This window comes from Halomonas sp. S3-1-1, assembly GCF_023757625.1.
Taxonomy (GTDB): Bacteria; Pseudomonadota; Gammaproteobacteria; order Pseudomonadales; family Halomonadaceae; genus Vreelandella.
The window spans coordinates 57438-114938 of sequence record NZ_JALGBZ010000002.1 but is presented as its reverse complement, the minus strand read 5'-3'; the positions used below and the strand labels follow the sequence as shown (position 1 = coordinate 114938).

General features: G+C 60.8%; 51 protein-coding genes (1 of these 51 cut by a window edge). 14 read left to right on the top strand and 37 right to left on the bottom strand.

The genetic code is table 11. The annotated features are described in order from the left end of the window. Together mutS and fdxA are read left to right on the top strand one after the other, a co-directional pair. Positions 1-1931, top strand: partial view of a DNA mismatch repair protein MutS gene (mutS, locus tag MQW23_RS05600; RefSeq protein WP_252106852.1) — the 3' portion only. 634 nt of this gene lie to the left of the window's left edge; 1931 of the gene's 2565 nt are visible here — the last part of the coding sequence; its start codon lies off the left edge, out of view; it ends in the stop codon at positions 1929-1931. Between the two features lie 154 nt (positions 1932-2085). Next, positions 2086-2409: a ferredoxin FdxA gene (fdxA, locus tag MQW23_RS05595; protein WP_252106851.1), complete on the top strand. Its 324-nt coding sequence runs from the start codon at positions 2086-2088 to the stop codon at positions 2407-2409. 68 nt (positions 2410-2477) lie between these two features. On the opposite strand, the gene MQW23_RS05590 is transcribed toward fdxA, so the two are convergent. From MQW23_RS05590 to pilM, 13 genes are all read right to left on the bottom strand, one after another. Further along, a complete protein-coding gene (locus MQW23_RS05590) occupies positions 2478-3869 on the bottom strand; it encodes an L-cystine transporter (protein WP_252106850.1) in 1392 nt (463 codons plus the stop codon). 620 nt (positions 3870-4489) lie between these two features. Then, positions 4490-5779, bottom strand: coding sequence for a phosphopyruvate hydratase (eno, locus tag MQW23_RS05585; protein WP_252106849.1), 1290 nt, complete (start codon positions 5777-5779; stop codon positions 4490-4492). Between the two features lie 84 nt (positions 5780-5863). Next, positions 5864-6715, bottom strand: a complete 852-nt coding sequence (kdsA, locus tag MQW23_RS05580) for a 3-deoxy-8-phosphooctulonate synthase (RefSeq protein ID WP_252106848.1) — start codon at positions 6713-6715, stop codon at positions 5864-5866. A 9-nt stretch (positions 6716-6724) separates the two neighbouring features. Then, positions 6725-8380, bottom strand: a complete 1656-nt coding sequence (pyrG, locus tag MQW23_RS05575) for a CTP synthase (RefSeq protein ID WP_252106847.1) — start codon at positions 8378-8380, stop codon at positions 6725-6727. A 268-nt stretch (positions 8381-8648) separates the two neighbouring features. After that, on the bottom strand, positions 8649-10067 hold the full coding sequence (locus MQW23_RS05570; RefSeq protein ID WP_252106846.1) for a glutamate synthase small subunit GltD family protein: 1419 nt from the start codon (positions 10065-10067) through the stop codon (positions 8649-8651). 34 nt (positions 10068-10101) lie between these two features. Further along, positions 10102-14544 (bottom strand): glutamate synthase large subunit, encoded by a 4443-nt coding sequence (gene gltB / locus MQW23_RS05565; RefSeq protein WP_252106845.1) that lies wholly within the window; start codon positions 14542-14544, stop codon positions 10102-10104. 475 nt (positions 14545-15019) lie between these two features. Next, the gene (aroB, locus tag MQW23_RS05560) at positions 15020-16123 is read right to left on the bottom strand and encodes a 3-dehydroquinate synthase (RefSeq protein WP_286086872.1); all 1104 of its coding nucleotides are present in this window, start codon (positions 16121-16123) and stop codon (positions 15020-15022) included. Then, positions 16120-16686 carry a shikimate kinase AroK gene (gene aroK, locus MQW23_RS05555; RefSeq protein ID WP_252106844.1) on the bottom strand — a complete coding sequence of 189 codons (567 nt, stop codon included), beginning with the start codon at positions 16684-16686 and terminating at the stop codon, positions 16120-16122. The genes aroB and aroK overlap by 4 nt, the downstream gene beginning before the upstream one ends. Beyond that, positions 16686-18785, bottom strand: a complete 2100-nt coding sequence (locus MQW23_RS05550; RefSeq protein ID WP_252106843.1) for a type IV pilus secretin PilQ — start codon at positions 18783-18785, stop codon at positions 16686-16688. The genes aroK and MQW23_RS05550 overlap by 1 nt, the downstream gene beginning before the upstream one ends. 63 nt (positions 18786-18848) lie before the next feature. After that, on the bottom strand, positions 18849-19373 hold the full coding sequence (locus tag MQW23_RS05545; RefSeq protein WP_252106842.1) for a pilus assembly protein PilP: 525 nt from the start codon (positions 19371-19373) through the stop codon (positions 18849-18851). Further along, on the bottom strand, positions 19370-20011 hold the full coding sequence (locus MQW23_RS05540; protein WP_252106841.1) for a type IV pilus inner membrane component PilO: 642 nt from the start codon (positions 20009-20011) through the stop codon (positions 19370-19372). Before MQW23_RS05540 ends, MQW23_RS05545 begins: the two co-directional genes overlap by 4 nt. Next, on the bottom strand, positions 20011-20589 hold the full coding sequence (locus MQW23_RS05535) for a PilN domain-containing protein (RefSeq protein WP_252106840.1): 579 nt from the start codon (positions 20587-20589) through the stop codon (positions 20011-20013). Before MQW23_RS05535 ends, MQW23_RS05540 begins: the two co-directional genes overlap by 1 nt. After that, a complete protein-coding gene (pilM, locus tag MQW23_RS05530) occupies positions 20586-21647 on the bottom strand; it encodes a type IV pilus assembly protein PilM (protein ID WP_252106839.1) in 1062 nt (353 codons plus the stop codon). Before pilM ends, MQW23_RS05535 begins: the two co-directional genes overlap by 4 nt. A gap of 195 nt (positions 21648-21842) precedes the next feature. Between pilM and MQW23_RS05525 the strand changes: the two genes are divergently transcribed. Next, positions 21843-24371 carry a penicillin-binding protein 1A gene (locus MQW23_RS05525; protein WP_252106838.1) on the top strand — a complete coding sequence of 843 codons (2529 nt, stop codon included), beginning with the start codon at positions 21843-21845 and terminating at the stop codon, positions 24369-24371. A gap of 106 nt (positions 24372-24477) precedes the next feature. On the opposite strand, the gene MQW23_RS05520 is transcribed toward MQW23_RS05525, so the two are convergent. The 3 genes from MQW23_RS05520 to MQW23_RS05510 form a co-directional block, all read right to left on the bottom strand. Beyond that, complete coding sequence (locus tag MQW23_RS05520; RefSeq protein ID WP_252106837.1) at positions 24478-26490, bottom strand: TRAP transporter permease; 2013 nt, start codon at positions 26488-26490, stop codon at positions 24478-24480. Between the two features lie 104 nt (positions 26491-26594). Continuing rightward, complete coding sequence (locus MQW23_RS05515; RefSeq protein ID WP_252106836.1) at positions 26595-27095, bottom strand: DUF1850 domain-containing protein; 501 nt, start codon at positions 27093-27095, stop codon at positions 26595-26597. Between the two features lie 49 nt (positions 27096-27144). Beyond that, complete coding sequence (locus tag MQW23_RS05510; protein WP_252106835.1) at positions 27145-28104, bottom strand: TAXI family TRAP transporter solute-binding subunit; 960 nt, start codon at positions 28102-28104, stop codon at positions 27145-27147. Positions 28105-28413: 309 nt separating this feature from the next. Here MQW23_RS05510 and csiR point away from each other — a divergent pair, with 309 nt between their 5' ends. The 6 genes from csiR to gabT all read left to right on the top strand — a co-directional run bounded on the left by csiR (position 28414) and on the right by gabT (position 34953). Continuing rightward, positions 28414-29103, top strand: a complete 690-nt coding sequence (csiR, locus tag MQW23_RS05505) for a DNA-binding transcriptional regulator CsiR (RefSeq protein WP_252106834.1) — start codon at positions 28414-28416, stop codon at positions 29101-29103. 93 nt (positions 29104-29196) lie between these two features. Further along, positions 29197-30375: an acyl-CoA dehydrogenase gene (locus tag MQW23_RS05500; RefSeq protein ID WP_252106833.1), complete on the top strand. Its 1179-nt coding sequence runs from the start codon at positions 29197-29199 to the stop codon at positions 30373-30375. A gap of 23 nt (positions 30376-30398) precedes the next feature. Then, complete coding sequence (locus MQW23_RS05495) at positions 30399-31613, top strand: CaiB/BaiF CoA transferase family protein (protein WP_252106832.1); 1215 nt, start codon at positions 30399-30401, stop codon at positions 31611-31613. Positions 31614-31868: 255 nt separating this feature from the next. Further along, a complete protein-coding gene (locus tag MQW23_RS05490; RefSeq protein WP_252106831.1) occupies positions 31869-32678 on the top strand; it encodes an EAL domain-containing protein in 810 nt (269 codons plus the stop codon). Continuing rightward, positions 32671-33597 carry a sensor domain-containing diguanylate cyclase gene (locus MQW23_RS05485; RefSeq protein WP_252106830.1) on the top strand — a complete coding sequence of 309 codons (927 nt, stop codon included), beginning with the start codon at positions 32671-32673 and terminating at the stop codon, positions 33595-33597. The genes MQW23_RS05490 and MQW23_RS05485 overlap by 8 nt, the downstream gene beginning before the upstream one ends. A gap of 78 nt (positions 33598-33675) precedes the next feature. Beyond that, the gene (gabT, locus tag MQW23_RS05480) at positions 33676-34953 is read left to right on the top strand and encodes a 4-aminobutyrate--2-oxoglutarate transaminase (RefSeq protein ID WP_252106829.1); all 1278 of its coding nucleotides are present in this window, start codon (positions 33676-33678) and stop codon (positions 34951-34953) included. 64 nt (positions 34954-35017) lie between these two features. Here gabT and MQW23_RS05475 read toward each other — a convergent pair whose 3' ends face one another. The 7 genes from MQW23_RS05475 to MQW23_RS05445 form a co-directional block, all read right to left on the bottom strand. After that, the gene (locus tag MQW23_RS05475) at positions 35018-36322 is read right to left on the bottom strand and encodes a TRAP transporter large permease (protein ID WP_252106828.1); all 1305 of its coding nucleotides are present in this window, start codon (positions 36320-36322) and stop codon (positions 35018-35020) included. 22 nt (positions 36323-36344) lie between these two features. Further along, on the bottom strand, positions 36345-36857 hold the full coding sequence (locus MQW23_RS05470; RefSeq protein WP_252106827.1) for a TRAP transporter small permease: 513 nt from the start codon (positions 36855-36857) through the stop codon (positions 36345-36347). Further along, positions 36854-37870, bottom strand: a complete 1017-nt coding sequence (locus MQW23_RS05465; protein WP_252106826.1) for a TRAP transporter substrate-binding protein — start codon at positions 37868-37870, stop codon at positions 36854-36856. The genes MQW23_RS05470 and MQW23_RS05465 overlap by 4 nt, the downstream gene beginning before the upstream one ends. A 274-nt stretch (positions 37871-38144) precedes the next feature. Further along, positions 38145-38396: a YkoF family thiamine/hydroxymethylpyrimidine-binding protein gene (locus tag MQW23_RS05460; RefSeq protein ID WP_252106825.1), complete on the bottom strand. Its 252-nt coding sequence runs from the start codon at positions 38394-38396 to the stop codon at positions 38145-38147. Between the two features lie 35 nt (positions 38397-38431). Further along, on the bottom strand, positions 38432-39223 hold the full coding sequence (locus MQW23_RS05455; RefSeq protein WP_252106824.1) for an alpha/beta fold hydrolase: 792 nt from the start codon (positions 39221-39223) through the stop codon (positions 38432-38434). Between the two features lie 115 nt (positions 39224-39338). Further along, positions 39339-40385 carry a DNA polymerase IV gene (gene dinB, locus MQW23_RS05450; protein ID WP_252106823.1) on the bottom strand — a complete coding sequence of 349 codons (1047 nt, stop codon included), beginning with the start codon at positions 40383-40385 and terminating at the stop codon, positions 39339-39341. A 95-nt stretch (positions 40386-40480) separates the two neighbouring features. Then, positions 40481-41941: a protein adenylyltransferase SelO gene (locus tag MQW23_RS05445; RefSeq protein WP_252106822.1), complete on the bottom strand. Its 1461-nt coding sequence runs from the start codon at positions 41939-41941 to the stop codon at positions 40481-40483. Positions 41942-42011: 70 nt separating this feature from the next. Between MQW23_RS05445 and MQW23_RS05440 the strand changes: the two genes are divergently transcribed. After that, on the top strand, positions 42012-42635 hold the full coding sequence (locus MQW23_RS05440) for a DNA-3-methyladenine glycosylase (RefSeq protein ID WP_252106821.1): 624 nt from the start codon (positions 42012-42014) through the stop codon (positions 42633-42635). On the opposite strand, the gene MQW23_RS05435 is transcribed toward MQW23_RS05440, so the two are convergent. Then, positions 42632-43489, bottom strand: coding sequence for an NAD-dependent protein deacetylase (locus MQW23_RS05435; protein ID WP_252106820.1), 858 nt, complete (start codon positions 43487-43489; stop codon positions 42632-42634). The two genes, MQW23_RS05440 and MQW23_RS05435, sit on opposite strands and share 4 nt — an antisense overlap. Before the next feature lie 97 nt (positions 43490-43586). On the opposite strand from MQW23_RS05435, the gene MQW23_RS05430 reads away from it, so the two are divergent. Continuing rightward, entirely contained in the window at positions 43587-44759 is a 1173-nt protein-coding gene (locus tag MQW23_RS05430) for a UbiH/UbiF/VisC/COQ6 family ubiquinone biosynthesis hydroxylase (RefSeq protein ID WP_252106819.1), read from the top strand. On the opposite strand, the gene MQW23_RS05425 is transcribed toward MQW23_RS05430, so the two are convergent. Beyond that, on the bottom strand, positions 44746-45723 hold the full coding sequence (locus MQW23_RS05425) for a ribonuclease Z (protein WP_252106818.1): 978 nt from the start codon (positions 45721-45723) through the stop codon (positions 44746-44748). The two genes, MQW23_RS05430 and MQW23_RS05425, sit on opposite strands and share 14 nt — an antisense overlap. Positions 45724-45933: 210 nt before the next feature. Between MQW23_RS05425 and MQW23_RS05420 the strand changes: the two genes are divergently transcribed. Continuing rightward, positions 45934-47067, top strand: coding sequence for an E22 family MetX-like putative esterase (locus tag MQW23_RS05420; protein ID WP_252106817.1), 1134 nt, complete (start codon positions 45934-45936; stop codon positions 47065-47067). A 168-nt stretch (positions 47068-47235) separates the two neighbouring features. Then, positions 47236-48363: a glycerol dehydrogenase gene (locus MQW23_RS05415; RefSeq protein WP_252106816.1), complete on the top strand. Its 1128-nt coding sequence runs from the start codon at positions 47236-47238 to the stop codon at positions 48361-48363. Positions 48364-48442: 79 nt separating this feature from the next. On the opposite strand, the gene MQW23_RS05410 is transcribed toward MQW23_RS05415, so the two are convergent. The 10 genes from MQW23_RS05410 to MQW23_RS05365 form a co-directional block, all read right to left on the bottom strand. Further along, the gene (locus tag MQW23_RS05410) at positions 48443-49096 is read right to left on the bottom strand and encodes a DsbA family oxidoreductase (protein WP_252106815.1); all 654 of its coding nucleotides are present in this window, start codon (positions 49094-49096) and stop codon (positions 48443-48445) included. A gap of 90 nt (positions 49097-49186) precedes the next feature. Continuing rightward, the gene (locus tag MQW23_RS05405; RefSeq protein WP_252106814.1) at positions 49187-49603 is read right to left on the bottom strand and encodes a lysozyme inhibitor LprI family protein; all 417 of its coding nucleotides are present in this window, start codon (positions 49601-49603) and stop codon (positions 49187-49189) included. Positions 49604-49710: 107 nt separating this feature from the next. After that, complete coding sequence (locus tag MQW23_RS05400; RefSeq protein ID WP_252106813.1) at positions 49711-50556, bottom strand: EamA family transporter; 846 nt, start codon at positions 50554-50556, stop codon at positions 49711-49713. A 66-nt stretch (positions 50557-50622) separates the two neighbouring features. Further along, the gene (locus MQW23_RS05395) at positions 50623-51258 is read right to left on the bottom strand and encodes a LysE family translocator (RefSeq protein ID WP_252106812.1); all 636 of its coding nucleotides are present in this window, start codon (positions 51256-51258) and stop codon (positions 50623-50625) included. Between the two features lie 178 nt (positions 51259-51436). Further along, on the bottom strand, positions 51437-51868 hold the full coding sequence (locus tag MQW23_RS05390; protein ID WP_252106811.1) for a hypothetical protein: 432 nt from the start codon (positions 51866-51868) through the stop codon (positions 51437-51439). Positions 51869-51932: 64 nt separating this feature from the next. After that, positions 51933-52568, bottom strand: coding sequence for a LysE family translocator (locus MQW23_RS05385; protein ID WP_252106810.1), 636 nt, complete (start codon positions 52566-52568; stop codon positions 51933-51935). Positions 52569-52680: 112 nt separating this feature from the next. After that, positions 52681-53532, bottom strand: coding sequence for an HNH endonuclease (locus MQW23_RS05380; protein ID WP_252106809.1), 852 nt, complete (start codon positions 53530-53532; stop codon positions 52681-52683). Between the two features lie 158 nt (positions 53533-53690). Next, complete coding sequence (locus MQW23_RS05375) at positions 53691-53990, bottom strand: hypothetical protein (RefSeq protein WP_252106808.1); 300 nt, start codon at positions 53988-53990, stop codon at positions 53691-53693. Positions 53991-54110: 120 nt separating this feature from the next. Beyond that, a complete protein-coding gene (locus tag MQW23_RS05370; protein WP_252106807.1) occupies positions 54111-54398 on the bottom strand; it encodes a hypothetical protein in 288 nt (95 codons plus the stop codon). Between the two features lie 624 nt (positions 54399-55022). Then, positions 55023-55388 carry a winged helix-turn-helix transcriptional regulator gene (locus MQW23_RS05365; protein WP_252106806.1) on the bottom strand — a complete coding sequence of 122 codons (366 nt, stop codon included), beginning with the start codon at positions 55386-55388 and terminating at the stop codon, positions 55023-55025. A gap of 93 nt (positions 55389-55481) precedes the next feature. On the opposite strand from MQW23_RS05365, the gene MQW23_RS05360 reads away from it, so the two are divergent. Continuing rightward, entirely contained in the window at positions 55482-56216 is a 735-nt protein-coding gene (locus MQW23_RS05360) for an SDR family NAD(P)-dependent oxidoreductase (RefSeq protein ID WP_252106805.1), read from the top strand. Between the two features lie 218 nt (positions 56217-56434). Here MQW23_RS05360 and MQW23_RS05355 read toward each other — a convergent pair whose 3' ends face one another. Both MQW23_RS05355 and MQW23_RS05350 read right to left on the bottom strand, forming a co-directional pair. After that, positions 56435-56815: a hypothetical protein gene (locus MQW23_RS05355; protein ID WP_252106804.1), complete on the bottom strand. Its 381-nt coding sequence runs from the start codon at positions 56813-56815 to the stop codon at positions 56435-56437. Between the two features lie 19 nt (positions 56816-56834). Then, positions 56835-57263, bottom strand: coding sequence for a VOC family protein (locus MQW23_RS05350; RefSeq protein WP_252106803.1), 429 nt, complete (start codon positions 57261-57263; stop codon positions 56835-56837). Positions 57264-57501 lie beyond the last annotated feature (238 nt).

Here is a 57501-nt window from a genome sequence, read left to right as displayed (position 1 = left end):
ATCAGTTCCAGGTGCAGGATCTGCGCGGTTTTGGCTGCGCGCACCTCTCTACTGCGCTGGTCGCTGCCGGCGTGCTGATCGACTACGCCCGCGACACCCAGCGCTCGCGCCTGCCCCACGTCACCGCCATCACCGTCGAGAACCGCGACGACGCGGTCGTCATCGACGCCGCCAGCCGGCGCAACCTGGAAATCGACACCAACCTCGGCGGCAGCACCGACAACACGCTGGCGAGCGTGCTCGATACCTGCGCCACGCCCATGGGCTCGCGGCTATTGAAGCGCTGGCTAAACCGCCCGCTGCGCCAAACCGAGCTGGTGAAAGGCCGCCAGGCCGGCGTCGCGCTTTTGAGTCTGGACGCCGCCTACATGGGGCTTCGCGAGGCGCTTGGCGAGCTTGGCGACATCGAGCGCATACTGGCGCGCGTGGCGCTCTACAGCGCCCGCCCGCGGGATTTGGCCCGGCTTCGCGATGCGCTCAACGCACTCCCCGAACTGCAGCGCCTGCTGGAGGCGGTGGAAAGCGGCAGCGCCATCGACACGCTCAAGCCTCACGTTCGCCCCTATCCCGAGATGGCGGACACCCTGACCCGGGCGATCATCACCAACCCGCCGGTGGTGATTCGCGACGGCGGCGTGATCGCACAAGGCTTCGATAGTGAGCTCGACGAGCACCGCGGACTTGCGGAAAACGCCGGCGAGTATCTGGTCGAGCTCGAGCGGCGCGAGCGCGAGCGCACCGGGCTTTCGAACCTGAAGGTGGGCTACAACCGGGTGCACGGCTACTTCATCGAGCTGCCCCGCGCCCAGGCGCAGCAGGCGCCGGCGGAGTACATTCGCCGCCAGACGCTGAAAAACGCCGAACGCTTCATCATCCCCGAGCTCAAGGAGTTCGAGGACAAGGCGCTGTCGGCAAAGTCCCGTGCGCTGTCGCGGGAAAAATGGCTTTATGAGCGCCTTCTTGGCGAGCTCAACGCCCATCTTCACGCGCTGCAGGCCACCTCTCAGGCGCTTTCCGAGCTCGACGTGCTGTGCGCCTTCGCCGAGCGCGCCGAGGCGCTTGGCTGGGTGCGCCCGACGCTCAGCCAGGAAACCGGCATTCACGTCACCGCCGGGCGCCACCCGGTGGTCGAGCACGTCAGCCAAACGCCTTTCGTGCCCAACGATATCGCGCTCTCCCCCACGCGGCACATGCTGGTCATCACCGGCCCCAACATGGGCGGTAAATCGACCTACATGCGCCAGACCGCGCTGATCGCGCTGCTCGCCCACTGCGGAAGCTTCGTGCCCGCCGCGCAGGCCGAGATCGGCCCGCTCGATCGCATCTTTACCCGCATCGGCTCCTCCGACGACCTCGCCGGCGGGCGCTCCACCTTCATGGTGGAGATGACCGAAACCGCCAACATCCTGCACAACGCCACCGACCAGAGCCTGGTACTGATGGACGAGATCGGCCGCGGCACGAGCACCTTCGACGGCCTGTCACTTGCCTGGGCGAGCGCCGAACAGCTGGCGAACACCAAAGCGCTGACGCTCTTCGCAACGCACTACTTCGAGATGACCGCCCTGCCGGAACAGGCCGAAGGCGTGGCGAACATTCACCTGACCGCCACCGAGCACGGCGACACCATCGTGTTCATGCACCGCATCGAAGCGGGGCCGGCAAGCCAAAGCTACGGCCTGCAGGTCGCTCAACTGGCCGGCGTGCCCGGGGGCGTGATCCATCGCGCTCGCGAAAAGCTTGCAACGCTCGAGCAGCGCGACGTCGACGAGCAGCAGCGCACGGCGCCCGCGGCAAGCGCGCCGCTTCAAAGCGATCTGTTCGCCAGCGCCCCGCATCCGGTGGTAGAAGCACTTACCAACGTCGACGTGGACGATCTATCGCCGCGAGAGGCGCTGGCGCTGATTTATCAGTGGCGCGAGCTTCTATGACGGGCCAGTTCGCGCTTGCCGCAGCCCGGCACCGCCTCTAGAATACTCGGCATACGTTTTAGCTTATAAAAAGCGGTTAGCTTATAACCATTCACGATTAACAATCATTTACGATTACCGTGGCCGCCGGCGGCCTGGCAAGAGGAACCAACCGATGACGTTTGTCGTTACCGAAAACTGCATCCAGTGCAAATATACCGACTGCGTAGAAGTCTGCCCGGTCGACTGTTTTTATGAAGGCCCGAACTTTCTGGTGATCCACCCCGACGAGTGCATCGACTGCGCGCTGTGCGAGCCGGAGTGCCCCGCCGAGGCGATCTTCTCCGAAGACGAGCTGCCGGATGGTCAGGAGCCCTTCATCGAGATCAACGCAGAGCTCGCCGACGTGTGGCCGAACATCAGCGAGAAGAAAGACCCGCTGCCGGACGCCGAAGAGTGGGACGGCAAGAGCGGCAAAATGGACAAGCTCGAGCGCTGAGTCCTGCCCTGCCCCTGCACACGAAAAAGCCACCCGAAGGTGGCTTTTTTTGGGCCTGAAAACGCGTGCTAGGCGGCTTTCGGCGTCCCCAGCTCGTCGGACTCGGCGGCGAAGATCGCCCCGTCGTGCTGGCCCAGTAGCCGGCTGGTCACCGTGCCTGCGGTCATGGAGCCGTTGACGTTGATCGCTGTACGTCCCATGTCGATCAGCGGCTCGATCGAGATCAAAAGCCCGGCCAGCGCGATCGGAAGATCCAGCGTCGAGAGCACGATGATCGCGGCAAACGTCGCCCCGCCGCCAACACCGGCGATGCCGAAGGAGGCCAGCGTCACCACCAGCACCAGGGTCGCCAGAAACTCGAGCGAGAGCGGATCAATCCCCACCGTCGGCGCGATCATCATCGCGAGCATGGCAGGATAAAGCCCCGCGCAGCCGTTCTGGCCGATGGTGGCACCGAAGGAGGCGGCGAAGTTGGCGATCGCCGGCGGCACGCCGATACGGTCCACCTGGGCTTCGATGTTGAGCGGAATAGTCGCCGCGCTCGAACGCGAAGTGAACGCGAACGTCAGCACCGGCCACACCTTCTGGAAGTAGCGCAGCGGATTGACACCGGCGCCGGACAGAAACAGCGCGTGCATCACCAGAATCAGGCCAAGGCCGATATAGGAGGCCACCACGAACCCTAACAGGCCGAGAATATCGCCGATGTCGGACGTGGCGACCACCTTGGTCATCAACGCCATGACGCCATAGGGTGTGAGACGAATCACCATGCGCACCAGGCGCATGATCCACTTCTGCACAACGTCGATGCCGTCGATCAGCCTGTCGCCGAGTGCGGCGTTCTCGCGCTTGATGCCGAGTGCCGCCATGCCCAGAAAAGTCGCGAAGATCACCACGCTGATGATCGAGGTCGGGCGCGCGCCGGCCAAATCCTGGAAAGGATTGCTGGGAATGAAGGACAGCAGCAGCTGCGGCACGGTCAGATCCGCGACCTGGGCGCTGCGCTCGATGATGTCCTGGCCGCGCTCGAGCTCACGCGCGCCCTGAACGAGCCCTTCGGCGGAAAGCCCGAACAGCTGGGTCATGCCGATACCGATGATCGCGGAGATTGCCGTCGTGATCATTAGCATTGCCAGTACGCCAACGCTGATCTTGCCCAGCGAACTGGCGTCGTGAAGCCTTGTGACCGCCGAGAGGATCGTCACCAGCACTAAGGGCATGATGATCATCTTGAGAAGCTGCACGTAGCCGCCGCCGACCAGGTTGACCCAGTCAATGGTGCCGGTGAGCGTGTCGGTGCCGGCGTAAAGCCCCTGAAGCGCGGCGCCAAGCAGTACGCCAACGATCAGACCCACCAATACCACACGCGAAAGGCTCGCGCCGCGGCGCTGCCAGCGCGCCAGCAGCGCGATCGCCAGCGCAAAAATCAGTACGTTTATCGCTACCCACCAGGGCATGGTCGTCGCCTCCATAAAACCAGGCCGGTGCGGAATGCACCGGACAACGAGCAGACCAAACGATAGCCTGCTAACTCGGACGCGACATGGTAATTAATCGTAGAAAGGAATAACAATGCATTTTTCTTATAACTATCGATAGGTAACCATCGATAGGATTCGCGCTAACGCCAGGAAGCCCTTGCCCTTCGTGAGTACGTTGGTGTCGATGCCCATCACCGGCGCATAAAAAAGGCGACCCGTAGGCCGCCCGCTCCAAGCACTTCCTTTTACCACATCCTGTGTCAACACTCCTCGGTGTCCTCCTTGCCGGCGCCTCGTTCACTGTGGCTCCGGCGCACCGCTTCTTTCGCTCTCTATCCTGCCTAAAGCATCCTTGCCTCCCCTTGTCCTGACGCCAGTGTGGCAGAGATGTGCCGCGACGCAAAAAGCGCTCGTCATTAAAAAAGGCGAGCCCGGAGGCTCGCCTTGAAATTAAAGTTACTTATAAATCAAGCACTTAAAAACAACGTTATAAAGAAAGCTATTTATTTATAGTGCTTTAATACTATTTTCTTGGGATTAAGTAAGCGATCTCTTACATTTGATTAAGCAATCGCTTACAAGCGAAGCGCCTGTGCTCACTGACCCTTGATCGCTTTTAGCCCGGGGTAGTCGACGTTTCCAAGCTCCGCCTCGATCATCAGCAGGCGGTTGTACTTGGCGACCCGGTCGGAGCGGCACAGCGAGCCGGTCTTGATCTGGCCCGCGGCGGTGCCCACCGCTAGATCGGCGATGGTGGTGTCCTCGGTTTCACCGGAGCGGTGTGAAATCACCGCGGTGAAGCCGGCGTCCTGGGCCATCTGGATCGCATCCAGCGTCTCGGAAAGCGAGCCGATCTGGTTGAACTTGATCAGAATGGAGTTGCCGATCTTCTCGTCGATGCCGCGCTTGAGAATTCTGGTGTTGGTCACGAACAGGTCGTCGCCAACGAGCTGCACCTTATCGCCAAGCTTGTCGGTAAGCGCTTTCCAGCCGTCCCAGTCGGACTCGTCCATGCCGTCCTCGATCGAGACGATCGGATAGTCGTCGCAGAGCCCGGCGAGATAATCGGTGAAGCCCTGTGCATCAAAGCTTTTGCCTTCGCCGGCCAGATTGTACTGGCCATCCTTGTAAAACTCGGAGGAAGCGCAGTCGAGCGCCAGCGTCACGTCAGTGCCTAGCGTGTAGCCGGCATCGCTCACCGCCTGCTTGATCACCGCGAGCGCCTCAGCGTTGGAAGAAAGATTCGGCGCGAAGCCGCCTTCGTCGCCCACGGAGGTGGAGAGCCCTTTGGCGGAGAGCACTTTCTTCAGCGCGTGGAAGATCTCGGCGCCCACTTGTAGCGCTTCGCGGAAGCTGGCCGCACCCACGGGCTGAACCATGAACTCCTGAATATCGACGTTGTTATCCGCGTGCTCGCCGCCGTTCAGGATATTCATCATCGGTACCGGCATGCTGTAGTGACCCGGCTTGCCGTAGAGCTCGGCGATGTGAGCGTAGAGCGCCACGCCCTTGGCATTGGCCGCTGCCTTCGCCGCGGCAAGCGACACCGCGAGAATGGCGTTGGCGCCCAGATTCGCCTTGTTGTCGGTGCCGTCGAGTTTCAGCATGGCGTCGTCCAGGCCGCGTTGATCGCGCGCATCCATGCCGACCAGCGCCTCGCGGATGCTGCCATTGACCGCCTCGACCGCTTTCAAGACACCTTTACCGAGATAGCGCGCCTTGTCGCCGTCGCGAAGCTCCAGCGCCTCGCGCGAGCCGGTGGAAGCGCCGCTCGGCGCGCACGCCTGGCCTACCGCGCCGCTTTCCAGGCGCACCGTGGCGCTTACGGTGGGGTTGCCGCGGGAGTCGAGCACTTCCAGCGCGGTGATATCCACAATTTTGGTCATGACAGCGTCCTTTTTGATTATCAGTCTACTAAATAGCGATGTTTCCCGTGAGCGCCGGCCATGGCGTTGGCACCCATCGCGCGCCTAGCGAATCACGAGCGGCTCGAAACCTTTTACTAGCGCGTCGAGCTGTGAAAGCTGGGTCAAAAACGGTTTGAGCTGATCCAGCGGCAGCGCACACGGCCCGTCGCACTTGGCGTTATCCGGGTCCGGGTGCGCTTCCAAAAAGAGCCCGGCCAAGCCGACGGCCACCCCGGCGCGGGCGAGCTCCGCCACCTGTGCCCGGCGCCCGTCGGCGCTATCCGCGCGCCCGCCGGGGCGCTGGAGCGCATGGGTGACATCGAAAAAGAGCGGGTAGCCGGTCTCTTTCATGTCGCCAAAGCCGAGCATGTCCACCACCAGGTTGTTGTAGCCAAAGCTCGACCCGCGCTCGCAGAGCATCAGGCGGTCGTTGCCGGCCTCATTGAACTTGGTGATGATGTGGCGCATCTCGTGCGGGGCCAGAAACTGCGGCTTCTTGATGTTGATCGCTGCCCCGGTTTTGGCCATCGCGACCACCAGATCGGTCTGGCGAGCCAGAAACGCGGGTAGCTGGATGATATCCGCCACTTCCGCCGCCGCCGCCGCCTGGTGCGGCTCGTGCACGTCGGTGATGATCGGCACGCGGTAGCGCGCCTTGATATCGGCGAGTATCTGCAGCCCTTTCTCGAGGCCCGGCCCACGATACGAGTGGACCGAGCTGCGGTTGGCCTTGTCGAAACTCGCCTTGAACACGTAGGGCATGGCGAGTGCTGTGGTCGCCTCGACGTAGGCGGCGGCCACCTCATCGGCAAGTTCGGCGGACTCCAGCACGTTCATGCCGCCGAGCAGCATTAGCGGCAGGGAGTTGCCGGCACTCAGGCCGGCAATGTCGATATGGCGCTCCTGGGAAGCCATCGTCGCTCCTTACTCGTGGGGCGCGGCGTGAGCGCGGGTGCGTTGCGCCTTGTGCTCGACCGCGGCGTTAACGAAGCCCGAAAACAGCGGGTGGCCGTCGCGCGGCGTGGAGGTGAACTCCGGGTGGAACTGACACGCCACGTACCAGGGGTGACCGGCAAGCTCGACCATCTCGACCAGCGACTGATCCACGCTCTTGCCGGAGATCACCAGCCCCGCTTTTTCGAGTTCGTCGATGAACTGGTTGTTCACCTCGAAGCGGTGGCGATGGCGCTCGACGATCTCGTCACTGCCGTAGGCCTCGCGAGCGCGGCTGCCCGCCTTCAGGTGGCACACCTGGCCGCCCAAGCGCATGGTGCCGCCCAGGTCAGAGGCCGCGTCGCGAAGCTCGATCTTGCCTTCACTATTGAGCCACTCGGTAATCAAGCCGACCACCGGGTGCTGGGTGTCATGGGTGAACTCGGTGGAGTTGGCGTCCGCCCAGCCGGCCACATTACGGGCGTACTCAATCACCGCAACCTGCATACCCAGGCAGATGCCTAAGTACGGCACGTTGTTCTCGCGCGCGAACTGAGCGGTCTTGATCTTGCCTTCCACGCCGCGCTCGCCAAAGCCGCCGGGCACGAGAATCGCGTCCTTGCCGGCCAGGCGCTCGGTGCCGTGGCGCTCGATGTCTTCGGAGTCGATGTAGTCGACGTTGACCTTGATACGCCCCTGAATACCGGCGTGAATCAGCGCTTCGTTGAGCGACTTGTAGGCGTCCAACAGCTCCATGTACTTGCCGACCATGGCGATGCTCACCGACTTCAGCGGGTTGAGCTTGGCATCGAGTACCTTCACCCACTCGGAGAGATCTGCAGGCTCGGCTTCCAGGCGCAGCTTGTCGCAGACGATGTCATCGAGGCCGTGCTCGTGAAGCATCAGCGGAATGCGGTAGATGGTATCGGCATCCTGAAGCGGGACCACCGCGCGCTCTTCGACGTTAGTGAACAGCGCGATCTTGCGCCGCTCGCTCTCTTCGAGCTCGACTTCGCTGCGGCAAATCAGGATATCCGGCTGGATACCGATGGAGCGAAGCTCCTTGACGCTGTGCTGGGTCGGTTTGGTCTTGGTCTCGCCGGCGGTCTTGATGTAGGGCACCAGCGTCAGGTGCATGAAGATCGCCCGGCTCGCGCCCTGCTCGCTTCGAATCTGACGAATGGACTCCAAAAACGGCAGCGATTCGATATCGCCGACGGTGCCACCGATCTCGACCAGCGCCACGTCGAAGCCTTCACCGCCGTCGTAGACGCGCTGCTTGATCTCGTCGGTGATGTGCGGGATGACCTGCACCGTACCGCCCAGGTAGTCGCCGCGGCGCTCCTTGCGCAGCACGTGCTCATAGACCCGGCCGGTGGTGAAGTTGTTGCCCTGGGTCATCCTGGTACGAATGAAGCGCTCGTAGTGGCCCAGGTCCAGGTCGGTTTCGGCGCCATCCTCGGTGACGAACACCTCGCCGTGCTGGAACGGGCTCATGGTGCCCGGATCCACGTTGATGTACGGGTCGAGCTTGAGCATGGTGACCTTAAGGCCGCGGGCCTCTAGAATCGCCGCCAGCGAGGCCGACGCGATGCCCTTGCCAAGAGAGGACACAACGCCGCCGGTCACGAAGATATATCGTGTCATGGAAAACCTGTAAGAACGTGATCAGAAGGCACGGCAGAAAGCCACACCAGGATGGGATGACAGAATACCAGAGCTCGCCCAAAGGCTCAATTTGAACCGTTGGGTTAGCACGTCGGGTACCCCTATCGACAGGTCGCTGGCTAAAGCCTGCTCCTACAGCGGTGTTGCCACCATCACCTTCCGGGACTCCCCGAGCCACGCCATAAAAAACGGGCCGTGTTGCCACGGCCCGCATTGGTTATTCCAAACGTTACATTAAACGCAGCACTTACACGCCCAGGTAATCCAGCATCCCCTCGGCGGCCTGGCGGCCTTCGTAGATGGCGGTGACCACCAGATCCGAGCCGCGGACCATGTCGCCGCCGGCGAAGATCTTCTCGTTGGTGGTCTGGAAGGCGTACTGGCCGTGCTCCGGGGCCTTGACCAGGTTGCGCTCGCAAACGTCGATGCTCGAGCCTTCGAACCAGGGAATCGAGCTTGCCTGGAAGCCGAAGGCGACCACGACGGCATCCGCCGGGATCACTTCTTCTGAGCCGGGCACGATTTCCGGGCGGCGGCGGCCGTTTTCGTCGGCGTCACCCAAGCGGGTACGTACGACCTTCACGCCTTCCACCTTGCCTTCACCGACCACGGCGATGGGCTGGCGGTTGAAGAGAAACTCCACTCCCTCTTCGCGGGCGTTGGCCACCTCGCGGCGCGAGCCTGGCATGTTCTCTTCGTCGCGCCGGTAGGCGCAGGTCACGCTCGCCGCGCGCTGACGGATCGAGCTGCGGTTACAGTCCATCGCCGTATCGCCGCCGCCGAGCACCACCACGCGTTTGCCTTCCATCGAGATGTAGTCTGCCGGGTCCTTCTCGAAGCCCAGGCGCCGGTTGACGTTGGCGATCAGGAAGTCGAGCGCCTTGTAGACGCCGGGCAGATCTTCGCCGGGGAAGCCGCCTTCCATGTACTGGTAGGTGCCCATGCCGAGGAACACCGCGTCATACTCCTGCACCAGGGTATCGAACTCGATGTCCACGCCGATCTCGACGTTCAAGCGAAACTCGATGCCCATCTCCTCGAACACCGCGCGGCGGCGCTCCATGACGTTCTTTTCGAGCTTGAACTCGGGGATACCGAAGGTCAAAAGCCCGCCGATCTCCGGGTGGCGGTCGAACACCACGGGCTTGACGCCGTTGCGCGCGAGAATGTCCGCCGCGCCCAGGCCCGCGGGACCTGCGCCGATGATCGCGACCTTCTTGTCGGTCCAAACCACCTTCGACATGTCCGGGCGCCAGCCCATGGCAAAGGCGGTGTCGGTGATGTACTTCTCGATCGAGCCGATGGTGACCGCGCCGAAGCCATCGTTGAGCGTGCAGTCGCCTTCACAGAGGCGATCCTGGGGGCAGACGCGCCCGCACACTTCCGGCAGCGAGTTGGTCTTGTGCGAAAGCTCCGCGGCTTCGATGATGTTGCCTTCCACTACCAGCTGCAGCCAGTTGGGAATGTAGTTGTGTACCGGGCACTTCCACTCGCAGTACGGGTTGCCGCAGTGCAGGCAGCGGTGCGCCTGACTCGCCGCGTCCGTCGGCTTGAACGGTTCGTAGATTTCGGCGAACTCTTTCGCGCGCGTATGCGCCTCTTTTTTCTGCGGGTCCTTACGACCCACGTCGATAAACTGGAAATCGTTGTTCAAACGGTTGGCCATGATCTCTCTCCTCTCGGCGATGGACACATTCGGATTACTGCGGCTGACGCCGAGATTGATCCAGCAGACTTCCCAGACTCGCCGCCTTCGGCTTCACCAGCCAGAAGTGGCGCGCGTAGTCGCTGAAGTCTTCCAAAATGGCTGCCCCGCGCTTGGAGCCGGTCTCGGCCACGTAGGCTTCGATCATCTCGCGCAGGTGGCGACGGTACGCCTCCATCGCCTCGGTGTTGACCCGGTGAATCTCCACCAGCTCATGGTTGTACTTGTCCACGAAGCTGCGCTCTTCGTCGAGCACGTAGGCAAAGCCGCCGGTCATGCCCGCGCCGAAGTTGACGCCGGTTTCGCCGAGCACACAGACGATGCCGCCGGTCATGTATTCGCAGCAGTGGTCCCCCGCGCCTTCGATCACTGCCATGGCGCCGGAGTTACGCACGCCGAAGCGCTCGCCGGCCACACCTGCGGCGTAAAGCGTGCCGCCGGTGGCGCCGTATAGGCAGGTGTTGCCGACGATCGAGGTCTTGTGGCTTTCAAACTCACTGACCTTCGGCGGCACGATGACGATGCGCCCGCCGTTCATGCCCTTGCCGACGTAGTCGTTGGCGTCGCCTTCGAGATACAGATTAAGGCCCCGCGCGTTCCAGACGCCGAAGCTCTGGCCGGCCACACCGGTGAAGTGGGCGTTGATAGGCGCCTCTTCCAACCCCTCTTCGCCATAGCGCTTGGCGATGGCGCCGGACGAGAGCGCGCCGACGCTGCGATCGCAGTTGGTGATATCGAAGCTGAAGTCGCCGCCGGAGCGGTTCTCGATGGCGCTCTTGAGCGCTTCGAGCACTTCCTGGTTTTTCGCGCCCGGGTCGTGAGGCACGTTGCGGCTGACGGTACAGAACTGCGGCGCGTCCGCCGGCACGAAGTCGTTTTTCAACAGCGGCGTCAGGTCGAGCCCGCGCTGCGAGGCGGTGCGCCCTTCCACCACTTCGAGCAGATCGGTGCGGCCGATCAGGTCGGTGAGCTTACGCACGCCCATCATCGCCATCAGCTCGCGCACTTCTTCGGCAATGAAGCGGAAGTAGTTCTTGACCATGTCGACGGTACCGCGGAAGTGCTCGCCGCGCAGGTAGTCGTCCTGGGTGGCGACACCAGTGGCGCAGTTGTTCAGGTGACAAATCCGCAGGTACTTACAGCCCAGCGCGACCATGGGTGCGGTACCAAAGCCGAAGCTCTCGGCGCCGAGAATCGCCGCCTTGATGACGTCGAGCCCGGTTTTCAGGCCGCCGTCGGTCTGCAGGCGAATCTTGTCGCGCAGGCCGTTGATGCGAAGCGCCTGATGCACTTCGGGCAGGCCCAGCTCCCAGGGGGAGCCGGCGTGCTTGATCGAGGTCAGCGGGCTCGCCGCGGTGCCGCCGTCGTAGCCAGAGACGGTAATCAGATCCGCATAGGCCTTGGCAACGCCGGTCGCGATCGTACCGATGCCGGGCTCGGAGACCAGCTTGACCGAGACCTGGGCTTCGGGGTTGACCTGTTTTAGGTCGAAAATCAGCTGCGCAAGATCCTCGATCGAGTAAATATCGTGGTGCGGCGGCGGTGAAATCAGCGTCACACCGGGGACGGCGTAGCGCAGCTTGGCGATGATGTCGTTGACCTTGCCGCCGGGCAGTTGGCCGCCTTCGCCGGGCTTGGCGCCCTGGGCGACCTTGATCTGCAGCACTTCGGCGTTGACCAGGTACGACGGCGTCACACCGAATCGGCCCGAGGCGATCTGCTTGATCTTGGAGCTTCTGATGGTGCCGTAGCGGGCGTGGTCTTCGCCGCCTTCACCGGAGTTGGAGCGCCCCCCGGCTTCGTTCATCGCCTGGGCGAGCGCCTCATGGGCCTCGGGCGAGAGCGCGCCGAGCGACATGCCGGCGCTGTCAAAGCGCGGCAGCAGCTCATCGACAGACTCCACCTCATCGAGCGCGATGGAATCGCCGGACTGCTTGAGTTTGAGCATGTCACGAATGGTCGCCACCGGGCGCTCGTTCACCTGTTGGGCGAACTTCTTCCACTTGGCGTAGCTGCCTTCCTGCACGGCGGCCTGCAGCGTCATGACCACGTCAGGATTGTAGGCGTGATACTCGTAGCCGTGAACGTACTTGAGCTGGCCGCCCTGGGAGATACCCTTGCGCGGCGTCCAGGCGTCTTTCGCAATCAGCGTTTGCTGCATCTGCAGCTCGCTGAAGCCGGCGCCCTGGATGCGCGAGGCCATGCCCACGAAACAGGTGTCCATGATCTCGTCGTTGAGGCCGACCGCTTCGAACAGCATCGAGCCGCGGTAGGAGGCGAGCGTCGAGATCCCCATCTTGGAGAGAATCTTGAACAGCCCCTTCTGCAGGCCCTTACGGTAGTTCTCGCGGGCGTCCGCCGGGTTGCCGGTCAGCTCGCCGACGCGGTGCATGTCCGCCATGACCTGATAGGCAAGCCACGGGTAGACCGCCGTGGCGCCCACACCGAAAAGCACCGCCATCTGGTGGGCGTCACGGGCGTAGCCGGTTTCGACGATGATGTTCGCCATCGGGCGCATGGCAAGACGGCCCAGGTGGCTGTGCACGGCGCCGACGGCGAGCGCGGACTGAATCGGCACTTCACCCTTGGGCAGCTCGGCATCGCTGAGCACCAGCAGCACGCAGCCCTCTTTCACCTGACGCTCGGCCTTTTGGCACAGCGCGTCGACGGCCTGCTTGAGGCTGGTCTCGTCCGGATTGTAGCCAAGGCTCAGCTGGCAGCTGGCAAACGCCGGATCATCCTGGCTAACCAGCGCGGTGAACTTGCGCGGCGACAGGATCGGCGTGGTCAGAATCAGGCGGTGGGCGTGCTCCGGGGTCGCCTTGAAGACGTTGAGCTCGGCGCCGCAGCAGGTTTCCAGCGACATCACGATCGCTTCGCGCAGCGGGTCGATCGGCGGATTGGTCACCTGGGCGAATTTCTGGCGGAAGAAATCGGTCAGAAGACGCGGGCGGCTCGACAGCACCGCCATCGGCGTATCGTCGCCCATGGAGCCAACCGCCTCCTGGCCGCTTTCCGCCAGCGGGCGCAGCAGTTGGTCGCGCTCTTCGAACGTCACCTGGAACATCTTCTGCTGCACGTTGAGCGCATCAGTGTCCATGCTCTGAAAGCGCGCAAGCTCGGTCAGCGCCGACTCTAGATAGCTCGCCTGCTCTTTCAGCCAGCGCTTGTAGGGGTAGGCGGACTTCAGACGGTTGTCGATGTCGTCGGTATGCAGCACTTCGCCGGTCTGGGTATCGACGGCGAGCATCTGCCCCGGGCCGACGCGGCCCTTGGCCACCACGTCTTCTGGCCTGTAGCCGTAGGTGCCGGTTTCGGAGGCGAGCGTGATGTAGCCGTTTTTGGTCATCACCCAGCGCGCCGGGCGCAGACCGTTACGGTCGAGCATGCACACCGCTTGGCGGCCGTCGGTCATGACCACGCCGGCCGGGCCATCCCAGGGCTCCATGTGCATGGAGTTGTACTCATAAAACGCGCGCAGCTCGGCGTCCATGGTCTCGACGTTTTGCCAGGCCGGCGGCACCATCATACGCACGGCGCGGTGAAGCTCCATGCCACCGGTAAGCAGCACTTCGAGCATGTTGTCCATGCTCGAAGAGTCGGAACCGGTGGTGTTGACCACCTCGTCGAGCTTGACGATGTCCGGCAGTTGCTCGCTTGCGAAGTTGGCCTTGCGCGAGTTCGCCCAGCCGCGGTTGGCCTCGATGGTATTGATCTCGCCGTTGTGGGCGAGTAGACGGAACGGCTGGGCCAGCGGCCAGCGCGGTGCGGTGTTGGTCGAAAAACGCTGGTGGAAAACGCAGATCGCGGTTTCCAGGCGCGAATCGTTCAGGTCCTTGTAGAACGCCGGCAGATCTTCCGGCATTACCAGGCCCTTGTAGGAGACGACCTCGGAAGAAAGCGAGGCGACGTAGAAGTCCTCCTCCTTCTTCAGAGCCTGCTCGGCGTAGCGCCGCGCCATGAACAGATCGACGGTGAAGTTGGCGCTGTCGCCGGGCTCGACGAAAATCTGTTCGATACGCGGCAGGCAGTCGAGCGCCATCGGGCCGCACACGCTCGAGTCGGTGGGCACTTCGCGCCAGCCCAGGCGCTTCAAGCCTCGGCTATCGAGCTCGCGCTCCAGCGTCTCGCGGGCGGTTTGGGCGCGCGCGTCGTCATTGGGTAGAAAGATGACGCCCACGGCGAAGTGCTCGCCGGGCTCGATATCCAGCGCTTCTTTTGCGACATCGCGCATGAACCGGGTCGGCATTTTCAGCAGCAGCCCGCAGCCGTCGCCGGTTTTGCCGTCGGCGGCGATACCGCCCCGGTGGGTCATGCAGGTCAGCGACTCGATGGCGGTTTTAAGGAGATCGTGACTGGCTTCTCCTTGCATGTGCGCGATAAGCCCAAAACCGCAGTTATCGCGAAACTCGCCAGGCTGATGAAGACCTTTGTTCATGGGCGTGCCTCTAGTCAAGGTGTTTTACTGGCAGCGAACTTGTGCTTTAATGACGGGTTTTCTTTTTATTCTGACTTGCCTTTCCCGCCCGAGCCCCCTGCTCTTTGGCGTTCGCTGCCGCAGGAAAATGGCCGCTCAGCATAGCCACTTGCCCCTACCTGGCGCAATCGCCCGACCGCACCAAAATTCTCAAAACTCTCGCCAAATCCTGTATTTGCAGTACCAGTCAACCAAAAAACATAGCCCCGTCAACCACTTAAGCCGGCACCTCGCGTAGCCTGCGTGAGCCCGAACGCCACATAGACTTTAGTCTTACAATTCGGCATTTCTCCATGCCGATAACGCATACGGCATACCGATTGGCGCAACTGTTGGCTTTACGCATGACCCAAACGCAGAAAACCCGCCACGGTGGCGGGTTTTTGAGAGCGCCGGGCGGCGCCTTTTATCGAGACGAATAAAGCAAAGCAGTGCGCTATTCGCTTCGCGGGTAGCGCCGCAGCAGCTCTTCCAGCGTATCCGGCGGCGTCTCATCGCTGATCACCGCCTCGCCCAGGGCATTTAGCAGTATCAGGCGAAGCCGGGCCTCGACGTTCTTCTTGTCCAGGCGCATGCGGCTGAGAAAGTCCTCGACATCCATGTTCGCCGGTGCAGCCAACGGCAGCCCGGCGCGCTCGATCGCCGCCCTGGCGCGGGTGAGTGCCGGCTCGTCGATCATGCCAAGCTCGAAAGAGAGTGTGGCCGCCATCGCCATGCCGGCGCCGACCGCCTCGCCGTGTAGCCAGTTACCGTAGCCCTGGTGCGCCTCGATGGCATGGCCGAAGGTGTGGCCCAGGTTCAACAGCGCGCGCACGCCCTGCTCGGTTTCGTCCTCGGCGACGATATCGGCCTTGATTTGACAGCTCACCGCGATCGCCTCGCTGACGGCCTCGGCATCCGTGCGGCGAAGCGCGTCCATGTTCTGCTCAAGCCAGCCAAGAAACGCCACGTTGCGAATCAGGCCGTACTTGATCACTTCGGCAAGCCCAGCGGAGAGCTCGCGCGGGGGCAGTGTGGCCAGCGTGTCGGTATCGATCAGCACCGCGCGGGGCTGGTGGAAGGCGCCGATCATGTTCTTGCCCAGCGGATGGTTGACGCCGGTTTTGCCGCCTACCGAAGAGTCCACCTGGGAGAGCAGCGTGGTAGGCACTTGAATGAACGCCACCCCGCGCTGGTAGGCGGCGGCGGCGAAGCCGACCATGTCACCGATCACCCCGCCTCCAAGCGCCACCAGCGTGCAGCGGCGGTTGAAACCGGCCCCTAGCAGCGCATCCCAGATACGCTCGACCTGTTCGAGGTTCTTGTAGCGCTCGCCGTCGGGTAGCGACAACGTGCGTACGTCGCACTCGTCGGGCAGCGCGTCGATCAGCGCCTGCAAGTAGAGCGGCGCAATCGTGTCGTTGGTTATCACCATCACCTGACGCCCCGCCAAATAAGGCGCCAGCAGGCCGGGCTCACTCAACAGAGCGCGGCCGATATGAATGGGGTAGCTGCGCTCGCCGAGCGCCACGTTGAGGGTGCGCCGGGCGCTTGCGGTCATGAGGATACCCCGGAGTCGGTGAGCTGGCGGCTTTCCAGCAGGTCGTTCAAGCGCCGCGCGCGACGCAAAATGTCGTTGACCACCGCGCGCGGGCTTCGCCGGTCGGTGCGTACGGTAATGTCCGATGTCGCGCGGTAAAGCGGGTCACGCAGTAAAAACATGTCCTTGAGCACCTGTTCGCGGTCGACGCGCTGCAATAGCGGGCGGTTCTTGTCGCGGGCGGTGCGCTTGAGCTGCTGCTCGACGGTGGTGAGCAGGTACACCACGGTGCCGCGCTCGCGCAGCGCTCGGCGGTTCTCTTCGCGCAGCACCGCGCCGCCTCCGGTGGCCAGCACTACCCCAGAAAGCCTGGTGAGCTCGTCGATCATCTGCACTTCGCGCAGGCGAAAACCGGGCTCGCCTTCGACGTCGAAAATCCAAGGGATATCCGCACCGCAGCGGTCCTGAATTACGTGGTCACTGTCATGAAACGTGCGCGAAAGCTCCGCGGCCAGTAAACGGCCGATGGTACTTTTGCCGGCTCCCATCGGGCCGACCAGAAAAAGATTGGGTAAATCCTGCATCAGCGAACCGCCAAACCATCATCGAGTAGTCGTGGAGTAATAAACACTAACAGCTCTACCTTCTCATTGCTCTCCTGGTTGTAGCGAAACAGCCGACCCAAAAGCGGCAGATCGCCCAGAAGCGGCGTTTTAGAGATTTGGCTGAGCTGTTCGGTAGTCAAGATACCGCCCAGCACCACGGTTTGGCCATTGTCCACGAGTACCTGGGTCTCGATCTGATTGGTATCGATGGGCGGCTCGCCGCCGAATTCGCTTTCGCGGAAGCTGTCGTTCTTGATCACCAGATCCATGATGATGCGGTTGTCCGGGGTGATCTGCGGGGTCACCTCGAGCGAGAGCTCGGCCTCCTTGAACTGAGTGTCCGGATTACCCTGCACGTCCACGCTCTGAAAGGCGCGCTCCTCGCCCTGGCGAATGGTCGCGGTGCGCTGGTTGGCGGTGATGATGCGCGGCTGGGAGATCGTCTGGCTCTTGCCCTCGCTCTCCAACGCTCGAAGTTCGAGATCCAGCAGCACGTCGCCGGAGAGATAGCCGAAGCTGAACCCGGTGCCACCGATCGCCCCGGGCCCAAGATCCACGGCGAGCCCGCCCTGAGCGCGACTGATGCCATTGGGATTGATATCGCGACGAGCGTATTGTCCAGTATCTTCGTTGAGCTGGAAACCGCGAGTGCTCGACGCTCCCCAGTTGATGCCAAGCTCACGCGAAGCGGTGTCGCGCGCGATGACGATACGCGCCTCGATCTGTACCTGGCGTACGGCGACGTCGAGCCGGTCCAGGGTGGCCACGATTTCGCGAAGCTGGTCGGCTGTATCCTGTACCAGCAATGTATTGGTGCGCTGGTCCACGCTGACCCGGCCGCGGTCGGTCAACAGGCCAAAGCCTTCGGCGCCGCGCAAAAGCTGGGCGAAATCCTCGGCGCGGGCGTAGCGCACCTCGATGAATTCGGTCACCAGCGGCGCCAGCGTTTGGCGCTGGTTGCGCGACTCGATCTCCTGACGCTCGACCTCGGCAAGCTCTCCGGCCGGGGCGATCACGATCACGTTACCCTGCTCGCGGCTCGACAGCCCCTGGCTTTGCAGAATCAGCGCCAGCGCCTGATCCCAGGGTACGTCGTTCAGGTTCAGTGTGACTCGACCTGTGACGCTGTCGCTGGCGACCAGGTTGAGCCCGGTAAACTCGGCAAGCGTGGCCAGCACCGAGCGCACCTCGATGTCCTGAAAGTTGAGGCTCAGCCGGTCTCCGGTAAAGCGCTCTTCCGCCCCTTGGGAAAGCGAATCCGCGGGCGTGGCCACAGGCTCGACGTCAACGGTCAGCACCCGTCCGCTTTGCGAGGAGAGCAGCGCATACGGCCCCTGAGTTTGTAGCTCGAGCTGGGTACCCGTAGCGGTGGTGCGCGGCGTGATGCGATTGATCGGCGTGGCGAAGTCGGTGACATCGAGAATCTGGTCGAGCGACGCGGGCAGCGTGACGCCCGGCAAGGAGGCGTTCACTACGCCAAGCCCCGCCTCCTCGACGCGGGCGTTTACTCCGCTCTGACTGAACGTCACCAGAAGCCGCCCGGCGCCATTGGTGCCGCGGCGAAAATCGATGTCCTCGATTTGCGGCCCGCTGGCGGCGGCAGGTGCCGGACGCGGTGTCGGTGTGGCGGCGGGAACGCTGGCGGCGCTTACCGTCGACGCTGGCGCGACCGGCGGCTGGGAGCCAATGGCGGTGGGGGTAAGAAATACGCTGAGCCGGCTCGGTGAGGCCGCCGAGCGAAACGTGTGCGCCCCGCTTAAATCGACGATCAGGCGCGTGCGCCCGCCGCCTTCGATGGTGGTAATGCGCTCTACACCGCCTTGCCCCACTGCCTGGCTTCGCTCGGCGAGCCCATTTTGTGTATTGGCCAGATCCAGCGCCAGCCGCGGCGGCGCTTCCAGCGCGTAGCCGGTCAGCTCGCCCGGCGCGCCGTCAAACGAAAGCAGCAGCTCGACCTCGCCCTGAGGCGCGTCACGCACCTCCAGATCGGTCAACAGCGCCGCCGAGGCAAGCGCCGGGCAAGCAAGCAGCGACAGGGCGAGCAGACAAAACGCGGTACGGCGGGCAATGGTGATCATAAACAGGGATGTCCAAATAAACGTCCAACGAAAATGGTTGTTCAACCGCAGTGCTTGAGCGCCTCAAGGCTGCAGCGACAGGGCGGCCGGGCTCGTTTGCCACCCTTGCTGCTCGTCAAGGATGCGCTCGATCAGCGTGACCTCGTCCAGCGTAATGTGGGTAATTTCCCCGTAGTTGGTACCCAGGTGGTTGCCTTCGCGCACGGTGACGACGCTGCCGTCCGGCGTTGCGATCAGGGCGACGCGCTGACCGCCCATTTGAAGCGTGCCCACCAGGCGTAGCGACGGGAGTGCAAAGGCCTCCAGCGGCTCTAACGGGCGCTGAGTATCCGGCGCCAGAGCGCTGTTGCGAGTAGCGATTGTCTCACTGCGCGTGAGCCGTTCAGGCGCCAAAAACGGGCTACGCGACTCGCTATATCGATAGTTTAATAATGCAGGCTCGGGAAACGGTTGGGCATCGATGGCCACCGGCACGTTCGGCGCGCGCCGAATCTCGGCAAGCGTGACGTCGAGCTGGTCGAGCATGGCGTCGTTGCAACCACATAGCAAAACGGCCAGCAATAGCGGTAACAGCGCGCGCTGGATCATGGCGCCACCTCTTCGGTTCGAGCCTCGTCGATAAAGGTATAGGTGCGCGCATCCAGCGTTAGCCGCAGCGACTCTCCCGGCGGCTCGATGGCGGTAAGGGTCAAATCGTGCTGGGTCACGATCCGCGCCAACTGGCTTATATCGGCAACGAAGCGGCCCAACTGGTGGTAGCCGCCGCGCACCTGGATATCCAGCGGATGCTCGATGTAGTGCTCGTTGGCCACCGGCGCGCCGAGGCGAATCACCTCGATGGTAAGACGATTATCCACCGCCGCATCGCTGATGCTGTCCAGCAGCGACGGAATCTCGACATTGGTCGGCAGCATCGCGCGCATGCGCTCCATATGACCGCCAAGGGTTGCCAACTGGCTTTGAACGTTGGGCAAGAGTGCCACTTCCGAGGCCTTGACGCGGTAGTCGCTAAACAGCCGCGCTTCCTCGCGTTTGGCTTCGGCAAGGCCGGCGCGTTTTTCGCTCACCTGCCAAGTCATTAAGGCCCCAAAGGCGACGGCAAACACTAGCACCACGCACAGCGCCTTCAAAAAAATCGGCCAACCGCCCGCCTCTTTTAGATCGAGACTTTGCATCTCGACTTCCTTGAGGCGCTGCCACTCTTGGCGCGCCCGAGCTTTGCTCATCACTGGGCGGTCTCCTCGGTCGTCGCACTGGCCTCAACGGTATGTAGCGTTTGCATCATATCGAAGCGAAAACGCCGCCCCTGCTCGTCCGGCGCGCTGGTGACTTCCGACAGCACCGGTACCGCGAAGCCCGGCACGCGGGCCAAGCGGCGAAGCTGCTCGGACACCTGGCGCTCGTCGTTGGCCGTTGCCGTCAGGCTCACCCGCGGGCCTTCGCGGCTGAGCTCTTCGTAGACCACGCCGTCGGTCAAACTGGCCGCCAGCGCATTGAAGAGCTCGACGGTATCGATGCGCTCATTTTGCAGCGTATTGAACAGCGCGAGCTGCTGGTTGAGCTGAGCGACATCCTCCTGGTAGCGCTTGACGTCTTCGATCTGCTGATCGAGCTGCTCGATGTGGCGGACGATATAGTCATTTCGTATCGCCTGTTCATCGAGCTCCTGCTGATAGATCAGCGAAACGCCAAGGGCTACCAGAATGCCCATCGCGAGCGACAGCGCCAGCACGCCGTAGAACTGTTTGGTGCGCCTCTCCCGGCGCGCTTCGCGCCAGGCCAGCAGATTGATATTGATGTTCACTGGCTCACCTTCATGGCAAGCCCACAGGCGGTGAGCATCGCCGGCGCGTCGCTGGTAAGCCCTTTGACATTGATTCGTGGGCGCAGCTTCATGCGCTGGAACGGATTGGCCTGAGTCACCGTGAGGTCGTTCTCCTGGGCGATGCGCTCGGCAAGGCCCGGAATCACGCTCGACCCGCCAGCCAGTACCAGGTGCTCCACGCGCCGCTTACGCCCAGCGGTGTAGTAAAGCTGCAGCGAGCGGCCTACCTGCTGCACGACGGTGTCGATGAAGGGATTGAGCACGCTATCCTCGTAGTCGTCCGGCAGCCCGCCACGTTTTTTGGCGAGCCCCGCTTCTTCGTTGGTCAACTCGTAGCGCTCGCGAATGGTATCGGTAAGCTGGCGCCCCCCATAAACGGTGTCGCGACTGTAAATGATGCGCCCATTGTCGAGTACATGAAAAGCGTTCATGTTCGCGCCCAGGTCCACCAGCGCCATGTTTGCCTTCGCTTCCTCGGCCACGTTGAGTTGACGCCGTAGCTCGCTGAATACGCGCTCCACGGCGAAGGTTTCGACATCAACCGCCGCGGGCTCGAGCCCTGCCTGCATTAAGGTGTCGGTAAGCTGGCTGACGTCACTCTGACGACACGCCACTAAAATCACCTGCTGCTGATTTTCGTCACCGGGGACCGGTCCTAGACACTGAAAATCGAAGGCCACCTCATTGAACGGAAACGGAACGTGGCGGTCGTACTCATCTATGATTCGAGCCTCTATTTCGTCTTCGCCAAGAGAGGCAGGGTACGTAATGAGACGGGTGATCGCCGCACTCGCCGGTATTGCCACGGCGGCCTTGCGAGTTGAAGGCTTGGCGTGTTCGACGGCGGCTCGAAGTACCCGAGCTACATCGTTGATATCGCGGATACGCCGCTCCACCACTGCGCCTTCCTTAAGCGGGCGAACGGCGTAGCTTTGTACCTGGTAGTTGGTATCCAGCTGTTTAAGCTCTAAAAGCTTAACGGTGGCCGAGGTAATATCGACCCCGATCAATCCCTTTCCAGACGTTGATAGGCGCATGGGATCCCGTTTGGTTTTATCGTTTTACCGAGCGTGTAGCGAGGTTACCTTATTTTTAACAGCGCGACACGTTAAGACCAACAAGGCATATCAACACTGGTGGCCGATGGATAGGCTTCTTATAATGGTGCCCAATTGCGCAATACGGCGAGTTGGACGCCGTACCTCTTTTATCTCCACGGGTGCCCTCTGTTCATGACGTTTTTACGAACCCTTCTCGTGTCACTGTTCTCCGCGGTGGTTGCCCTCGTGGGCGCCACGGCGCTGGCCGTGATCGCCGCTGCTATCTACTTTTCGCCCGGGCTTCCCGATGTCCGCCAACTGCAGAATTTCGAGCTCCACACCCCGCTTCGCATCTTCACCAACGATGGCAAGCTGATTGGCGAGTTCGGTGAAGAGCGACGTATGGTGGTGGATTACGACGAAATCCCTCAGAACATGATCAATGCATTGATCGCCGCCGAGGACTCGAGCTTCTTCGAGCACGCAGGCGTCGACCCGCGAGGCCTGGCTCGCGCCGCGGTGGAGCTTGCCAGTAGCGGCGGTGCAATCCAGTCCGGCGGCTCGACCATCACCATGCAGGTCGCGCGTAACTACATGCTGACGCTGGATCAGACCTTCACGCGCAAGATTCGCGAGATCCTGCTCGCGCTGCAGATGGAGCAGGTGCTCTCCAAGCAGCAGATCTTCGAGCTCTACGTGAACAAGATCTTTCTGGGCAACCGCGCCTACGGCATCGCTACCGCCGCGGAAACCTACTACGACCGCCCGCTCTCCGAGCTAACGCTTGCCGAAACCGCGATGATCGCCGGTCTGCCCAAGGCGCCGTCGGCGTTCAACCCGCTGGCCAACTCCGAGCGCTCTTTGATCCGCCGCAACTGGATCCTGTTTCGCATGCGCGAGCTGGGCTATATCGATAACGACACCTACCAGGCCTCGGTGCAGGAGCCCGTTACCGCGCGTCGTCACTATACGCAAACCGAAGTGGACGCCTCCTACGTTTCGGAAATGGCGCGCCAGTTCGCCGTCGAGCGCTTCGGCGACACCGCCTACACCGGCGGCTACCGCATCTATACCACCATCGATAGCGAGCTCCAGCCCGCCGCACGTCAGGCGCTGGCCGATGGTCTGATCGAGTACGACCGCCGTCACGGCTGGCGCGGACCGGAGCAGAGCGACATCGCCGCGAGTCTGGTCGAAGCCCAAGAGCAGACCACGACCCAAGGGCTCGAGGAAGAGCTTTCCGAGTCGCCGGAAATTCGCCAGACCGCGCGCCAGGCCGCTGAGCGCAGCCAGACTGAGATCGAAGGCATCGACGGCGACGTCTCCAACTGGCTTCAGGTGCTCGAGCGCACGCCCAATTACGGGCTATTGCAGCCGGCCATCGTGGTCGAAAGCAGCGGCCGCGAAATGCAGGTGCTGACCCGCGACCGGGAGCTTAGAACCATCGGCTGGGACGGCCTGAACTGGGCCCGCCAGTACCTGAGCCCGCGAAGCCGCGGCGGCGAGCCCGGAAGCGCAGATCAAATCGCCGTGCGCGGCGACCTGATTCGCGTAGTGGAAAGCGACGACGGCTCAGTGCGTCTTTCCCAGCGCCCGGACGTCGAGGGATCGCTGGTAGTGCAGGACCCGCGCACCGGCGCCATTCTCGCGCTGCAGGGCGGCTTCGATTTCAACGCCAGCAAGTTCAACCGTGCCATTCAGGCTCAGCGCCAGTCCGGCTCGATCTTCAAGCCGTTCATCTATCTCGCCGCGCTCGACGACGGCGGCATGACCGCGGCCAGCGTGGTCAACGACTCGCCCCTGGTGGTAGATGACGGCAGCGACTCGCTGTGGCGGCCGATGAACTCGAGCCGCGACTTCCAGGGCCCGATGCGCTTGCGCCCGGCGCTGGCCCGCTCGCGCAACCTGGTCACCATCCGGGTGCTGCAGTCGATGGGCATCACCCCGACCATCAACTATCTGGAAGGCTTCGGCTTCTCGGTGGACCGCCTGCCGCGCGGGCTGTCGCTGGCACTCGGCAGCGCAAGCCTTACGCCGATGGAGATGACCAACGCCTACGCGGTCATCGCCAACGGTGGCTTCCAGGTCTCGCCCTGGTTCATCGAGCGCGTCACGCGTAACGACGACCGCGACATTATCGACGAGGCCACGCCCAGCATCGCCTGCGCTAGCTGCGCCGAGGGCCAGCAAAGCGTCGAGATCGAAGGCAAGAGCTACCCCATCGCCAAACGCGTGGCCGACCCGGCGGCGGTGTACATCCTGCGCGACATGCTGCGCGACGTCATCACCTCGGGCACCGGGCGCGCCGCGCTCAGCCTCGATCGCGACGATATAGTTGGCAAGACCGGCACCACCAACAACCAGCGCGACGCTTGGTTCGCCGGCTTCAACAGCAATTTGGTGACCACGGTGTGGGTGGGCAAGGACAGCAACGAAACCACCGCCGAGTACGGCGCCAGCGCCGCCCTGCCGATCTGGATCGACTTCATGGGTCAGGCCCTGGCGGGTACGCCGTCGGCGCTGCCGGAGCGTCCGAGCAACGTGGTGACCGCGCGGGTCGATCCGGACAACGGCCGCCGGCTCTACGACAATCAGTCCGGCGGCATTTCAGAGCTGTTCCGCGAAGGTAACCTGCCCTCCTACCAGGCGCGCACGGTAAGCCGCGAGTTCGAGGAAGCGACCGGCTCCCAGGGCTCCGGCGCGGCTGAATCGATCTTCTAACGCTCGCTTGTCTTGCAAGAAGACGCTCTGAACGAAACGCCCTAAACGAAAAAGCCCGGAACGCCATGGCGTTCCGGGCTTTTTTATGGCGCTAACCTGGGGGCGATCACGATGTGACCGGGTGCCCCTCGCGGCGGCTCGCCAAATAGTTGGCGCCGATCACCGCCGCCATCACCACCACCCCGGTAAGCTCGGTCCAAAAACTTGGATAGAACACGCCAAAGATCGCTGCGCCGATGGCGATGCGCGCCAGCCAGTTCATCCGCGTGAACAGGTATCCTTCGAGCGAAGCAGCGAAGGCGCACAGCGCGAAGATCGCGATGATCGCGTTCCAGATCACCACCGGTACCGGACCGCCAATAATGATCTCCGGGTTGAAGACCATGAACAGCGGAATCAGGTAGAGGCCCTTGGCGAACTTCCAGGCCTGAAAGCCGGTTTCCATCGGTTTGCTGCCGGCGATCGCCGCCCCGGCGAAGCCCGCCAGCGCAATCGGCGGGGTCACGTTGGAGTCCTGGGAGTACCAGAACACCACCAGGTGCGCGATCAGAAGCGGCACGCCGAACTCATTGGTCAAGGCAGGCCCCACCAGCACGATCAGTACGATATAGCTTGCGGTCACGGGAAGGCCCATGCCGAGTACCAAGCTCGCCAGCAGCACCATGACCAGTGCCAGCACCAGGTTACCGCCGGAGAACGCGAGCATCATCGACGAGAACTTGAGCCCGAGCCCGGTCAGCCCCACCACGCCCACGATGATCCCTGCCACGGCGCAGGCCATCGACACCGCCACGGCGTTACGCGCGCCCAATTCAAGCCCTTCGACCAGTTTGGTCAACCCCGACCAGACGACCGCTTTGGTGCGCTCAGCCGTTACGGGCTGGCCCTGGCCGGGGGCGACGAAGAAATACCAAAGCGCGTAGCGAATCACCGCGACCGCCACCATGGTGATGACCGCGTAATACCCCACCCGCATCGGTGACAGATTCAGCACCAACAGCCACACCAGCACCCCCAGCGGCAGCAGAAAGTGCCAGCCATCCTTCATCACCTGGCGCATCTTCGGAAGCTCTGAGCGCGGCATGCCCTGCATGCCCTGCTTGAGCGCGATGATATGCACGAACAGGTAGACCGTGGCGAAATACATGATCGCCGGCAGGATGCTGATCTTGACGATCTCCAGATACGGCGTGTTGGTGTACTCGGCGATCAAAAAGGCGCCGGCGCCCATCAGCGGCGGCATGATCTGCCCGCCGGTCGAGGCGGCGGCTTCGATACCGCCGGCCTGCTTGGGCTTGTAGCCCAGCTTTTTCATCAGCGGAATGGTGAAGGCGCCGGTGGTCACCACGTTGGCGATGGCGCTGCCAGAGATCGAGCCCATGCCCGCCGAGGCGAGCACGGCGGCCTTCGCCGGGCCGCCGCGCTGGCGCCCGGTGGCGGCGTAGGCCATATCGATGAAGAAACGCCCCGCCCCGGTGCTCTCGAGAAAAGCACCGAACAGCACGAAAATGAAGATGTAGGTCGCCGCCACCCCAAGCGGCAGCCCGAAGATGCCTTCTTGGCCGAGATAGAGCTGCCCCGCGACGCGGTCCAGCGTATAGCCGCGGTGGGAGAGAATGCCCGGCAGCCATTCGCCAAGCCAGGGCAGCTCACCCCGGGGGCCGGCGAGGGCGTAGATAATGGCGATCAGCCCGATGATGGTCATCCCAAACCCCACCGCGCGGCGGCTCGCCTCCAGCACCGTGACGGTCGCGATCATCGCCACGATGATGTCGGTCTGGTTCCAGAACCCGGCGCGGTTGATGATCTCATCGAGAAAGAACACCAGATAGCCGCCGGTGATCAGCGCACCGGCAAAGCAGACCGCATCGAGCGCCCAGCCGAGCGCCCCGCGTTTGCGGTCCGGGCCGAACACTGGAAACATCAAAAACGCCAGCAGCATGACTAGCGCCAGGTGAATGCTGCGCTGGTAGAAAAGCCCGAGCGGCTGAATGCCCGCCGAATAGAGCTGAAAAAGCGACAGGGCGACCGCGACCAGCGTGATCGCCCAGAGTGCGGCGCGAGGCTGAATCGCGTTGGCACCCGGCATGACCACCGGCGGTTGAGTGGATTCGCTCATGGAGTCCTCGAAGCGTTAAAAGAGCTGCGTTAGAAAAATGGCGTTGGAAGATCTTCGTACTAAAACCAGCATACTCAAACCAGGGAAGGTTCGAGTACACAGGGTCAATCGGCGTTGGCGCTTGAAGACGGTGCTAGCTCGACCGTCACGCGCTCACCGGCGGCGCGCTCGCTGATACTCGAAGGCTCATGCTCACCGTCAGGCCAGACGATGCGGTGGTTGACCGCTGGGGCACCCGCGCGCAGCAGGTAACGATTGCCTGGCACCGGCTCATCGATGGCGTTGATCCAGTAGCCGCCCTCGCCGTCGGAGACCTGCTCGCCGCGGCCCGCGATATGACCAAGTCCCGCGGCGAAGTCCGGCTGGTGGCTGCGCTCGAGCACCATCTGTCCCTGTTGATTGCGATAGCAGTCGAGCACGGTGAAGTGTGCCACCGAATGGTTCCAGGCCATACACCAGCGCCCGTCTTCCATAACGGCGTCATCGATCAACACCTCACCCGACTCACTGGTCACCACCAAACGCGCCGGCGCCTGTCCCCAGGCGCCGGCGTGCGGCAGTGTCATCAGTGAAAGCGCTATCAGCGGTAGAGTGAACCACTGCATGATCAGACGCCTTTTAAACGATCGTTAAGAGTAAGCGTTAAGGGAGTGATCAAGGACGCAGGCGGTCGGGAATCTCGACACCGGTCTCCTCGAAGTAGCGGATCGCGCCGGGGTGCAGCGGCACCGGGGTGGACTCCATGGTGAACTCCACGGTGGTGTCGTTGGCCGCCGGGTGAACGGCGATCAGCTCGTCGGTGTGCTCGAACAGAAGCTGGGTGAGCTGATAGGCGAGCTCTTCATCCATGTCCGCGTTGACCACCAGCACATTAGGAATGCCGATGGTCTGCACCGCTTCGTCCATACCGTCGTAGAGGCCGGCCTCCAGCTGGTAGGGGGCGAACACCGCCTCCTCTTCCTGAGCGTTGGCGATCTCTTCATCGGTCAAGCTGATCAGGCGGATGTCGCGGGTCGCCGCTAGGTTCATGATCGAGCTGGTGGGCGGGCCCACGCTCCAGAAACCGGCGTCGATGTCACCGTCGCGGATGGCGTCGGCAGTTTCGTTGAAGTTGAGCCGCTGAGCGGTGAAGTCGTCGTAGCTAATGCCGTTGGACTCGAGCACGGCGCGGGCATTGAGCTCGGTGCCACTGCCCGGCGCACCCACCGATACGCGCTTGCCGGCCAGATCATCGATGCCCTGAATGTCGGATTCCGCTAGCACGACAAGCTGCACGGCGTTGGGGTAGATCGAGGCCAGCGCCCGGGTGTTCTCGACCTGACGGCCTTCGAAATCGCCGGTGCCGGTGTAGGCCTGGTAGACGGTGTCGGCAAGCGCTGTCGCCATGTCAGCATCGCCGCGCATGATCAGGCCCATGTTCTCGACCGATGCGCCGGTTACCTCTGCCGTGGCCTGGGCACCTTCGATGTGGTTGTTGATCATCTCGGCCAAACCGCCGCCGATCGGATAGTAGACGCCGCCGGTTCCGCCGGTGGCGATCGAAAGCTGCTGAGCACTGGCGGGTAGCGCCATGGCTAACATGGTCGTGGCGGCTGCGTATTTTAGCGTTTTCATGAGCGTTGCCTCTATCCTTTTGGGAGCATTATTGACGTCTAAATCAAGGCGGTATCAACGGCGTCGGTCACTGGAAACGGTTGTTTACCCAACCTGTTTTTCACCGAACCGTTTAGTCGACGTTAGCACGGTTTTAAATCGAACGTTAATGGGACGATAGTGCCATGACCAAAGCTCACTGCCGGCGTTTTTAAAGCGCTTTCGCTCTTGAGGGCGTTTTAAAGACGCGCCTGTCATGCTAAATAATCGAGATTAACGGATAATGACCGCCATTTATCAAAAGCGGTCAACACCGATACAGGATACGCGATGGATACCTCCCTGCCCCGGCCTAACCTGGCCATCACCGCCTACCGCGATTTGAAGCGTGACATCATTCGCGGGCGCTATCATGCGGGCGAAAAGCTGTTGATGAGCCGCCTAAAGGAGCACTACGGGCTGAGCACCGGCCCGCTGAGAGAGGCGCTTTCCCAGCTGGTAGCCGACCGGCTGGTCATCGCCATTAGCCAGCGCGGCTACCGCGTCGCCCCCATGTCGCTTTCTGAGCTGCGCGATATTTACGACGCTCGCGCCCAGCTCGAAGGGTTGGTGCTGAAACTGGCCATCGAGCGCGGCGACGACGACTGGGAAGCCGAGGTGCTGGCCACCGCCCACCGCCTGGGTAAGGTCACCGACGTAAGCTCCCCGGAGGCGCTGCTGGACACCTGGGATGCGCGCCACCAGGCGTTTCACACCGCGATCGCCAGCGGCTGCAACTCCCCCCACCTTCTGCAAATGCGCGAAACGCTTTTCAGCCAGGTAGAGCGCTATCGCCACCTTTGGCTCAAGCAGACGGTGATGTCATCAACGGCGCTTGCACAAAAACACGACGAACACAGCGCACTGGTCGAGGTCATTCTGGCCCGCGACGCCGAACGCGCCGCAGTCATGATGCGCGATCACCTGATGACGCCGGTGCCGATCATCACCGATCTGCTGCGCGAGCGTGGCATCGACTAGCTTTTCTTCAACTAACGTCGTCGTTTTATAAAAATGTAGATATTTTTTCGCATCAGCGATACATTGGACGCATCTATCAGGAGGGCTATTGCCATGTCACGCTTCAACTGGGACGACCCGCTGCTGCTCGAACAACAGCTTACCGACGAAGAGCGCCAGATCCGCGACGCCGCGCACGACTACTGTCAGGAAAATCTTCAGCCTCGCGTGCTGAGCGCGTTTCGCGAAGAGCGCTTCGATCGCGACATCATGTCCGAGATGGGCGAGCTTGGCCTACTGGGCGCGACGGTTGCCGAAGAGTACGGCGGTGCCGGCGTCAATCACGTTGCCTACGGGTTGATCGCCCGCGAAGTAGAGCGCGTCGATTCGGGCTATCGCTCGGCGATGAGCGTGCAGTCGTCGCTGGTGATGTACCCCATCGAAACCTACGGCAGTGAAGAGCAGAAGAAAAAATATCTGCCCAAACTCGCCACCGGCGAGATGGTCGGCTGCTTCGGCCTGACCGAGCCGGACCACGGCTCCGACCCGGGCTCGATGATCACTCGCGCTGAAAAGGTCGACGGCGGCTACCGCCTGACCGGCGCCAAGATGTGGATCACCAACAGCCCGATCGCCGACATCGCCGTGGTGTGGGCCAAGTCAGCCGCCCACGAAAACCAGATCAAGGGGTTCATCGTCGAGCGCGGTACAGAAGGCTTCTCCACGCCCAAAATCGAAGGCAAGGTGTCGCTTCGCGCCTCGATCACCGGCGAGATCGTGCTGGATAACGCTTTCGTGCCGGAAGAGAACCTGCTGCCGAACGTCAGCGGCTTGAAAGGCCCCTTCGGCTGCTTGAACAAGGCACGCTACGGCATTGCCTGGGGCGTGATGGGCACCGCTGAGTTCTGCTGGCACGCCGCGCGCCAGTACACGATGGATCGCAAGCAGTTCAACCGCCCGCTCGCCGCCAACCAGCTGATTCAGAAGAAGCTCGCCGATATGCAGACCGAAATCACCCTCGGCCTTCAGGCGGCGCTGCAGGTCGGCCGGCTGATGGACAACGGCAGTTGGACGCCGGAAATGGTCTCGCTGATCAAGCGCAACAACTGCGGCAAGGCGCTGGACATCGCCCGCCTGTCGCGGGACATGCACGGCGGCAACGGCGTCTCCGACGAGTACGGCGTTATTCGCCACATGGTGAACCTGGAGTCGGTCAACACCTACGAGGGCACCCACGACGTGCACGCGCTGATTCTGGGCCGCGCTCAGACCGGTCTGCAGGCGTTCTTCTAAGCCGCCTTGCGCAAGGAGTGTTTATGAGCGATGCGCCCACCCCGCTCAAAGGCGTCAAGGTGCTCGATCTCTCCCGCGTGCTCGCCGGCCCCTGGTGCGGGCAGACGCTGGCCGATCTTGGCGCCGACGTCATCAAGGTCGAGCGCCCGGTCAAAGGTGATGATACCCGCCACTGGGGGCCGCCCTGGCTCGGTGACAGCTTCGAGTCCGCCTACTACCTGTGCGCCAACCGCGGCAAGCGCTCGGTGACGGTGGACATGGCCGCCCCCGAAGGCCAGGCCTTGATCAAAACCCTGGTTGAAGGCGCCGATGTCGTCGTGGAAAACTTCAAGGTCGGCGGGCTCAAGCGCTACGGGCTCGATTTCGAGAGTTTGAAAGCGCTCAATCCGGGGCTGATTTATTGCTCGATCACCGGCTTTGGTCAGCAGAGCCCCTACGCGCACCGCGCCGGCTACGATTTCATGATCCAGGCGATGGGCGGATTGATGAGTCTGACCGGCCAGCCGGACGAGGTACCCGGCGGCGGCCCGGTCAAGGTAGGCGTGGCGATCACCGATCTGTTCACCGGGCTCTACGCCACCAACGCCATTCTCGCCGCGCTGTACGCCCGCCGTGACTCAGGCCAGGGCTGCCATATCGATCTTTCGCTGATGGACGTTCAGGTCGGGGTATTGGCCAACCAGGCCACCAACTACCTGACCTCGGGCCGCGTGCCCGAGCGTCTGGGCAACGCCCACCCCAATATCGTGCCCTACCAGGCCTTCGCGACCCTCGATGGCCATATCATCGTCGCGGTGGGTAACGACGAACAGTTCAGGCGCTTTTGTCAGGTCATCGAGCAGCCCGGTCTTTGTGATGATCCGCGCTTTGCCACCAACGGCGCGCGGGTGGCGAACCGAGAGGAGCTAGTGCCGCTTCTAGAGGCCACGCTCGCGCTGCGCTCGATCGACGAGTGGCTGGCGGCGCTTGAAGCAGTCGGCGTGCCTTGCGGGCCGATCAACACCCTCGACCGGGTATTCGAGGATGCCCACGTCAAGGCGCGCGGACTCAGAAAGACCTTTGCTCACCCTCAGGCCGGCAGCGTCGACCTGGTCGCCAACCCGGTGCGTATCGACGGCCGCTCGACCACGGCACCCACCGCGCCGCCGCTTTTGGGACAGCATACTGACGACGTGCTGGAAGAGATCGGCATCACCGAGCAGCAGCGCGAAGCACTTTACAAGGCAGGTATTATCTAGCCCCACCGCTAACTGCTGTCACAATTTAACGATTCCCCTTGTTCAACGCCCGCTCCGGGCGTTTTTTTGTTCGCTCGTCTGCTAACGCTACTATTGAAAATAATTGTTAAACGAGCGTTGAAAGCATAACGCCGGACATGTACGGACTCCTATACTGATACTAAACTACCAAGGGCTAAGCTTAAAACACTAGAAAAATGGCGCATCAAAAGCGCGCCAGAAACCAAGAAATCAAGGGTTTGTGGAGGATGTTTTATGGGTAACTGCGCTCGCGTACAGGGGCACTGTAATCGGTGTGAAGGGGAGCTGCCTTTCGAATTCACCATGGCGTTCCAGCCAATCGTGGATATTTCCCAAGCGCAGATTACCTCTTACGAGGCGTTAGTGCGCGGGGTGAATGGAGAATCGGCCTACAGCATTCTCTCGAAAGTTACTGATGACCTTCTTTACCGCTTCGACCAGGCCTGCCGTGTGCGGGCGATCGAAATGGCCAGCGCGCTGAATATGCCGGCCAGCCTTTCTATCAATTTCCTCCCCAACGCGGTTTACGAGCCCCACGCCTGCATTCAGGCCACACTCGAGGTATCGCGGCGTGTCGGCTGGCCGGCCAATCGGCTGATATTCGAAATCACCGAAACCGAGCGTGTAAAGGATCGCCAACACCTCTCCGACATCATCGACGCCTACCGCAGCATGGGCTTTGAAACCGCGCTCGACGACTTCGGTAACGGCTACGCCAATCTCGATCTTCTTACCGAGCTTGCCCCCAACAAGCTAAAAATCGATCGCGAGATAGTCATGCACTGCGATAGCGACCCGCGCCGCCAGGCAATTTTGAAGTCGGTCATTACCCTAGGTCGTGAGCTCGGTACGACGCTGATTGCCGAGGGAGTCGAAACCGAAGCCGAGGCGCTATGGCTTGCCCGCGCTGGCATTATGCGCCAGCAAGGCTATTTTTATGCCAAGCCTGCCATTAATTCATTGGGTGAGGATCTGTCGCCGCGACTTGCGGCCTTGCGAGCCAAGGCGCTTGCACTTGCAACTCCCGAGGCAGTGAATGCTTGATCTTTCGACCGACCAACTACAAGAAAAGGTCAGACGCTCCCAACGCAACGCCTGGAGCGTTCTTAGCAGTGCCCCTATCGGCATCTGTATCACCAACCCGCAGGGCCATTTCGAGCTGGTCAACCCCGCCTTCTGTGCTTTTTTTGGCTACCTTCAGGAGGAGTTGATCGGCCAGCACTTTATCATGCTGCTCTCGCCGGAAAGCCACTCCTTTGCCTGCGCCCAGTATACCGAGTTTCTTGGTGGCACGGAGATGATCGAGGCCCGCCAAGAGTGGACAGTTTACTGCAAAAACGGCGAGCAGCGCACCGTATTGACGGAGGCCGCCAAAGTCGAGGGCGACGACGATCAGCAGCACAAGGTCACCTTCGTCATCGACATCACCGAGCGCAAAAAGCTCGAGGAACGATTGCAGGAAGCCAACAGCCGGCTCGATCACCTGGCCAGCCACGATGGGCTCACGGGATTGATGAACCGTCGCGCGGGGCTTTGTCAGCTCGAAGAGGAGCTCAAGCGCTGCCGGCGCTACGGCGGCGAGCTCAGCGTGGTGCTGTTCGATCTGGATAGTTTCAAATCGATCAACGACACCTACGGCCACGCCACTGGCGATACCGCCCTCACCGAGGTCACGGCAACGATCGCCCACGCCCTGCGCGATACCGACCTGCAGGTGCGCCTGGGCGGCGAAGAGTTTCTCGTCATCATGCCGGAAACCGGCAGTGACGAGGCGCATATCGCCGCCGAACGCCTGCGCTCGATCGTCGAGGAAAGCCGCTTCACGCCCCACCAGCTGGCGATCACGCTTTCAGCCGGCGTCGCCAGCACGCCTGCTACCTGTGCCGAGCAGCTCATCGAGCGCGGCGACCAGGCCATGTATCTTGCCAAAGCCAGCGGGCGCAACCAGGTACGCCTTGCCTGACGACGTGTAAATATCGGCACTTGCGTACTATGCTGTCCTCACACCCGTTATTTTTGCTCAACGCACGAGGACCCCGCTATGACGAGTAATGCCGAGCTTAACGCGCTAAAGCAGAAATACGTCGCCGCCGGCGCCGCAAGCCCCGCCACCGCCTTTGCCGCCCGCGCTGAAAACGCCGAAATCTGGGATGCCGACGGCAACCGCTTCATCGATTTTGCCGGCGGTATTGGCGTACTCAACATTGGCCACCGCCACCCCAAAGTGGTCGCCGCGGTCAAGGATCAGCTCGACAAGGTCATGCACACTTGCCAGACCGTCATGCCCTACGAGGGCTACGTCAAGGTCGCCGAAAAGCTTAGCCACGTGGTGCCGGTGCGGGGTCACGCCAAGGTCATGCTCGCCAACTCCGGTGCCGAGGCGCTCGAAAACGCGGTCAAGATCGCGCGCGCGGCGACCAAGCGCGACAACGTGATTTGCTTTGACGGCGGCTACCACGGCCGTACCTTCTACACCATGGCGATGAACGGTAAAGTCGCGCCTTACCAGACCGATTTCGGCCCGATGCCCGGCACCGTTTTCCGCGCGCCCTACCCGGTGCCCTCCCACGGCATCAGCGAAGAGGAAGCCATTCGCGGGTTGATGATGACGCTCAAGACCGACGCCGGCCCGGCCAATACCGCCGCCATCGTGCTCGAGCCGGTGCTCGGTGAAGGCGGTTTCTACCCGGCACCCGCCTCGTTTTTGAAGCGCGTGCGCGATATCTGTGACGAGCTCGGCATTCTCATGATCGTCGACGAAGTCCAGTCCGGCTTTGGCCGTACCGGCAAGCTCTTCGCCATCGAGCACAGCGGCGTCGAGCCGGACATCATGACCATGGCGAAAAGCATGGCCGACGGTATGCCGATCTCAGCCATCGTCGGCACCGATAAGGTCATGGACTCTTCCGGCCCCAACTCGCTGGGCGGCACTTACACCGGCAGCCCCACCGCCTGCGCCGCAGCGCTTGCCGTGCTCGAGGTCTTCGAGGAAGAGAATATTCTGGAAAAGAGCCGGGCATTGGGCGACAAGCTGGCCCAGCGCTTTGGCCAGTGGCAGGAAAAATTCGACTGCGTCGCCCACCCGCGCAACATGGGCGCGATGGCCGCTTTCGAACTGGTATCCAATAAAGCCGACGGCGCCCCCAACCCGGACCTGGCCGGCGCGCTGTGCAAGAAAGCACGCGAAAAGGGGCTGATCCTGCTCTCCTGCGGCCTCTACGGCAACACCATCCGCTTTTTGATGCCGGTCACCATCGACGACGCAGTGCTCAACGAAGGTCTTGACATCATCGAGTCCTGCCTGGAATCGCTGACCTGAATGCTGGTTCGATGAATAAAAACGCCGCCCCTTGGGGCGGCGTTTTTTGTGACCTAAACCACACTCAACCTGTCATATAGCGCGGCAGCCACAGCGCAAGCTCCGGCCAGACGCTGATGATGATGGCCGCCAGGCACATGAGTAAGAAAAACGGCAGCGACGCCAGCGCCACGCGGCCAATGCTCTCCCCGGTCAAGCTCTGCAAAACGAAGAGGTTAAAACCGACCGGCGGCGTGATCTGACCAAGCTCGATCATGATGATCAAAAAGATACCAAACCAGATCGGGTCGAAGCCGGCCAGCAGCACGATCGGCAGCGTAATCGGCAGGCTCATGACCGTGATAGAAATCCCGTCCAGAAAGAGCCCCAGCGCGATATAGAAGATCGCCAGCGCCACCAATAGCATCGTTGGGCTAAAGTTCTGCGCCGCAATCCAACTGGCGAGCTCGCGCGGCAGGTGCAGATAGCCCATCGCCGTGGAAAGCAGCGTTGCCGTGATCAACAGGCTGCACACCATGATCGACGTGATCAGCGTGCCGCGAAACGCCTCGATGAGCATCGCAACGTTAATCTGGCGCTCAACGGCCAACAGCACCAGCGTGGCCGCCACGCCTACCGCCGCCGCCTCGGAAGGCGTGGCGATACCGCTGTAGATCGAGCCGATCACGATCGCAATCAGGATCAAAATCGGCAGCAGCAGTAAAATCGACTCGCCGACAGACTGCGCATGCGCCACCTGCTTGGGCGCCAGGTCCGGCGATATCAACGCCCGCGCGCCGATATAGCTACTGTAGAGCAGCGCGATTACAAGCCCCGGCACCACGCCGGCCATGAAAAGCTGGCTGATCGACACCTCCGCCTGCACGCCGTAAACGATCATCACGATCGACGGCGGAATCAAAAGCCCCAGACTGCCTGCCCCCGCGAGTGAGCCGATCGACAGGTTACGGTCGTAGCCGCGCACCTTGAGTTCCTGGGTCGTGATCTTACCGATGGTGGCAGTAGTGGCCGCGCTCGAACCGCTGACAGCGGCAAACAGCGTGCAGCCCAATACGTTTGTGTGCAAAATGCCGCCCGGCAGTCGGCTGGTGATCGGCACCAGTCCCTTGAAAAGACGCTCCGACAGGTTGGAGCGAAAGATCAGCTCGCCCATCAGAATGAACAGCGGTATGGCAGAAAGCTCCCAGCTATTGCTGGCGCGGTATAACACCCGCGAAAAGATCAGGCCGATTCGGTCCGCGCTAAAGTCACCGAAAAGCCATAGCGACCCAATGGATACCGCCAGCATCGAGGCGAAGATCCAGGTCCCCATGGAGAGGAAAAACACCAGCAATAGCGCCACGCCGACGGCCGTCCAGAAAATATCCATAAGTCGTTCCTGTTAGCCCGGTCTAAGCGGTATGTGAGGAGTAGCGCGAGCGCAGCAGCGCGATTTTGAACGCCCTTACCAGCAGTGTCAGCGAAATTAGCCACATGCCGATGAGAATGGCGCTTTCCGGTATCCAGATTGGGGTTTCGGCCAGGGTTTCGCTGACCACGCCGCGCTGGTAGCTACGCTGTACGTTCTGCAGCCAGAACGTGGAGAGCCAGAAAAAACAGCCAGCGGTGGCCAGGCTGCTGAATAACTCCAGCGGCCACCGTGCTGGGCCGGGAACGCGATCCATCAAAAGCGATACCCGAATCAACCCGCCCTTCTCCAGTACATAAGGCAGCCCCAAAAACGCCATGGTCGCTACGGCGTAGCCGATGTACTCATCCAGAATGAACGTCGAGCGGCCGAAAAGGCGCATCGCAATCTCGACGATGATATGGCCGAACATATAAATGATGAGCGCCACCGCAATGGCAGCGCCCACACGATTGAGAAATCTCGACGCCTTTTCGATGGCTTCGAAAACCCTCATTGCTGGCTCCGGAACTCGTCCAGAATCGTCTCGCCGGTTTCACCCGTACTTTCGACCCAGTTCTCGACCACGCTGGTAGAGGCCTCGGATAGAACGTCGGTCAGCGCCTGCGCCACCGGGTCGTTCACGACCACATCGTTGTCCGCAAGCGTCTGATAGTTCTCTTCTGTGCGGGTTTCGACGGCGGCCCAGTTGTGCTGGTCGGTCAGGCGAGCGGCTTCGAGCACGGCCTGCTGTTGCTCCTCGCTAAAGGAGTCGAAGACCGCCTTGTTCATGTGCACCATGTTGAGCGGAATGGCGTACTGAACGGCGGAGAAGTAGTTCTGATGCTCCCAAAAACTACCGTTGGCGCCGGCTTCGGCGGAGGTTAGAACGGAGCTGATACCGCCGGTGGCGAGCTGCGGTACGACATCGCCCCAGGAGAGACTCACCGGCGCGGCGCCGACGTTTCTAAAGGTCTCGGTGCCGCTACGATCAAAGGTGCGAATTTTTAAATTTTGCAGATCATCGGCGCTTTGAATGTCGTCTTTAGACCAGATACCACTCGGCGGCCAGGGCGAGGCGTAGAGCAGCACCTGGTCGTTGTCCGCGAACACCTCTTCGTAATAAGGCTTGGCAATATCGTAGAGCTGGCGGGCGTCTTCGATATCGTTGACCAGAAACGGCAACGACGAAAGCAAAAAAATCGAGTCCACGCCGCTCATCGTGCCCGACAGCGTATCGGCGATATCGACGGCGCCGTCGGCCACGGCGTAGAAATGGTCACCGGAGTTGAACCCCAGCGCCCCGCCGGTGTGCAGCGTGATGCTGATATCGCCGTCGGTCAGCTCGTTTACCTTGTCGATGAAGTAGGCATCGCCCTGGGCATGAATAGAGCTTGCGTTGTACTCGTTGGAGAAGTCCAGGCTAAAGGACTGGGCATACGCCTGACCGCTAGCCAGCGCCAGCCCGAGAGCGGTGAGCAGGCTTTTACCGGCAGTGCGCCGGCGAGAGTAAGGAGTGATCGCTGTCATGATGGAGTTCCCTGCCGTTTTTATTGAAGGTCGCTTTCAATGTACCCTTCTCGGCCGGTCGTCTGTTTTCGAAGGCGACGTAAATGCGCCTGAATGCGACACCAAACCCCGCAACGAACGAAGTATCATTCACTTTCAACGCTAACTTAACCAACTGATTGATTTGAATAAATACTCAGAATACCTGGACCGATTGCAGCCGTTCGTTCGGCTCACAAACAACAATGCCGCGGCGGGCGCGGCATTGACGATCAAAGCGGTCGATAACTAACGGCTACTCCCGCGGCCGGCGATCCCCTTCCAGAAAGTTGGCGGTGAACACTGCTTTGCCGTGGGTCTCGAAGGACCACTTCATGACCTCAGTGAGCGCGTTCATCACCGTGTCGAACTCGCCGAACACCTGGGTGCTCATGCGGTTGGCATGCACTTCGAGACCGGTAGCTTCCAGGCGCTTGACGACCTCCTTGACCACGGGCTTGAAGTCGTCGGTCAGCGGGTAGTAACTCAGCTGTACGGACAGGTACATGGCGTGCCTCCTTGATTGCATCGTTGGCCGCAGACTCAGGGCGCGAGCCGCTGCCAGGCGTTGATGATCGCCGCGCGGGTCTCCTCGGGATGCTCCATCGGGAACATGTGGCCGCCGGGAACGTGGCTCACGCGCAGGCCCTTGCGGATGAGTCGCGCGATACGACCCGACGTCAGCAGATCCGAGCGGTCGCCGGCGACGATCTCCACCGGCACGCGGATTTTCGTCAGTTTCGACGACAGGTGGTCCGGCAGGTTGCGAAAGATCGCCACTTCCACCCGCGGCTCGAACACCAGCTCCGCTTGGCCGTCGTCGCGAAGCGTCGTGCCTGTTTCAACATAGTCGTTGAGCGCCTCTGCGGTAAAGCCGCGAAAGATGCCGCGGCGGCCAAGCGAGTGGGCCATCACCTCGCGGCTTGGCCAAACGCTGCGCCGCCCTTTGGTTTTACCCGCCGGTGTCAGGCGGTCCACAAAGCCAAAGCGCTTGGCCGCTTTCATCGCCCAGGCATCCACGCCCAGCATCAGGGGCGGGTCAAGCATGACCACCCCAAAAAAGCGCTCGGGCTCTCTAAGCGCCGCCATGGCCATGAGCGTGCCGCCCAAAGAGTGCCCGACGCCGAATACTTTTCGATGGGTGGGCAGGTAATGCAGCAGCTCGTCGACCAGGTTGGCCCAATTGCGATTGACCGGGTAGCGCGGGTGATGGCCCACCCGGTCGATAGGGCCCAGTTCGAAGTGCTCGGCGAGCGGCGCCAAAAGGCTTCGGTAGCTGGCGCCGGTGAAGCCGTTGGCGTGGGCAAAGACCAGCAGAGGGCGAGAGGGCGTCATAGGCGGCTCGGGATAAGGGAGAATAGAAGGTCAGCGCGGCCTTTAGGCCGCTATCGATCATACAGCTGTTTTAATCGCTCCCCACGCCAACGTCAATGCGCCGAAAGGGGGAGCCTTAAAAGAGCGAAAGCTGAGTATCCGGGGCGCCGTCGGCCAAGCGGTATCCCACGCCCAATAGCCGTACCGGGCGACTGCCGCGAGCCCAGCCAACGTTCAGAAGCGTTTCGAACTGGGCCATGTTTGGTGCCGGGTCGGCGTGCTCGACGGTGGTTTGGGTAAAGTCATTGAACTTCACCTTGACCATCAGCCCCTTCACCGCCGGCGGCGGGTCGAGCCGGGCGTAGCGGCGCTCCAGATCCTGCAGGAGCTCCGGAAGCTCGCCCCGGCACGCCTCGAGCGTCGGTAGATCCTGAGAGTAAGTCTGTTCAGTGCTGATCGACTTGCGCTCGCGGTGGGTTTTTACCGGGCGCTCATCATGGCCCCGGCTCAATTCATGCAAGCGCTTGCCGAAGCGGCCAAAGTGTTCGATCAACTCGGTCAGCGGGCGCGCCCGCAGATCAAGGCAGGTGTGAATATCGAGACTCGCCATTTTCTCGGCGGTGCGTGGTCCCACGCCATGAATCTTCTTGACCGGAAGCGCCTCGACGAAGCGCTCGACGTCGTTCGGGGCAATGACGCAGAGGCCGTCGGGCTTGTTCCAGTCGCTTGCGATCTTGGCGAGAAACTTGTTCGGCGCGACCCCGGCAGACACGGTGATGCCCACTTCTTTTTGCACCCGCTCGCGAATGGCCCGGGCCATCAGCGTGGCGCTGCCCTTGAACTGCGTCACCTCGGAAACATCCAGAAACGCTTCATCGAGCGACAGCGGCTCGATCAGCTCGGTTACATCGCGGTAGATGGCAAAGACCTGGCGGGCGACCTCCTTGTACTTGGGCATGTCGCCGCGCACGATCGTCAGGTGCGGGCAGCGCTTGAGCGCCTGCCCCATGGGCATCGCCGAGTGGATGCCGTATTCGCGCGCCGGATAGTTGCAGGTGGCAACCACCCCGCGCTGCTCGACGCTGCCACCAATGGCGATGGGAATGTCCGCCAGCGCTGGGTTGTCGCGCATCTCGACCGCTGCATAGAAGCAGTCGCAGTCACAGTGAATAATCTTGCGCACGGGCTCCTGCCTGGCTCACCGTCGAAAGGTCAGCACTTGGCCGTCACGTGGGCCAAGGCTGTAAAAAATCACAGTGTAGCATAGCCTCGCACGCTCTAGGTGCCGCAGAAGGTGCGCAGCACCGCTTGGCTATCGGTGGCCGGCGCGGCCAGCCGGCGCGCCTCGACGGACTCATCGAACGGCGCGCTCACCACGCTCAATAGCGTATGAAACGGCGAAAAGTCGCCTTCCATGGCCGCGTCGATGACCTCTTTCACGCGGTGATTGCGCGGGATTACGACCGGATTGGCGCGGCGCATGGCGTCAAAGCGCGTGTCATTCTTCAGAAGCGGCGCCGCGCGCCACTGCTCGAGCCACGCATCGAACGCCTCGGACTGATGGGTAAGCGCCAGCAACGCCTCGCGGCGTGCGTCATCGAAGCCTTCGGCGTAGTGGTTCAGCGCATCGAAGGTGGCGGTCATGTCCATACGCCCTTGATGCATCAATGTCTCGAGCGCGTCCATCAGCGTATCGGCGGTGTCACCGGCGTCCTCGGCGAGCCCGAGTTTGGCGATGCGCAGCGCCTGCCGGGTTTTGTCGAAATGCGCCTCGAAGCCGCGAATCACCTCGACCGCGAGCTCCACGCCCTCCTCGCCCTGAACGTTCATCAGTGGTAGCAAGGTTTCGGCGAAGCGGGCCAAATTCCACTGGGCGACCGCCGGCTGGTTGTTGAAGGCGTAGCGCCCGCCTTCGTCGATCGAGCTAAACACCTTGCGCGGATCAAACTGCTCCATGAAGGCGCAGGGGCCGTAATCGATGGTTTCGCCACTGATGCTGGTGTTGTCGGTATTCATCACGCCGTGGATGAAGCCCAGGCTCATCCAGCGCGCCACGAGTTCGGCCTGTCGGCGAGTCACGCACTCCAGAAGCGCCAGATACGGATCATCCTGTTCGCGCGCCTCGGGGTAGTGGCGGGCGATAATGTAGTCCGCCAGCGCACGGGTGGTCTCCTCACCGTGGCGAGCGGCGAACTGGAAGGTGCCCACGCGCACGTGGCTCGACGCCACGCGAGTGAATACCGCGCCCGGCTCGGGCATCTGGCGCGCTACGCGCTCGCCGCTGGCCACCCCCGCCAGCGCCCGCGTTGTGGGCACGCCCACCGCGGCCATGAACTCGCTAACCAGATACTCGCGCAGCACCGGCCCCAGCGGCGAGCGGCCGTCGCCGCCGCGCGAGAACGGCGTGCGCCCGCTGCCCTTGAGCTGTACGTCGAAGCGCCTGCCCTCGGCGTCCACCACGTCGCCCAACAGTAGCGCGCGGCCATCGCCGAGCTGTGGCACGAAATTGCCGAACTGGTGGCCGGCGTAGCCAAGCGCCACGGGCTTTGCGCCGTTGGGTATCTCGTTGCCGCTGAACCACTGGGCGAGCGTCTCGTCGTCAGGCACGTCGCTTGCGCCGAGTTTTCGGGCCAGCGCCTCGTTGAAGGCGATCAGCTTTGGCGCGCGCACACCGGAAGGCTCACAGGCAAGCCAAAGCGGTTCAGGGAGCCGGGTATAGTCATGCTCGTATGTCAGCACTGGAGCCTCCGCTTTCAATAGTGTCGTTGGGCTAATACCCTAGCACCTGACTCAAGTTTATGGCGAACTCATGGCGCTTTCCGACTCTGCAGACGCTGCATCCTTCTCAACACCTCTGCCCCGCGATTTTTACGACCGCGATACCCTCGAAGTCGCCCAGGACCTTTTGGGTTGCCAGTTGGTGCGCCGCGTCAAGGGCGAGCTAATCGCCGCGACCATCGTCGAAACCGAGGCCTACCGTGGGGCGACGGACTCCGCCTGCCACGCCCATCGGCGCAAAACGCCGCGCACCGAGGCGATGTTCGGCCCGCCCGGCCACGCCTACGTCTATCTGGTGTACGGCATGCACTGGCTTTTGAACATCGTCACCCAGCCGGAAGGCAACCCGTGTGCAGTGCTGGTACGCGCTGTCGAGCCCTGCCTGAACGAGGACGCCATGCGACGGGTGCGCGTGGCGCGAAATCGCGAGCTTTCCAACGGCCCGGGCAAGCTCACCCGGGCGCTTTCGATCGACAAGGCCCTGTACGGCGAGGACATGACCCGCGCAGACAAGCTCTGGGGCGCCCAGGGCCCCACCCCGCAGCGCGTGGCGACCGGCCCGCGGGTCGGTATCGACTACGCCGAGCCGGCGGATCGTGACGCCCCCTGGCGGCTCTGGATCGCGGACAACCCGTGGGTCTCCAAAGCGCGCTAGGGCGCGCGATCGAGACACTCAAGCGCGTGGGCTAGCACCGGCGTCAGCGGCGCGCGCCACTGATGAGAGAGCAGATGATCGGCGCGGGTCACCCCGAGCGACAGCGACGCCACGGGCAGGCCCCGGGCGTGGGCTTCGCGGCAAAACCGGTAGCCGGAGAACACCATCAGCGACGTGCCCACCGCCAGCACCGCGCTTGAGCGCGCAAGCGCCGCTTCGGCTTCGAGCCGGCGCGCTTTGGGTACCACATCGCCGTAGTACACCACGTCGGGCTTCATCACGCCGCTACAGCGCGGGCAGTCGTAGACCCGAAAGCTCGAAAAATCGGTTTCCAGATCCGCGTCGCCGTCCGGGGCGTGGGCAGCGTCCATAGCGGCGAAGCGCGGGTTCATGTGCGCCATTTCCGCATGCATGGCGTAGCGCATCATCGAGTAGCCGCAGGCCATGCAACTTACCGTATCGGCCCGGCCGTGCAGGTCGACCACCCGGCGTGAGCCCGCACGCTGGTGCAGCCGGTCGACGTTTTGCGTGACCAGCATTTCCACATGACCGCGCGCTTCGAGCGCTGCCAGCACTCGGTGCGAGCCGCCCACCTGGGCACTGCCCAGCGCCTTGAAGCCGATCAGGGCGCGAGCCCAATAGCGCCTTCGCACGTGGAGATTGCCCATGAAATCAGCGTGCTGCACCGGGGGCGAGCGCTTCCACTGGCCGTTGGCGTCGCGGTAATCGGGAATGCCGCTATCGGTGCTGACCCCGGCGCCGGTGATGATGAAAAGGCGCGGATGGCCAGCGATGAACGCCGCCAGCTCCTCGCCTGCCTGCTCTACATCGGTTGGATTTTTTATCTGCGTCAATACGCCACCTCAAAAAACCAGTTAACATCCCAACGATACTGTAAGACATCGGCCGAGCCCATAACGTGCCCTCCCCCGGCGGAGAAAGGAGCTTCTCATGCAGCAGGATCACGACATCATCATCATTGGCGGCGGCATGGTCGGGGCGGCGCTGGCCGCGCGGCTGGGCAAGAGCGGGCGCCGCGTGGCACTGATCGAGCGCGGCGCGCCGCCCAAAGCGCCCGAAGGCGACTATGACCTGCGCATCTCTTCGCTCAACAAGCGCTCGCTCGAGTTCATCGAGGCCAGCGGCGCGCAGCTCCCCATGGAGCGCACCGCGGCGTTTCGCCATATCGAAGTGTGGAACCAGGAAGGCACCGGGCATAGCCTCTTTTCGGCCAAGGACAGCGATTTAGAGCAGTTTGGGCTTTTCATCGAGAACGTTGCGCTTCAGCACGCGCTTTGGCAGCGCCTGGAAAACCTGCCGAGCGTAACGCTCTATACCGACACCACGCTGGTCGCCACCTTTGCCAGCGGCCGTGGGCGCACGGTGGAGCTCGATAACGGCAAAACCCTGAGCGCCGAGCTGGTGGTCGGCGCCGACGGCGCGAATTCCAGGCTCCGGGAGCTGGCCGGCATCGACATCGCCACCCACGACTACCGCCAGCGCGCGATGATCGTCAACGTGGAAACCGCGCTACCCCAGCAGGACGTGAGCTGGCAGTGCTTCACACCCACCGGGCCGCTAGCCATGCTGCCGCTGCCCGGCCACCGCGCCTCGCTGGTGTGGTACGACGAACCCAACGCCATTCAGGCGCGCGAGGCGCTGGACGACGACGCGCTGATGGACGCCATCGAAGCGGCGTTTCCCAAACGCTTGGGCAGCATTACTCGCGTGGTGGCCCGCGCAAGCTTTCCAATCAAGCGCCAGCACGCCCGAAGCTATACCGCCAAGCGCTTGGCGCTTATGGGCGACGCCGCCCACGTGGTGCATCCGCTGGCAGGCCAGGGCCTGAACATCGGCCTGCACGACGCCGACACCCTGGCCGAGCAAATCCTCAAGCACACTGACGCAGGCGACGCCTCCGCGCTGCAACACTACGAGTGGCACCGCCGCCTGGCCAACCAGGCCATGATCGCCGCCACCGACGGTTTTCATCATCTGTTCACCGGCGCCAAACCGCTTCGCCAGCTCGGCGACTTCAGCCTACACCTGGCCGAACGGCTGCCGCTGGCCAAACGCCTAATGATGCGCCAGGCCAACGGGCTGAATCCGTTCAAGTGGCGTTGAAGGTATCTGCGGGCACGACTTCCGAGAGGTTACCGGCCTTGTCGAGGCTGAGTTCCAGAAAATCCCGCGCCAGAACAAGCGTGCCCGAGTACACGCGCTCGGCCTCCGTTCTGATCTCCTCGATCGACGATGAAGGCTGCGCACGAGACTGATAGCGCGGGCTGAAGTGGGTGAGCACCAGATGCGGTAGCCCAGCGGCCTCGGCGAACTCGGCGACCTGCCGGGCGTAAGAGTGGCGCACCTCGGCGGCCTTGTCCGCCATCGCAGCGGTGTAGGTGGCTTCGTGCACCAGCACCTGGGCTCCTTTACAGGCGCTGGCCAGCAGTTCCGGGCGATCGTTATCGCCAGCAACGACGATGTTGGCTGGCGGCTGCTCGCGTTTTAAATACGCCTCGCTTTTCAGCGTTGCGCCCTGCCACTCGATGTCCTCGCCTTTATGAAGCTGCCCCCACAAGGGGCCACGCGGCACGCCGTGCTCGATCAGTTTTTCGGTGTCGAGCGCCGGTGCCGGCTTTTCGGTAAAGCGGTAGGCGTAAGAGTCCACCCCGTGGGAGAGGCGGGTCGTGGCGACCGTCAGCGCGTCGAACTCGACCTCGGGCAACGTCTCGGAGAAGACAAACGTCATCTCGAATGACAGCCGAAGCTGGGTCGCCTCGCAGGTGGCCATGAGCCACCGCTCGATCGCTCGAGGGGCAATGATCGTCAGCGGCGCGGTGCGGCCGTTCATCGAGGCGCTCGCCAAAAGCCCCGGCAGCCCGTAGCAGTGATCGCCATGCACGTGAGTAATCAGAATGGCACGCAGCCCGTGAAGTGACAGCGGCGTGTGCAGAAGCTGATGCTGGGTGGCCTCGCCGCAGTCGATCAGGTACCAGCCTTTGCCGGTGCGCTCGCGAAGCGCCAGCCCGGAAAAATTGCGCTCTTTAGTGGGCGTGCCGGCGGAGGTGCCGAGAAACAGAAGGTTCATGGGCGCTTATGCTCCCGATGCGCTTGTGTGGTTAAAAAACTCGGTGTTTGACCATTCTCAATCCCAGCCATTCTTAATCCAGACTATTCTCGATCCAGACTATGCTCAATAGAGCTTCCTCTCACGCACACCAAAACAATCACAATACCCCCGGGAGACTCCATGCCGCGCCTACACCGACACACCCTGATGATAGCGAGCCTTGCCCTTATGACCGCGACGCCTCTTTTTGCCTTTGACGGGTTGGTCGATAAACAGAGCTTCGAGATCGAGCGCTTCACCACGCAAAGCGGCGAGACGATTCCTAACGTTCGGGTGGGCTGGGAGGCCTACGGCGAGCTCAACGAGGCGCGTGATAACGTCATTTTGATCACGCATTTTTTCTCCGGCACCAGCCACGCCGCTGGCCGCTACGAAGAAAGCGACGTGCTGCCGGGCTACTGGGACGCCATCATCGGCCCGGGCAAGCCGCTGGATACCGATCGTTTTTATATCATTTCATCCGACACGCTGGTCAACCTCAACGCCCATGACCCGAACGTGATCACGACCGGCCCGGCCACGATCAACCCGGCGACGGGCGAGCCTTGGGGCATGGACTTCCCGGTGGTGACGATTCGCGACTTCGTCGAGGTGCAGCGGGCGCTGCTGGAGAGCCAAGGGATCGAGTCGCTATACGCGGTGATGGGCCCCTCCATGGGCGCGCTGCAGGCGATCGAGTGGGCCAGCGTTTACCCGGAGCGGGTCGAGCGGCTGGTGCCCGTGATCGGTAGCGGCGCCGCCGACCCGTGGCTGGTCGCCATGCTCGACACCTGGGCGGCGCCCATCCGCCTGGACGCGAACTGGAACGAAGGCGACTACTACGACGGCGAGCCGCCGCTTGATGGGCTCAAGGCGGCGCTCACGCTGATCACGCTCAACGCCAGCCACTGGCGCTGGGCGAACCGCACCTTCACGCGCGATTGGGCGGACGAAAACCGTGACCCGGCTGAAGAGCTAGGCGCCCGCTACGCGATCGAGCAGACGCTGGACAACCTGTCTGGCGTTCGCGCCCACACCGCCGATGCCAATCACCTGCTGTACTTGGTACGCGCCAACCAAACGTTCGAGGCCGGCGGCGAATCCGCAGATGAAGGGCTCGCTAACATTCAGGCGCCGACGCTGATGCTCTATAGCGAAGACGACCAGGTCTTCTCCGCGGAAGGCGTGCGCCGCACCGCCGCGTTGATCCGCCAGGCGGGTAACGAGGTGACGCTGGAAACGCTTCAAGGCAATCAGGGCCACCTGGACGGCGTGCTCGCCATCGACCAGGCAAGTGATCTGCTGCGCGACTTTCTGAAGTAGCTTCACCCTGCCCCATTCCACGATGCCCCGCCTTGCGCGGGGCATTTTATTGTCGCCGGTCATGGTAACGGTCGCTACTGATACGTTTGTTGAATCAATTAGAGCGTTTCGGCCTGGGCACTGTCTACACTGGGCCAGCCAATCATTGATGCACAGGAGCGATCAGTCATGAAAGCGACCAACGAGAAAGTCTTCATCAGCCCCGCCCGCTACGTGCAAGGCGAAGGCGTCACCGCGCGCGCCGGGCACTACGTGGCCGCCCTCGGCAAGAAAGCGCTGCTGATCGCCGATGACGTGGTGTGGGATATCGCCGGCGAGGCGCTCAGCGACAGCCTGCAGGGCGAAAACGTTAGCTTCGAGCGCGTGGTGTTCGAAGGCGAAGCCTCCACTCGCGAGATCGAGCGCATCGTCAAGCTCGGGCGCGAGCAACGTGCCAACGTGGTCATCGGCTTTGGCGGCGGCAAGACGATCGACACCGCCAAGGGCGTGGCCGACCTACTCGACGCGGCCTGCGCCGTGCTGCCGACGACCGCCTCTACCGACGCGCCCACCAGCGCCCTGTCGGTCATCTATAACGACGACGGCGAGTTCGAGTCCTACCGCTTCTACAACAAGAACCCCGACCTGGTGCTGGTGGATACCGGCATCATCTGCAAGGCGCCGCCGCGCTTTCTGGCCTCCGGTATTGCCGATGCGCTGGCCACGTGGGTCGAGGCCCGCGCTGCCATTCGCGCCAACGCCAACAATATGGCCGGCGGTAAGGCTACGCTCCTGGGCGCGACCATTGGCGAGAAGTGCGAAGAGATTCTCTTCGAGCACGCCATGCTCGCCTACCAGGCCAACCAGGCGCAGATCGTCACGCCCTCGTTCGAGGCGGTAGTGGAAGCCAACACGCTACTCAGCGGGCTGGGGTTTGAAAGCGGCGGCCTGGCCGGGGCGCATGCAATCCACAACGGTTTCACCGCGCTTCATGGCGAGATTCACGAGCTGACCCACGGCGAGAAGGTGGCGTTTGGCACCGTCGCCCAGCTAATTCTGGATCAAACGCCCCAGGCGGAGCTGGAAGAGTACCTGGATTTATACCTGGCGCTGGGCCTGCCAGTGACGCTCAAAGCGCTGAAGCTCGAGGACGCCAGCGATGACGACCTGTACCGCGTCGCCGAGGCCGCGCTGAAGGAAGGCGAATCGAGCCACAACCTGGCCTACGAGCTCACGCCGCAGCAGGTCGTAAGCGCCATCAAGGCGGTGGATGTGCACGCGCGGGCGTTTATGGCGAAGGTGGGGCTGAGCGAGTAAAGCCTGAAAAATCACAGACGCCACCCTAGTGGCGTCTCCTTTCCTCGCCTACTCGACTCTTTTCAAGGCCTACCGAGCATCAACGGTTAGCGTTCTCTTCCGCCACTTGGCGAAGCGCATCGGCCAGCACCTCGGCGGGCTGGGCGCCGGCGATCAGGTAGCGCCCCTCGAGGATGAACCCCGGAACGGCGTTGACGCCGGCGTCCATGAACCGCTGCTGCGCCGCTCGAACCTCGTCCACGTACTGATCAGAGCAAGCGATGGCTTCGGCGGTGTCGCCGTCAAGCCCTACCTCGCTTGCCTTCTCGCGTAACACCTGCGGGTCGGCAGGATTTTTCGCCTCACCGAAGTAGGCATCGAACAGGGCCAACTGCAGGGGCGTCTCAAGGTTTTGAGTTCCGGCCCAGGCCAGTACCCGGTGGGCGGCGAAGGTGTTGTTCGCCCGGCGCTCCAGCGCGCCACGGAAATTCAAGCCGAGCTCTTCGGCAACCTTCATGATCTCACGCTGGGACTGCTCCATGCTGGCGGCGTCCTTGCCGTACTTTTGACACAGGTGCTCCAGAATCGGCTCGCCCTCCGGCGGCATATCGCGGTTGAGCTCAAAAGGCTGCCAGTGAAGTTCGACCTCGATCTCGCCCTTCAAGGTTTCCAGCGCTTGTTCCAGGCGCCGGTAGCCGATGGCGCACCACGGGCAGGCCACATCGGATACCAAGTCAATTCTCAACGTCTGCATTGGGTAACCTCTTCTCGATCAAACTCAAGATCCGCATGGTAAGTGTCTATCGAGCGTAACGGCAGTAGCACCATGTAACGAATCGAGACGTTACTCGACCGGGGGTTCCGGTAACACCGGCGGCGTACTGTCCATATAGGTCAGGAAGTCTTGCCAAATGTCGTGCGTTCGCTGTTTCGTTAACCGGGTACGGCACGTAATGCCCATGACGCCGCGAATGGTGCCGTCGCGCCACTGGGTATAGACCGCGCCGCAGTGGGCGGCAGCATACGCCTGCCACTGCTTTTGAGCTGTCTGGATAGCCTCGACTAACTCCGGGTCATCCGCATTATCCTCAACGCTCGTTTCCAGATAATGGGTAAGTACCTCTTCGGCGGCCTCTAACTCGAGAGCCGCGCACCGATTGGTCTCGAGCGTATTCCTTACGTTATTGCAATCGAGCGCCTCGTCGTCCGCCACGGTGGAAAGCGACAGCGAAGCGAGCACTATGAATAGCCACTTTTTCATGTTGTCTCCAAACGCACATAAGGTGTTGGCCAAGCGGGCACAACCGCCATGTTCTCACATTCGATACCAGGGAGATCATCTTTCGACCTACGACGGATGGGCAGTGGCTACGGCTTATAACGCGTCAACGCAATGCCGCACGCGATCAGCCCGGACGATACGAATCGCCACACGCCAAAGCCTTCTTTCAAGATGAGGGTGGAGATCAGCGCGGCGAACAGCACGCTGGTTTCGCGCAGCGCCGAGACCATGCCCAAGGGCGCGTAGGCCATGGCCCAAATGACGATCCAGTAGGCGCCTACCTGCATGCCACCGCCCGCCATGGCGGGTGCCAAGTGGCTGCCTATTACCTTCTTTATTTCCCTGGCTTTCCATGTCCACGCAATCGCGAACGTCAGCAAGCCATTGCCAAGCGTTAGAAGCACCGCAAAGCCGAGTACCGACCCCGCCTGCCGAGCCCCCAAACCGCCCACCAGCGTGTAGGAAGCGATCAAAGCGCCCGTGCCCAACGCCAGGAGGATGGCGCGCGGGTTACGCGTGATGCCGGTACGCGCATCGAAAGCCAGCGACATCACCCCTACCCCGAGAAACAGAACGCCCAGCAGCGGTAGCATACCCAGCATTTCGCCGGCGAACGCGGCCGCGCCCAGAGTGACGAGTAACGGCGCCGACCCGCGCGCGATGGGATAGACCTGGCCGAAATCACCATGCTGGTACGCCATGGGCAGGCAGAAGTGATAAGCGGTATGAATCAGAATAGCCAGCCCCAGAAGCGGCCAACTGGCCGGATCCGGGAGCGTGACGAAAGGCAAGGCGAGCGCGGACACGCAGCTTCCCAATAGCGTGATCACCGCCATGACGGCGATTCGGTCACCGCTCACTTTGACGATGGCGTTCCAACTGGCGTTGAAGAGCGCCGCGAGCAGAACGATCAGGGTGATTTCGGGGCTCATGTCCTCGACTCCTTGGGCGGTCAACCTGCGTGGTGAGGAAAAGCTGATGTTCCAGACTGTACGAAGCTATCGGCTGCTCGTCGCAAGCTTTACGCCCAAAGCAACGAACAAGGTGCCGAGCCCTCGATCCATCCAAAGCCCCACTTGGCGATTTTTCTTCAAAAACGACCCCAACCGAGCGCCTGCCAGGACTAGGGGTGGCTCGATGAACGCCGCGACCACGATGATGAGGCAACCATGCAAAAAGAGCTGCGCGCCGTTAGGCCCCGCACCGGGCACCACAAACTGGGGCAAGAAAGCGAAAAAGAAAATGGCCACCTTGGGGTTAAGCGCCGAGACGAGTACGCCTTGCCAATAAACGGAGCGGCTACTCTGCGTGCTGGCGTGATCGTTCGAGACGAAGGAATCACCTTTTGATAACAACATTTTGATACCCAACCATATCAAATAAGCAGCCCCCAGCCATTTGACGACGGAAAACGCCAGCGCGGACGTGGCGAGAATGGCCGATAGCCCCGCCGCCGCCATGACCACATGCACCCCTGCCCCTGTCCAGATCCCCAGCATGGCCGCCAACCCCTGCCGCCGACCGTTACGAAGTGTCTGCCCCAGAATGAACGCGATATCCGGCCCTGGCGAAAGATTCAGAAGCACTGCGGCCGATAAGAATGTCATCCAGTGCAGAACCGTATAATCGAACATATTGGGCTTCCCATGACGGTGTTATTGTTAAAGCGGCGGTGTCACCGTGCTATTCAATAACTTTACCGCCTTACGGTGAGAACTTCACGACTTGGCCAAGGGAATAAATGTCGGCGGCGGAAAGACTCTCAATGGGCATTATGCTTCACCTACCCTTGGCTCAGCCTTACTGTACGTGCTAGAGCCTGGGGCCAATCTTATTGAGCTCTTCTGGGCATGGCGTGCTTTCCCCTAGCGTAAGAGTGACGTCGTATTGGGCCTGAAAGTCATCACTACTACTCCACATGGTCGTGTGGGTTTCAAAATCGGCTTTTACGACGCACCAATTCCAAAAAAACACGCTTGCACCGTGAATCATCAGCGATTCCGTGCGCCACTCCTTTATTTCTGCAAAGCTCGCCTCGCCGCTATCATTGGTTTTATCCCCCATTCTCATCTGTTCAAGACCATACGGGTAGGAGCTTGATATTAAAGACACCCAGGCATCCTGAACGGGCTTTCCTTCCGCGTCGGTGACGAGGATTTCGGCCTCGGGCTGAAGCGTCTTGTTGATGGGGTAAACAACGCAGCCTGAGAGAAACAGCGTCATCGTTAATATGAGTAGTTTCATGTTTGGTTCGCTATAACGCCGCACTTAACGGCTCATCCGCTGCAATGCTTTTTTAGACCTTCTTCTAAGGCTTTAAGAATGCCAATTTCGCACCAAAACCAATAAATACGCTCCCAGTGACTGACTTTAACCATTTAGTGAATCCAACGCTACTTGCTAGCCCTTTCAACTGAGACAGCAATAAGACCAAGGCAGAAAACCAAACTAAATTGATAGCCGCATGTGCAGAAACCAGAAAGTATGCTTGAGAGGCACTCTCACCAATGGATAGGAACTGTGGAAAAGCGGCCAAGTAAAACATGGATACTTTGGGGTTAAGCACGTTGGTGAGTAAACCCTCATTGAATGCTCCGCGAATGGATATGACCTTTTTGCTTTCTTGAGCAAATGCCACTGGAACAGTTTGGTCATTTTTCCAAACCGCCAATAGGGACTTAACCCCTATCCAACATAGATAGCCAGCTCCCAGCAGTTTGAAGACAAAAAAGGCGTGAGCTGACTGGACAAGCAGAACCGATATGCCAAATATAGACAAAGTCCCATGGACATAGAACGCCGCCACAAATCCCCATACGTTAGCAAAACCAGCCTTGCGTCCAGACAGGGGAACCGTTTTCGCTATCAACACGCCATTTGGGCCAGGTGAAACGACTAGCAACGTGGCTACCAAAACAAAAGTCAGAATATTCATTATTTCCATGTTTTACCCTTACTGAGATTGTCAATGCTTAAAGATTAATGATGCGCTCTGTGACAAAAAAAGTTGCCAACTTTTTTATCCGTGCAGCAGCGCCTCTTTAAAAATCTTTATTTTAAATCTTGAATTTCTTAAATCTATTGTTTAAATTCACCCTCAATAGCATTGAAATATCTTTTAGTATTGTTATTTGGTTATATTTCTCATATTCTGACCCTTGGCATAATGATGAGACATGTAAGACCCCATCCCCATCAATCGATAATAAATTCAAATCGAAAAGATTATGTATATCGCTTCTTAAAAGAAGCCCATTATCCAGATCGTAGCCACCCTTTTTTGAATGTGGAACAATGTGTGCAGCTTCAAGCAAACTTACGATTCTGCAACCAGTAACAATACAAGTTTTTTCATATCTATCTAAAAGTTTTTTTCTAAAATATGGCTGACCTTTTCTTGTTTTAATTGCAGCGAGCATTACTTCATCGGTGAACTCTCTATCGCTATTTTGGGATGGCCCGTCTGGGACTTTATTAGAAGTTTCTTTTGCATTAGGCGAAAAATATTTTTCAACATGAATTCCCTGTATAAATTTTAATTGCGCGAGCTCTTTGATGGTAAAAACAAAAGCAGACACATCACTGCCATTTTTATCTTTATAAATGATTTTCTCGAAACAAACAGGCAGTGATTGAATAAGCATCGCTTCATCTTCGGGGCGATGCGCTATCCTTATACGTACATTATCCTTGTATGGAATTATACTAATGTTAGGTCTACGTGATACATTTTCATTCAGTGTTAACCTGTATTTTGGCTTTTTTTCTTGGCTGATTGCTGATTGATTTTTCCAATTGAAATTATCATTCAAGTATGCACCAACTTTCTCAAATAAGAGCGTTGATTCCCGATGTCTTTTTCTGTATTTCTCTAAACGTATTTTATAGCCCTTACTGATTTCATACATTAGTTCACCCTCTCGCTACCTAAATAAAAATTAAGCACACTGCTGTTTTGTAGCGTTAAATTTCCGCGCAATACTTGAATATTTTTAACGCTGAGGTAGCCAGCGGAGGGAATCAAAAACGATACGTTTTGGCGTCCTGTTGACCGACTGGTTAGATTTCAATCTATCCCCCATTCTTTCTTTTCGCTGTCAGTCATAGAAGAGCAAATCTGGCGGAAAGTATCGCTAAATTCAGAGCTGACTTTCCCATGAACTCTATAGTTCGTCAGCAGATACCGTTTCACGGTATTCGGCCACTTACCTACATCACAAGCATCATTAATGATGCCTTTCGCATCATGATCGCTAGTACCTTTAAGGACCTCGCCAAGTCTGCGTTCGAAATCTGCGAAGGTCCAATCATCAGACCGGGCCTCAAGTTCATCAAAAAGTTTCTCTTTGTACTGCGCCATTGGCATGCTTGCCTCCTTATTCGTGAATAAATCTAACGCTGAAGCACAGCGGCTACCTTGGAGTGGCGACGAAGGAGCCACGGAAAAGACGTCCGGCGGCCATCGGCCGCGAACTGCTGCGCCTTGTTAACTGGCACCATAGCGAGCACGCAATTCAGACCAAGCAGAACCAATCATGACGCTGCTGATCACTGAGAAAAAGACGGTCAAGAGGTTACCCGCCATTTCGAGTGCTGGAAAATTCATATGCCCACCGTTCATGCTTGCGCCTATGGCAGCCAAAGATCCATACAGGAGCAGCACGATTCCGCCGAATAAGAGCATGATCGGTTTAGCCTTGAGTAGAGAAAACATTATGCCCAGACCACCAAGCACCCACACACCAGCTAATAGAAAAAATATCTCAGCATCCATTTAAGATTACTTCCAAAAGTCGCAATTTCATACTGTATCTGCACAGTTAACAGTGCTTATATAGAAGGCTGCATAACCTCAATAAACGTGCCCGCTCGTTCATTGAGGTTATGTGGCCATAACATTTGACTCTATCCCATTGTTTCTGTTGTAAGCAAAGCAAATTTTGGCTGCATATCAAAAATTCGCGTGCCCGCGCGTTTTGCCGATTTCAATTATATGGACACCCGGCATTGCATATGTGGTGCCTTGGTTTGAAGGGCATGACCTCACGCTCAATAGATACGCAGTCACACTTTTCCAAGCACATCTCCCTACCAAGCCACCGCTGCTTGCCCAACAGCAATGTTAGGTATTTAGCAGGGGGCAGCGTAGCAAGGTGCTTGCGCAACCGGGGCTGGTAGGTAAACGGCTCAGCAGGCACGTGTAATGGCTTTGCTATCCAAGGCTTTTACTGCTTGAGAGTCGAAATAACCAACGTCGATATGTGGCCAATGAGCTTTGCGCCAAGCCGTTGCGAGTCAGGCAAAAACACCGCCGTAATAACTATCGGCAAGGTAGGCGACCAGCGGGTTTGAGTAGCCGCTTTGCGTTGGTGAAGCAGCCGGTCAGGCCACCGGCCTCCTACCGGCTGGCTTGGCGGCGGTCCATCGCGGCGGCAATGTCCTCTTCGTGCGCTTCACCCCAGTTGCAAAGCGGCTCCATGGCTCGCACCAGGCTTTCCCCGAAGGGCGTCAGCGAGTAGTCGACGCGCAGCGGGATCTCCCCATAATCGGTTCGCAGGACGATGCCGTCGGACTCCAGCTCTTTCAACTGCTGGATCAACATTTTGTCGCTTACACCGCGGACGCTCCGCTTGAGTTCGCCGTAACGCGTCGGACCCTTGTTCAAAAAGAACAGAATCAACGGTTTCCACTTCCCGGTCATCACGTGCAGCGTTGCATGTAGGCCGCAAATGAAGCGTGGGTTTTCTGAGTTTTCTTTCGCCATAACCCTACTTACCAAAAGGTGCATACTTGAACATTTGTAAGTGGTTTATATATCGTTAAAGCGAATCGAGTCAACACACACGGAAACCCCAACATGAATCGGCTAAACGGCAAAATCGCACTCATCACCGGCGGCGCCAGCGGCATCGGCCGGGCCTCGGCCCAACGCCTCATCGACGAAGGCGCCTTCGTCTTCATTGTCGGCCGGCGCCAGGACGTTCTCGACAACGCGGCGGCGGCACTGGGGCCCGACGCCCAGGGTCTTCAAGCGGATGTGACGAAAACGGAGGATCTCGACCGCATATTCGAGACAGTGCAGAAAGAGAAAGGCCACCTGGACGTACTGGTGGCCAACGCGGGCGTCGGCGAGTTCGCACGCCTGGGGCAGATCACCGCCGAGCACTACGACTACATCTTCGACATCAACGTCAAAGGCACGCTCTTCACCGTTCAGAAGGCGCTGCCGCTGATGAGCAGCGGCGGCTCTATCATCCTGACCGGCTCCACTGTGGGCAGCATGGGTACCCCGGCCATGAGCATCTACAGCGCTTCCAAAGCGGCCGTACGCAATTTGGCGCGCAGCTGGGCGCATGATCTCAGGGGAACGGGCATTCGCGTGAACGTAATGTCGCCAGGCCCGACCCAAACAGACAAGGTGATGGAACTGCTACCACCTGAGGCCGTGGCCGAGATGAAGCGGGCCATACCGCTTGAGCGCTTGGGTGACCCCAGGGAAACCGCCGCCGTAGTGGCGTTCCTGGCGTCCGACGATAGCTGCTTTATGACAGGGAGCGAGGTGTTCGTTGACGGAGGCTACGCCCAGGTTTAGGGCCAGATGGGAAACGGGAGGCGATAAACCAGAAGGAGTCAGTTGGGTTAAGCACCAATCGACCTGACCCTTTTCATATCCGAGATGGGCCACCCAACGACACAAGGCCGCATTCGATCACGCCATTGCCGTGGTGAGTCCGGTGACTCGCAAATTGAGAGCCAGCGGTTTTCATAAGCGACTAACGCCACGCTTTGGGCGTTCAGTTGTTCGTTCAGTCAGGCCGTCGCATTGGACTCATCCAGCGCCTTTCCCCAAATGGCGACCCTGTAGGTAAAGGAGCCAGGCTCGCTAGCCTCGATATTGATGGCGGCCGGGATAAAGCTTTTACCCTCATACTCCGGGGCTGCGTTGTAACGCGTTATGGTACCTTCCTGAGCAAGCGGCAAAATGATGTTTTGATCCGTATTCGCCTTGAGTTCAACGGCGAACGCTGGCACATACACCACGTTCGGTGGCACGTCTTCGCCACCGAATTCGGCCGGTAAAAGCAGCAGCTTTTGAAGCTCGCCCTTTTGAACCAACGCCTCAGCTTTTTCTCTTGAGTCGACGCCAGCGTAATCTGGACCTTTCGTGTTCTTCTTGAACCATCCAAACATTGTCATCTCCTGGCCTACGTTAGGCCTCATCATGAGGCAGCAGCTTTGGATTCCACACCACCTCCCAAAGGTGCCTGTCGAGGTCTTGAAAGTAGCCTGCATAGCCACCCCAGAACGTTTCATGTGCCGGCTTGACGATCAAGGCGCCAGCCGCTTCCGCCTGGGTCATCACTTGATCGACCTCTGCTCTGGAAGAGACATTATGACCGAGTGTTAGATCAGTGGCGCTTGGCCGATCGACTGGCAAACCCGAGTCATGGGCAATGCTCGCCCGGGGCCAAATGGCCAGCTTCAAACCAGGCTGGAGGTCGAAAAATGCTACCGCGCCGTGCTCGAACTCTTCGCCGATGATGCCGTCGGTGCTCAGACCGAGCCCGTCGCGATAGAACGAAAGTGCGCGCGCTAGATCGTCCACGCCAAGAGTGATGACCGTGACTCGGGCTTTCATGCGAGATGTCTCCTGGGGCCTAACGCCAGTCAACAAGGCGGCTAAAGAATAAAGGCGAAGCCCCAATGCAGCAGGCATCGCTGTGCCAGGCCTTGTTAAATGCTGGCGGGCTACCTTCCATACTTTTGGATTAGATTGGCAAGCAGCGCCTCAATAACCGCCTTGCTATTTACCGTAATGCCCGCAAACGGCTCATTGCTTCCCGACCTGGATATTGTAACCATCCCCTAAAATCGAT

Bases quoted from the DNA above. Each gene is read 5' to 3' on its own strand.
- MQW23_RS05485 (WP_252106830.1), top strand. From the start codon at position 32,671: ATGCTTGATCTTTCGACCGACCAACTACAAGAAAAGGTCAGACGCTCC.
- MQW23_RS05420 (WP_252106817.1), top strand. From the start codon at position 45,934: ATGACCGCGACGCCTCTTTTTGCCTTTGACGGGTTGGTCGATAAACAG.
- MQW23_RS05540 (WP_252106841.1), bottom strand. From the start codon at position 20,011: ATGAGCAAAGCTCGGGCGCGCCAAGAGTGGCAGCGCCTCAAGGAAGTC.
- MQW23_RS05590 (WP_252106850.1), bottom strand. From the start codon at position 3,869: ATGCCCTGGTGGGTAGCGATAAACGTACTGATTTTTGCGCTGGCGATC.
- MQW23_RS05525 (WP_252106838.1), top strand. From the start codon at position 21,843: ATGACGTTTTTACGAACCCTTCTCGTGTCACTGTTCTCCGCGGTGGTT.
- kdsA (WP_252106848.1), bottom strand. From the start codon at position 6,715: ATGGCTTCCCAGGAGCGCCATATCGACATTGCCGGCCTGAGTGCCGGC.
- MQW23_RS05390 (WP_252106811.1), bottom strand. From the start codon at position 51,868: ATGAAACTACTCATATTAACGATGACGCTGTTTCTCTCAGGCTGCGTT.
- fdxA (WP_252106851.1), top strand. From the start codon at position 2,086: ATGACGTTTGTCGTTACCGAAAACTGCATCCAGTGCAAATATACCGAC.
- MQW23_RS05475 (WP_252106828.1), bottom strand. From the start codon at position 36,322: ATGGATATTTTCTGGACGGCCGTCGGCGTGGCGCTATTGCTGGTGTTT.
- MQW23_RS05520 (WP_252106837.1), bottom strand. From the start codon at position 26,490: ATGAGCGAATCCACTCAACCGCCGGTGGTCATGCCGGGTGCCAACGCG.
- MQW23_RS05405 (WP_252106814.1), bottom strand. From the start codon at position 49,603: ATGAAAAAGTGGCTATTCATAGTGCTCGCTTCGCTGTCGCTTTCCACC.
- pilM (WP_252106839.1), bottom strand. From the start codon at position 21,647: ATGCGCCTATCAACGTCTGGAAAGGGATTGATCGGGGTCGATATTACC.
- gltB (WP_252106845.1), bottom strand. From the start codon at position 14,544: ATGAACAAAGGTCTTCATCAGCCTGGCGAGTTTCGCGATAACTGCGGT.
- MQW23_RS05430 (WP_252106819.1), top strand. From the start codon at position 43,587: ATGCAGCAGGATCACGACATCATCATCATTGGCGGCGGCATGGTCGGG.
- MQW23_RS05490 (WP_252106831.1), top strand. From the start codon at position 31,869: ATGGGTAACTGCGCTCGCGTACAGGGGCACTGTAATCGGTGTGAAGGG.
- csiR (WP_252106834.1), top strand. From the start codon at position 28,414: ATGGATACCTCCCTGCCCCGGCCTAACCTGGCCATCACCGCCTACCGC.
- MQW23_RS05370 (WP_252106807.1), bottom strand. From the start codon at position 54,398: ATGGATGCTGAGATATTTTTTCTATTAGCTGGTGTGTGGGTGCTTGGT.
- MQW23_RS05465 (WP_252106826.1), bottom strand. From the start codon at position 37,870: ATGACAGCGATCACTCCTTACTCTCGCCGGCGCACTGCCGGTAAAAGC.
- MQW23_RS05380 (WP_252106809.1), bottom strand. From the start codon at position 53,532: ATGTATGAAATCAGTAAGGGCTATAAAATACGTTTAGAGAAATACAGA.
- pyrG (WP_252106847.1), bottom strand. From the start codon at position 8,380: ATGACACGATATATCTTCGTGACCGGCGGCGTTGTGTCCTCTCTTGGC.
- MQW23_RS05515 (WP_252106836.1), bottom strand. From the start codon at position 27,095: ATGCAGTGGTTCACTCTACCGCTGATAGCGCTTTCACTGATGACACTG.
- MQW23_RS05470 (WP_252106827.1), bottom strand. From the start codon at position 36,857: ATGAGGGTTTTCGAAGCCATCGAAAAGGCGTCGAGATTTCTCAATCGT.
- MQW23_RS05425 (WP_252106818.1), bottom strand. From the start codon at position 45,723: ATGAACCTTCTGTTTCTCGGCACCTCCGCCGGCACGCCCACTAAAGAG.
- MQW23_RS05395 (WP_252106812.1), bottom strand. From the start codon at position 51,258: ATGTTCGATTATACGGTTCTGCACTGGATGACATTCTTATCGGCCGCA.
- MQW23_RS05410 (WP_252106815.1), bottom strand. From the start codon at position 49,096: ATGCAGACGTTGAGAATTGACTTGGTATCCGATGTGGCCTGCCCGTGG.
- MQW23_RS05510 (WP_252106835.1), bottom strand. From the start codon at position 28,104: ATGAAAACGCTAAAATACGCAGCCGCCACGACCATGTTAGCCATGGCG.
- MQW23_RS05440 (WP_252106821.1), top strand. From the start codon at position 42,012: ATGGCGCTTTCCGACTCTGCAGACGCTGCATCCTTCTCAACACCTCTG.
- MQW23_RS05550 (WP_252106843.1), bottom strand. From the start codon at position 18,785: ATGATCACCATTGCCCGCCGTACCGCGTTTTGTCTGCTCGCCCTGTCG.
- MQW23_RS05385 (WP_252106810.1), bottom strand. From the start codon at position 52,568: ATGGAAATAATGAATATTCTGACTTTTGTTTTGGTAGCCACGTTGCTA.
- MQW23_RS05375 (WP_252106808.1), bottom strand. From the start codon at position 53,990: ATGCCAATGGCGCAGTACAAAGAGAAACTTTTTGATGAACTTGAGGCC.
- MQW23_RS05460 (WP_252106825.1), bottom strand. From the start codon at position 38,396: ATGTACCTGTCCGTACAGCTGAGTTACTACCCGCTGACCGACGACTTC.
- MQW23_RS05495 (WP_252106832.1), top strand. From the start codon at position 30,399: ATGAGCGATGCGCCCACCCCGCTCAAAGGCGTCAAGGTGCTCGATCTC.
- aroB (WP_286086872.1), bottom strand. From the start codon at position 16,123: ATGACCGCAAGCGCCCGGCGCACCCTCAACGTGGCGCTCGGCGAGCGC.
- gabT (WP_252106829.1), top strand. From the start codon at position 33,676: ATGACGAGTAATGCCGAGCTTAACGCGCTAAAGCAGAAATACGTCGCC.
- MQW23_RS05500 (WP_252106833.1), top strand. From the start codon at position 29,197: ATGTCACGCTTCAACTGGGACGACCCGCTGCTGCTCGAACAACAGCTT.
- MQW23_RS05400 (WP_252106813.1), bottom strand. From the start codon at position 50,556: ATGAGCCCCGAAATCACCCTGATCGTTCTGCTCGCGGCGCTCTTCAAC.
- aroK (WP_252106844.1), bottom strand. From the start codon at position 16,686: ATGCAGGATTTACCCAATCTTTTTCTGGTCGGCCCGATGGGAGCCGGC.
- MQW23_RS05545 (WP_252106842.1), bottom strand. From the start codon at position 19,373: ATGATCCAGCGCGCGCTGTTACCGCTATTGCTGGCCGTTTTGCTATGT.
- MQW23_RS05415 (WP_252106816.1), top strand. From the start codon at position 47,236: ATGAAAGCGACCAACGAGAAAGTCTTCATCAGCCCCGCCCGCTACGTG.
- MQW23_RS05355 (WP_252106804.1), bottom strand. From the start codon at position 56,815: ATGTTTGGATGGTTCAAGAAGAACACGAAAGGTCCAGATTACGCTGGC.
- MQW23_RS05455 (WP_252106824.1), bottom strand. From the start codon at position 39,223: ATGACGCCCTCTCGCCCTCTGCTGGTCTTTGCCCACGCCAACGGCTTC.
- MQW23_RS05570 (WP_252106846.1), bottom strand. From the start codon at position 10,067: ATGGCCAACCGTTTGAACAACGATTTCCAGTTTATCGACGTGGGTCGT.
- MQW23_RS05365 (WP_252106806.1), bottom strand. From the start codon at position 55,388: ATGGCGAAAGAAAACTCAGAAAACCCACGCTTCATTTGCGGCCTACAT.
- eno (WP_252106849.1), bottom strand. From the start codon at position 5,779: ATGACCAAAATTGTGGATATCACCGCGCTGGAAGTGCTCGACTCCCGC.
- MQW23_RS05360 (WP_252106805.1), top strand. From the start codon at position 55,482: ATGAATCGGCTAAACGGCAAAATCGCACTCATCACCGGCGGCGCCAGC.
- MQW23_RS05350 (WP_252106803.1), bottom strand. From the start codon at position 57,263: ATGAAAGCCCGAGTCACGGTCATCACTCTTGGCGTGGACGATCTAGCG.